This window comes from Rhizobium sp. TH135 (genome assembly GCF_002855515.1).
Taxonomy (GTDB): domain Bacteria; phylum Pseudomonadota; class Alphaproteobacteria; order Rhizobiales; family Rhizobiaceae; genus Allorhizobium.
In genome coordinates, this window is sequence record NZ_PKRP01000001.1 from 1018378 (window position 1) to 1076048 (window position 57671).

Sequence of the window (57671 nt, forward strand, 5' to 3'; positions counted from 1 at the left end):
CAGGAAGGCAAGCGCCCAGGACGTCTGGTCGTTATGCGCAATCCGACCGGAGGGCGAAAAGAACTCTGTGCGGAAGGCGGCGCGGATTGCATCTACACGCTCGTCCAGTCGGCGCGCCTCGTCGTCACGGCCGAGGATGCGACCGATACGCGCCGCGAGTTGTGTGGAGATGAAATGGTAGAGCGTGGCGGCACAATCGTCAGCGACGGTCGGTCGCGGCTTACGGTTATCGCCGACGGGCTGGAGCCAGTCGCCAAAAGTGAAGCCGTGATCGCCCCACTCGGCCGGCGGGCGGATGATCGGGCCGTTGGAAATGCCCCAGAGATAGTCGAGCCATTTGATCATGGCCGGGAAGCATTCCGCCAGGACCTCCCTATTGCCGTAATGCAGGTAGAGCTGCCACGGGATGATGACGATGGCATCGCCCCAACCGGTCGAGCCGGCCCAGTCGCCGCGCGCATCGATCGGATGCAGTCGAGTCGGGTCGGGAGAGAAGTGCGGAACCGCACCATTCTCGCGCTGGTCATGCATGACGTCGCGCAGATACTTGATCAGGAAACGTTCGCTGTCTGCAAGCCAGCAGGCGGTGCCTGCGAAGACCTGTGCGTCTCCCGTCCAGCCGAGGCGCTCATCGCGTTGCGGGCAGTCCGTCGGGATCTCGATGAAGTTCGAACGCTGTGACCAGATGGTGTTTTCGACGAGCCGATTGACCGCGGCAACACCTGTGGTGATGCCGCCAGTGGAGACCGGAACCGAGCTGATCGGCACCATCTCGATGGAAAGGAGGCTGACGTCTCCTTCGAGCGTCACCCGTGCATAGCGAAAGCCCATGAAGGTGAAGAGCGGGGCATAGGTTTCCTCGCCTTCGCCAGACAGGGTGTAGCGCAGCTCGGCGCGGGCGCTACGATAATTCCGGTTGTCGAAGGCCTTGTCCGGCCCAAGGATCTCGGAGTGCTCGACGCGGACTGACGCGCCCGGCTTTCCGCTGACACGGAGCCGAATGTATGCACCGGCGTTCTGGCCGAAATCATAGAGTGTCCGGTTTTCGGCATCCTGCCACTGCTCGATCGGCGCGAGCGGTGCGAGCTCCCTCACCGCGTCCGCCTCGTGCGGCACGAGCAGGCCCTTGTCGAAATCGAGCAGGTCCATGCCGGATTCGGCGCGAGGCGTAATCCGGGCATCGTAGTCTTCGCCGAAATAGATCCCGTTGCGCGTTACCGGGGATAGACCGCTCTTCCAGCTCGCATCGGTGACCAGCAGTGCTGCGCCGTCAGCCTCGATTTCGGCGATCGCCGCAACACGGTCACCCCAGCAATTGAAGATGGGATTGGAGGCCCAAAGCAACTGGCTGCGATACCAGCCATCACCAAGCCAGATCTCGATCCGGTTTTCTCCGACCTGAAGAAGCTCGGATACCTCATAGGCTTGATAGGCGATCCGGTCGTCATAGCAGGTCCAGCCGGGCGTCAGCAGATCCTCACCGACGCGCTTGCCATTGATGAAGGCGCGGTAGAGACCGAGCGCAGAAATCCTCAAGGTTGCCGTCGAGGGGAGGCTATCCACCTGCCAGGACCTCTGCACGAAGGTGCCGGCTGCGCCCTGCCCCTTGTCAATCTCGGGCGCAATCATCTCAGCCCGCGCAAAGGGCTGACTGCCGGATGCCAAAATCGAGCCTGCCAGAGAGGGCCTGTCCATGGTGTCTCTACTCCCGCCGGTGCATACCCATAAGGCCACGCCGGTCATTTTGTGTATCGTTCTATGTATATCATTCTACAAACTCGTTTGCCGCGCAAGCGCTTTTTGCATATAGTAGATGCAAGGATGATGCGTAGACGGGATTACCTATGGAAAAACAGAAGCTTGGCCCACCGACGGATCGCGTGACGATCCGCCATGTCGCCGAGCATGCGGGCGTTTCGGTGGCCGCCGTGTCCAAGGTTCTGCGCAATGCCTACGGTGTGTCAGAGGCACTGCGGACCAAGGTCGAAAACGCCATCGACCTTCTGAAGTATCGTCCGTCGACGGCGGCACGGGCCATGCGCGGCCGGACTTACACCGTTGGCATTTTGGTCGTGGAACTGACCAACCCGTTCGTCCCGGTTCTGCTCGAAGGGATCGACGCAGGTCTGGCAGAGGCGAATTATAAAGCGATGGTCGGCGTCGGCCGCGCGGCCTCCAAGCTCGAGACATCGATGATCGAGTCGATGATCGACACCAGGATGGATGGCCTGGTCCTGATCGGGCCGCAGATCTCGGGAAGCGTGGTTGCGCACTATGCGAAACAGATCCCCATCGTCGCGATTGCCCACCACGAACCTCAGGCGACCTTGTACGACACGGTCAATTCGGACGATTTCGCGGGGGCGCAGATGGCCGTCGAAGCGCTGGCATCACGGGGCTACAGCGATATCGCCATGCTGAGCTATGACCGGTCGGACAGCCCCAGTTCGGTCGTCGCGGTGCAGCGTGAGGCGGGATACAAGGCGGCCATGGCTGCGATCGGATTGAAAGACAAGGCACGGATAATCCGCCATCCCCATCCGAGCGAATCTAGGAAGAAGGAACTAGCGGCCTTGCTCTCTTCGGAAGACAGGCCGCGGGCGATCTTCGTCTGGTCCGATCTCGATGCCGTTCCGCTGCTGGCGGCCTGTCACGAATTGGGCATCGACGTCCCCGGCTCACTCGCCGTCATCGGCTACGACGACTGTTCGCTCGCCGGACAGCCGGCCGTCAGCCTCTCCAGCGTCAACCAGGATCCGCTGGAACTCGGCGCCCGGGCAAGCGAATTGCTGCTTAGTCGCATCGAAGGCCGTGAAGACGCGCAGCATGTTCTCTTTCCGCCAAAGGTCGTGCTTCGCCGCAGCATATGACTGTGGCGAATGGACAATGTGTCGACCCATTACCCGCGGGGCAACCTTGTTTCAAAAGCTCACTCGCAGCAGACGGCTATGGCTACACAAATGAAGCTGTCCGCGAAACGCTAGCCTCACCTTTGGCTTGACGCCCTTTAAGGGGTTCGAACCGCCATGCCGTCGGATGCATGCCGGCAGAAAAAAGAGCCAGATCATGGATAGCGTCCGTCAAGCTGGTGTAATTTCGGGTTTGGGACCAGACTTTCAGGTTTGGCGGCGCTTGAGTGAATTGCGGCGGCTCTGCGGTTATCTTTGACCTTCAACATATATAGCTTGCCGATCGAATTTGGTTGCTTGAACTGGTTCCTGCGCCCCGGCTCGACTACTTCTTCATGCCTGGCCCGGCCGAACCGGATGGCGCTTCCTGTTGTTGCAGCGTGAAGAGTGATCATGCCGAAATGAAGAGTGCGGCAATGAGGGGCCTGATTGCAGCAAGACTTGTGGTAGGCGCATTACGTATCCTAGCTGTCATCGTGCGGATCGGCTAAGATCCACAAACCACCGCCAAGATTTCCCTAGCTAGGGTCAAAGAGATTTGTGCCAGTGAATGCACCAATTGATCCGCAGGCGCCAACAGATCCGCAATCCAGGCGCCGGCATCTCGTCGATGTCATATCGCAGATGTCGGCCGAGGACATTTCCATACCAAATCCGGTGCCTGGCCTGTCGATCTACAGGCTCACAGAGAGTTCGACAGATTTCTGTGGCGTTTACGAGCCTAGTGTCTGTTTTATCCTCAACGGCAGCAAATTGGTGAGCACCGGTGGCGATGTTATTCAGTATGCAGAGAACTCCTACCTGATCACGGCGATCGGAATGCCGATGAGCGGCTGGGCGCGTTCCGCCAGTGCCACAGATCCTTACATCGCCATGTTGCTGCGTCTCGATCTGGAGCTGATACGTCGCCTGATCGTGGAATATGACATGGATCATGCAGTCGCACCGGCGTCTGGCCCGATGGTTGGCCATCTGTCGGAGCGTCTTGTGGGGCTTCTTCATGAATTGATTCTTCTGGATCCGGACAACCCAGAATTTCAGTTCATGCATCGACATATCCAAACAGAAATCTTCTATCGTCTGCTTGTTACCCCACAAGGCCGTCAGCTTCGCGATTTTGCCCTCGCGGATACCACAAGCCACCGCATCACAACTGCGGTGAACTTCATTAGAGACAACTATTCCTCGACCCTAAGTGTCAAGCAACTCGCCGACCTATCGCGCATGGGGGTCTCCACGTTCCACAATCATTTCAAGACGCTAACCGGGATGAGCCCAGGCCAGCTGCAACAACAGATCCGGCTGCACCACGCAAGAGCGAAACTGCTCTCCAGCGAACGCGATATTGCCAGTGTGGCCCTGTCGGTCGGTTACGAAAGCCAGTCACAGTTCAGTCGGGAATTTCGCCGGCTCTTTGGGCATTCACCTTCAGAAATCCTCAAGAGAACCAGAGCGAATCGATAGGTGAGTACACCGTGAAGTCCACCGCAGCGGAAACTCTCACAATCTTGGTACCAAGAGGATTAGGCAAGAATTCAAGAGAATGTTCCCTACGAAGGGAAGTCCCATTCGAATACTCTGACACAGGGTGCGTTCCGCTGGGCGCTGCTGAAACTCGAACCATGGGACATCACGATGGTGACGCTTACGATAAACGGTACGGCGCATGAAATCGACGCCGAGCCCGATATGCCACTTCTCTGGGCGATCCGAGACCTTGTTGGGTTAACGGGAACGAAGTTTGGCTGTGGCATGGCCCAATGCGGCGCATGCACGGTCCATCTGGACGGTTCACCAGTTAGATCTTGTCAGACCTTTGTCGGCGATGTCGGCGAGGCAAAGATCACGACAATCGAAGGATTGACGGGCAAGGTCGCTGAGACAGTGCAAGCGGTTTGGACAGAACTTGACGTCCCCCAGTGCGGCTATTGCCAGTCCGGCCAGATCATGTCCGCGACTGATCTTCTGACGAACAATCCTAAGCCGACTGACGACGACATCGATGGCGCCATGGCCGGGAACCTCTGTCGTTGCGCGACCTATCACCGGATCCGTGCCGGGATCCATGAAGCCGCAAAACGTCTGGAGGCTTGAGCCATGTTCACCAAACCTACAAACTATGCCCGTTTCCGCGCAGCACAGCCTTCGGTATCGAGAAGAGGGGTCCTCATCGGCGCTTTGGCAACTGGTGGTGGATTGGCCGTCGGATTTCGTCTCCTGCCCGTATCGGAGGCGCAGGCCGCCACGGCCGCCGACCAGACTGTAAGCCAGTTCACCCCCTATGTTCTGATCGAGCCGTCGGGCAAGGTCACGGTCTTGTCGTCCCAGTTTGAGATGGGACAAGGCTCCTATAACGGCATCGCGACACTGGTCGCGGAAGAGCTTGACGCCGACTGGTCGACAATTGAAGTGGTCGGAGCTGCAGGCGATGTGAAATCACTTGGCAACCTTGCTTTCGGGGGCGCGCTTCAGGCAACCGGTGGCTCCACCTCGATGTTCACCTCCTGGGACCGCTACCGCCAGGCCGGTGCTGCAACGCGTGCAATGCTGGTTTCTGCCGCAGCCGAACAATGGGGTATTCCAGCGTCTGAAATCAAAGTCGAAAACGGAATTTTGTCACACGCCTCCGGAAAACAGGGGGGTTTCGGCGAGTTTGCAGCAACCGCTGCAAAGATGCCGGTCCCGGCAAATGTCAGCTTGAAGAGCCCGGCTGACTGGAAGCTGATAGGCAAGGAAGATCTGAAGCGGTTCGATAGCGCCCGCAAGACGAATGGGACTGAAAGCTACACGCTCGACGTAAAGCTTCCGGGAATGCTGACGGCAGTGATGATTCATCCGCCTCTGTTCGGCGCGAAAGTGAAGTCGTTTGACGCCACCGCAGCGCGCGAAGTTCCAGGTGTCGTCGACGTCGTCGAGACGCCACGAGGCGTTGCGGTTGTCGGGCAGCACATGTGGGCAGCGATGAAGGGACGCGACGCGGTAACCGTCGAGTGGGATGACATTGCAGCGGAAAAGCGCGGGACAACCGAGCTTTTGGCGCTCTACAAGGATTTGGCCAGCAAACCAGCTCCTGCCCTTGCACGCAAGGACGGCGACGTTGACGCGTCGTTCAAGACGGCAGTGAAGGTGATCGAAGCCACTCTGAAATTCCCTTATCTCTCCCATGCAGCCATGGAGCCTTTGAACGCGGTTGCCCGGCGAAATGAGGATGGGACCGTCGAAATCTGGGGCGGGCATCAATTCCCGGATGTCTATCAAGGCCTGGCAGCACAGATTGCAGAGGTCACGCCCGATAAGATCAAGCTTCACGTGATGAAGACGGGCGGCAGTTTCGGGCGGCGTGCCGTGTTCGATGGCGACGTGGTCGTGGAAGCGGTCTATGTGGCGAAAGCCATTGGCTACCGCGCACCGGTCAAGGTCCAGTGGACCCGCGAAGATGACATGCGCGCCGGTCGTTACCGGCCGATGTATGTCCACCAGCTCAAGGCAGCTTTGGATGCTGACGGCAAGCTTGTTGCATTTGAAGATCATGTTGTCGGCCAGTCTATCATGGCCAAAACCATGTTCGAGGGAATGGTCAAGGATGGCGTCGACCCGACCTCCGTCGAGGGGATCAGCAACATTCCCTATGGCATACCGAACCAGAAAATCGGGCTGACAACGGTCGACGTCGGCGTGCCTGTCTTATGGTGGCGCTCCGTTGGGCATACCCACACAGCGTTCGCTGCAGAGACCATGATGGACGAGCTTGCAGAGGCTGCAGGACAAGACCCCGTCGAATTCCGTCTTTCGTTGCTGGAACCCGCTTCGCGCCATGCCGCGGTCCTCAAGCTGGCAGCAGAAAAGGCAGAGTGGGGCAAGCCAGTACCGGAAGGGATCTTCAGAGGCGTGGCGGTTGCCGAGAGCTTCGGAACCGTGGTCGCTGAAATCGCAGATGTCTCACTGAAGCCGGACGGCGGCTTCAAGGTGGAGCGTGTCGTCGCCGCCGTGGACTGCGGGCTCGCCATCAATCCGGGTCAGGTCCGCGCCCAGATTGAGGGCGGCATCGGCTTCGGCCTCGGTGCGATCTCGGCAGAAAAGATCACATTGACGGCTGGTGAGGTGGACCAGAGCAACTACGATTCCTACACACCGCTGAGGATAGACGCGATGCCGAAGGTCGAAGTCCATATTCTTCCTTCAGCCAATCCGCCGTCAGGCATCGGTGAACCTGGGGTTCCACCGATCGGTCCGGCAGTCGCAAACGCACTGTACAAGGCACGCGGCCAGCGTATCCGTACGCTACCCTTCAATCTGCCCTCGGCATAACGGTCTGCGCATACCCGGCTCAAGTGGCCGGGTATGCTTTCCCCTAACCATCGTCCAAATTCGTTCAATCCACAGCAAGTTGAATTGCTGACTGTGGTCACCTCTATGATTGGAATTTTCCAGATGCGCTTCACGTTAACGGCGGCAGCGGTCGCGACCTATGCTACGCTTGCGGTACAGGTATCCATTGCACAAGGGACCGAAGAGGGACAGAGGCTGTTCAAACAGCGCTGTCAGAGTTGCCACTCGGTGACACCAAGCAAGAACAGCCCAGCAGGCCCCAACCTTATCGGCGTCATCGGCCGAGCAAGCGGCTCCACCGATTTCAGATATTCGGCGGCAATGAAAAATGCCGGCCTGAGATGGGACGCAGGCACCCTCGATCAATATCTTTCTGCACCCGCCAAACTGATCCCGGGAACGCGTATGGCCGTCGCTGTTACAAACCCGCAGCAGCGCAAGGCCATCGTGGAATACCTGGCCTCATTGAACAACTGAGGCAATAACGTTGGACTGGTGAAGCAATTCTTTCACGCCCATGAGACCCGTCAGTGACATTTGTCATCGACTGCCATTCAGACTATGGTCGACCTCTGGCATCAGAGGATACGGTATTGAGCCTGAGAGAACGCAAGAAAGACAAGACAAGAACGCAGCTCCTCGAGGCAGCTCTGGAACTCATCGGTCGGCAGGGTTTTGCTGACACAACCATAAGTCAAATCGCTGCCGCAGTCGATGTTTCGCCACGAACCCTGCTGCGATACTTCCCGACCAAGGAGGATGTGATCGTCAGTTGGGTCGACGACACCATCACGATCTTCATTGATACTCTGACGGCAAGGCCACAGGACGAGGCCGCTCAACAGTCATTGATGGCGGCATCTCGAGCAATGCTGGAAGCTTACCAGCAGCGTTCGGAGTTCTACCTCGTGATCGAGAAGACGATCGCTTCATCTCCCTCTGTCAGCGCCAGAAAACAGGAGATGTCGGCAGCGCTTGCAGAGAGAGTTGAAAAGCATCTTCAAGCTAGAGCCGGTAGCGATTTCGACAGCCTGAGGACCGAAGTGCTGACGGCCATCGTATTTTCCATGATCCGAGTTTCAATACGGCGCTGGCTGGCAACGGACGGCAAGGCAGATCTTTTGTCGGTGTTTGATAAGGTGACAAGGATCGTGCCATTGACCGACGACGACATGGTCGACACGGAAGACGTTTGACGGCTCGCGGCCACCACGACCTGAGTTTCGCCTGCGAGAGTGTCTCACAATTCAAGTTGCGTTTCGGCAAAAGCCATATAGATTTCGCTCGAACTCTATATGGCTTCGCGTCTGACTGCGAGGCCACCAAACAGCTAGCCGCAGCCAGGGAGCACGACCTCATGGAACATACACAGCATACCGGTATGGAACTGGTGCAAGCACTTCATGAGGGCACCGTCCAGCGGCCGCCGATGGCCGACCTCCTGCCCTTCGAACTGCAGCCTCCGATACTCGGGCAGATAACGCTTACCGCAAGCCCGACAGACGACTTCCATAACTTGGTCGGAACCGTTCACGGTGGCTGGATCATGACCATGCTTGATACGGCAATGGCCTTGGCCGCCCAGACAACGCTGGCTGCAGGTGAGGCCTGCATGTCGCACGAGACCTCGGCCAAATTCGTCAAACCAGTCCGGAGCAACGCTGGACCGGTGACGATAACAGGAAGGGTTATCTCGCGTGGGCGTTCGCTGATTACCCTCGACGGGCAGGTTCAGGATCAAAACGGCAAGCTGCTGGCCCACGGCACTTCGACCTGCGTCGTCATGGCAGTCTGACCGGTCAGAGCTCGCCCCCTCCCGCCTCTTGCAACTAAGGACAGGTCATGTCTTACGATCCCGTCGTCATTGTATCCGCCGCACGCACACCTCTTGGTCGATTCATGGGCAACCTCTCATCCATGAAGGCGAACGAGCTCGGAGCCCACGCCATAAAGGCGACTTTGGAAAGAGCGCAATTATCGCCCGAACGGGTGGACGAAGTGCTGCTCGGATGCGTTTTGCCCGCAGGGCAAGGGCAGGCACCTGCCCGTCAGGCAGCAAGGCGTGCAGGCCTCCCCGATGCGGTAGGCGCGTCGACTATCAACAAGGTGTGCGGGTCCGGTATGAAAGCCACGATGCTCGCGCATGATATCATCCTTGCAGGATCGGCTGATATTGTTGTGGCAGGTGGCATGGAATCAATGTCGAACGCCCCGTACCTGCTTTCAGGGGCGCGAACGGGGTATCGCGTCGGACATGACAAGATATTCGACCACATGATGTTGGACGGCCTTGAAGATGCCTATGAGCGTGGCCGGGCCATGGGCGACTTCGGAGAAGCTGCCGCAGAAGCCTATGGGTTTACACGTGCAGACCAAGATGACTTTGCCACCGAAACGCTTTTGCGCGCCCGCACCGCAATCGAAAATAACGCTTTTGCAAAAGAAATCGCCGCAGTCACTGTGTCGAGCAAAGCGGGAGAGGTGCTGATCGATACGGACGAGCATCCCCTAAAGGTCTCCCCCGATAAAATCCGCACCTTGAAACCTGCTTTTCGCGCCAACGGCACAATCACCGCCGCAAGTGCGTCCGCCAACGCAGATGGTGCCGCGGCACTAATCCTAACTAGGCGGTCGATTGCAGAACAAGAAGGACTGCCAATTCTGGCCGAAATCAAGGGACATGCAGCCCATAGTCAGGATCCAGCCTGGTATACGACCGCGCCCATTCCGGCCATTCGCAAGCTCCTGGACAAGACCGGCTGGCGTGTTGAAGACGTTGATCTCTTCGAAATCAATGAAGCCTTCGCCATTGTCGCCATGGCCGCGGCCAAGGACTTGGGGATTGTGCGCGACAAGCTGAACGTGAATGGCGGGGCTTGTGCGCTGGGCCACCCGATCGGTGCGACGGGAGCGAGGCTGATCGTGACGCTTCTCCACGCACTTGAACGGCAGGGACTGAAGAAAGGTGTGGCATCCCTGTGTATCGGCGGCGGCGAAGCGACCGCGATTGCGATCGAGCGCCCTTAAGAAACCACGCCGACAGGGCCTTTCCGCGAGAGCTTAGATACCTGCTCGCTCTTGCGGATAAAGCCGTGTTTTAAAGTGCTGGCGGCATACCGTTTCAAGGTATGCCGCTCCCGATCTGCTCAGCCGCGTGGAGAAGCCGCATCAAGCTGAGCGAACTCTTCGTCGGTCAGGATCACGCTGGCGCCGGCGACGTTTTCCTCCAAATGCTTGACCTTGCTCGTGCCTGGGATTGGCAACATGACAGGGCTGCGCTTCAGCATCCATGCCAAGGCGATCTGGCTTGGCGTTGCACCCTTAGCCTTTGCGAGTGTGTCGACAATGCCGCCTGGCTTAGAGAGCTCGCCGGAGGCAAGCGGGAACCACGGAATGAAGCCGATATTGTGCTTCTCGCAATAGTCGAGGACGTCTTCATCGGCACGGTTGGCAAGATTGTACATGTTCTGGACAGTGACGACCGGGAAGATCTTGCGCGCTGCCTCGATCTGCTCGACGGTCACCTGGCTCAGACCAGCATAACGGATGAGCCCCTGATCGATCAGGTCCTTGACCACGCTGAACTGGTCTTCGAGCGTATAGTTCGGATCGATGCGATGCAGTTGCCAGAGATCAATCCGCTCGACCTTCAGGCGCCTGAGGCTCATGCGTACCGCCTGACCGAGGTAGTCCGGATGGTTGAGGATGGGCCACTGCCCTTCAGTGATCCCCGGGCGCAGCAGGCCACCTTTCGTGGCGATCAGCATATCCTTGGCATAGGGATGAAGGGCTTCGGCGATCAGCTCCTCAGCAACGTAGGGACCATAGCAATCGGCTGTATCAACGAAGTTGATGCCGAGTTCCGGCACACGCTTCAACACCCGGATCGCCTCATCGCGATCTTCGGGTTCTCCGTAAAAGCCCGGACCCGTCAGACGCATGGTCCCGTAGCCCAGTCGGTTGATGGCGATTTCGCCCCCGATCTTGAATTCCCCGGAGGCAACAGCATTGGCAGCGGACATTTAAGTCTCCTTTCAGACCTGGCGCCCCGGATCTACCAGGGCTACTGCCTTGGAACTTAGGGGCGCCCTTCAAAAATGTCAACAACTGCCATTTGTCTCTTTGTGACATTTATTCGTGATGTTTAACTTGCAATTCTGCCTCGCGGCAACCTGAATGATGCCGGAGGTCAGTCTTGAAGCTTCATCTGCTTTCGAAGGCTCTTGTCGAAGGCTCCAGCCGGCACAAAGCGGCGAAGCAAGAAAAGCTGGCGTGCTATCTTGCTTGCTGGGTTCTGCAGTTTAGGTTTCTTGTCGCTCACGGCAGCAACCACGGACGCCGCGACCAGCTGAGGCGGGTCGCCGGCCTCGATCGCTTGTTTCCAAACTTCGACCATCGCGCTGCGCTGCGCGTCGTAGATGGCAAGCTTCCGATCCGGGCCGGTCGCATTATGATCCAGTGACGTGCGCGTGAAGGCAGGCTCGATGACCAGAACCCGGATCCCGAGATTGCGGACCTCATGGTCGAGTGACTGCGAATAGCCCTCGACGGCATGTTTGGTGGCTGCATAGAGCGCTGAAAACGGACTCGGCACAAAACCGACGACCGATCCGATATTGATGATCCGACCGCGGCGCTGCAACCGCATGATGGGGAGAACCGCATTGGTCATGCGGATGACCCCGAAGACATTCAAATCGAAAAGCGCCTTGGCCTGATCAACCGATGATTCCTCGGCGGCGGCGATCAGCGCTCCACCGGCATTGTTGACAAGGACATCAACGCGCCCTGCCTTCTCCATGACCTGCGAGACCAGTGCCGTCACCGAGGCATCATCTGTCACGTCGCAGGCCAACAAGCTGATGCCATCAATGCTTGCGCCTTCGAGCGCTCGTCGACTTGTACCGAAAACCTTGTAACCGGCACGATGAAGCGCCTTTGCAGTCTCAAGTCCGATGCCACTGGACGCGCCCGTGACGAGCGCAACTGGAGTTTCATGTCTCATAGCGATAATCCAATAATCTGCCGACTTCACCATCGGCGCCCCTTGACCCATTAAGAGGCAGTCGGCTCACCCATCCGGGAGCCGACTGCGGATGCTCAAGCCTTGCGGGTGTTTTGAACGAAGGCCGCGATCTGGACGGCAGCCATTTCCGGATACTGGTGGTGCGGACCATGGCCAGCGCGCGGATAAGTGATCAACTGGAGCGTGGGAAGCTGGTTGTTCAGCGCGTACCAGTTCTCGATTGGCATCACGATGTCATGATCGCCGCCGATGTGGAGGATTGGTGTCTTGGTCACCCTCAGCAGATCAAGGATCTGCTCGGCGGGAAAAAGCGGATTGCGAGGCGTGTTGCCGATCTGCGATATCGCCCAGTCAGCCGGCACATCCGGGCTGCGGTCTTGCTTGCGAGCCATCATTCGCTCGAAGGAGCGCCTGGATGCTTCCCGACTTCCAGCGTCATCTGGCTCGAAGAAGACAGTGGTGAACTGATCGAGATCCGTACCCGGCTTGGCGGCGGTATCATAGAAAAGCTGTTCTCCGGATTTAACGAGTTGGCCAGGCGGGGTGGTCGCAAGAAGCACAACATGGCTTGCCTTGTCACCCGTCATCGCCAGAACGATCTGCGCGGTAATGCCGCCGATCGACCAGCCGCCAATTGCAAAATCCTCAAGCTTGAGCCCCTCGATGAGGTCAACGGCATCCTGAGCGAGCGACATTGGATTGTATGACTTCTCGCCTGTCGAGAGGCCGAGACCGGAATAGTCAAAGGTGATGACCTGGAAGCCTTGGGCGGCCACACCGTCGATGAAAGCTGGATCCCAAAGATCAAGAACACCGCGGAAGCGATTGCAGAGCACAAGCGGCTTGCCGGCACCAACGCTGCGGTAAGCTAAGCGCCGTCCCTTGGATTCAACATACTTTGTCTGCGTTGTCAGCGCGTCTCCGGCGGCTTTTGCTGAGGTCGGCAGGGAGAGAACGGCTGCACTTGCAGCAGCGCTCATGAGAACATCACGACGAGACTGAGCTATCATAGAATGATCCTTTCAGGTTTGAAGATCAGGACGCTTCAGGAGTGGTTGATGTAACGGGCCGCCGGTGAGCCACCGAGGCCAGACGGGAAGACCGCACGCGCCTGCTCGAGGGTGTCCCAGAGACCGACGTCGGCGAGCGGCGGAATTGTCACGGCTTCACGACGATCGAACCCAACGAGCGCTGCGTCCACCAGATCGTCCACCTCCATGACATTGGGGATCTGCGACAGGTCGGCGCCGGCCTTTTCCCAGATCTCGGTCCGGGTCGCCGCAGGCAGAACTGCCTGGACATAGACCCCCTTGCCCGCCACTTCGGCGGAAAGCCCCTGGGAGAAGGTCAGCATGTAGGACTTCGTCGCCGAATAAATGCCGGGGAAGTATTGCGGCATAAGGGAAACGACCGAACCAAGATTGACGATCGCACCACTGCCACGCTTGACCATGCTGGGAAGAACGGCCGATGCGAGAAGCGTGGGCGCTGTGACGTTAAGCGCAACAAGACGTTCCATCGAGGTGGCATCTGCCTCTTCAAACGTCCCGAGCAGGGCTGCTCCGGCATTGTTGACGAGAACGTCGATATCGCCCTCGGAGAGCCGCTGTGAAACGGTCTGCAGCTGATCTGAATTGGTCAGATCAGCGACAATGTACTCGACCGATACCGCATACGCGGCACCGAGTTCTGCGGCAAGATCTTCAAGCTTCTCCAAGGAACGTGCAACGAGCACGAGCTTGTAGCCGCGACTGGCGAAGCGACGGGCATAAACGGCACCAATCCCGGCGGAGGCACCTGTGATGAGAGCTGTAGGCATTTCCATTCTCCGTAACGCCTGGATTTCAGCCCAGACTTAAGATGACGATCATCATCTAATTGAAAAGATGATGTCTGTCATCTATAATTTTCAAAACAGGAGAAATTTCTTATGCCGAGAAGTCAGAAGCAGAAGGCACAGAGCCGCGAGGCCATCATTCGCTCTGCAGCGAAACTCTTTCGAGAACGCGGTATTGATGGGGTAACGGTTGCCGAAATCATGGAGGGTGCCGGCCTCACCCATGGGGGTTTTCCACGCCATTTCAGCAGCAAAGATGAGTTGGTGAAGGAAGCGCTGGCCGATGTATTCGAAGCCAACGCTCGCGCTCCCTTTTTACCGGCAAAAGATTTGCAAACCCTGGCGAAGGCTTATCTGAGCAGCAGCCATCGCAACGCCCCCGGCAGTGGATGTGTTTTCGCCGCACTTGGAACAGAAATGGCGCGTTCATCTGCGCCCACGCGGAACATGCTGACGCAGGCGATTGCCGATCAGATCGAGGACTTTACGCACAAGGCGGGCGCTGGCGATCCTGAAAGAAAGCGGATAGAGGCGATCGGCACATGGGCGACGATGATCGGCGCGATGATGCTAGCCCGTATCGTTGACAGTCCAGATCTGGCCGAAGACATTCTTTCGTCTGCCCGGGCACATATCGAGGACCGTCCAGGCTTAAGGCAAAATGCGTAAAGCCGTGAGCACATGGGCCTTGTCCGGAAATGCGGCAACACTCCGATTTCGCGCCATGATGAACGGCCGAGCCTAGCGCTCCGGAGCGTTTGAGCGATCGTCCGATGGGACCGGTTTCAGTGTGCCAGAGAACCGATTGGCAACAGTCAAGCTTGCCGGGCTGGCAGCAGCGCGAGGCACGCAACGGTTCCAAGTCCGCTGATGGCAACGACGATCACGAGCGAACGTGGCGTGCCGTCGGCAAGCCAACTGACCGCGGCCGACCCCAGAATTCCTGATCCGTAATGCAAGGCTCCCACCAGCGCGGAAGCGGCCCCTGCCCGTTCTGGAAAACTTTGCATGGCGCCGCCGATCGAGTTCGCGACAATCAAGCCGGACCACGAGACAAAGAAGAACAAGGGAATAGCAAGGCCGAGAAGACCGCCCCAGCCGGCAAGCCCGATCACCGCGACGGCTGCTCCGGAACAGGCTGCGCCAAACGCTCCAAACTGTAAAAGACGACGGCTGCCGTAGCGGGTGACGGCTCTGGCATTGATCATGTTGGCAGACATGATGCCAAGGATACCGAGCGCAAATAGAATGCCGTAGAGCTGGGGCGGTACTTGATAGTACTCGATGAAAGCGAAAGGCGTCCCAGCGATATAGGCGTATACGCCGATGTAGAAGAAGCCACCCACTGCTGCAAAGCCAACAAGCCGGCGGTCAAGCAGCAATTTGCCATATCCGCTGATAGCGGCGACTACACTATCCTGTCGACGTTTATCTCTGGCCAGCGTCTCCGGTATCGTAAACAGCGCGGCGAGCGTCAGAAGCCCGAGCAGGACGAGCAGCCAGAAGATCGCGCGCCATCCCGCAAGAGACAGAACCTGACCGCCCACGAGAGGTCCCAGCAGAGGTGCGACAGCCATCACGGTGATAAGCGTCGACAGCATCTGCGCTGCACGAGGTCCCTCGTAAAGGTCGCGGACCATGGCACGCGATAGCACAACACCTGAACAGGCGCCTACCGCCTGCACAACACGCCAGAAGATCAGATGAGTGGCGCTGTCCGCCAGGGCGCAGCCAGCCGAGCCCGACACAAACAGCATGATGCCGATAGCGACCGGAAGTCGCCGTCCATAGCGATCGCCAAGTGGACCCCACAGCAGTTGCCCAAGGCTGAAACCAATCAAGAACCCTGAAACTGTGAGCTCCATGGCTCCGGTATCGGCACGAAGATCATTAGCCATGGCTGGCATTGCCGGCAGATAGAGATCCGTCGAGATAGACGCAAAACCCATCAGGGCACTTAGGACGGCGAGGACGCGCAACTGTCCGCTCCCGTGGGCTGTTTGGAGACGCTGGCCGGCATCGAAGCCAGGATCTGTGAAATCTTGAGACATGTGGGTCCGTTTCAGATTCAGGATAGCAAACGCTCACTGACCCCAAGACAGCGTCGACAGGGAATGCGGCAGAGCGAAAGGCGCGTGAATTAGGCCTGAGAAGCTTTCAGCATGTTTGTCCACTGGAGATAGACCAGTTACGGCGGCCTTATTAGGCGGACCTGCGCGATTGAAGACATTAGCCTGGCTTCACAATCGAGCAGCAGTTATCAGCGGGGCTTGCGCTCGACGTATCGCAAAGCATCGACCACCAGGGCAAAGGCTGGAGACGGATGACGGCGGTTTGGGTAGTAGAGGTGGTATCCGTCGAATGGTTCGCACCAATCTTCGAGGACACGAACAAGTTCTCCTCTGACGATCGATTCAGCCACGAGATCTTCCGGGAGGTAAGTCAGCCCAAGGCCGCGCTTCACGGCATCTAGTCGCATGGTGCTGTTGTTGAATATTATCTGGCCATCGACCCGGACCTTAACTTCATGCCCTTCCTTCTCGAACTCCCAGGATTGCATGTTTCCATATGTCGGCATGCGCATCTGGATACAGTTGTGTCTCGTGAGATCTTCTGGCGTGGTGGGACGAGGGTGCCCCTGGAAGTAGGAAGGTGCCCCCACAACCGCCATGCGCATCTCGGGACCAATCTTGATCGCAATCATGTCCTTTGCGATCTGCTCTCCCAGACGCACACCTGCATCATAGCGATCAGCGACGATATCGGTGAGGCCATAATCGACCGTAACCTCGACCTTTACCTCAGGATAATCAGGAAGAATTTTCTCAAGCGCTGGCGCCAGAATGGTGATCGCAGCGTGTTCACCGGTTGTGATCCTCACAGTCCCTGCAGGCCTGTCGCGCATTTCACTCAGCGCGACAAGTTCGCTCTGGATTTCGTCGAACCGAGGCGCAGCTGACGCAAGGAGACGCTCTCCAGCAGCCGTCGGTGAGACGCGTCGGGTCGTACGCGTCAGCAACCGCAGCCCGAGACGCGCCTCAAGCGCCCGAACCGTCTGGCTCAGCGCAGACTGGGAGACACCAAGCTTGATCGCAGCACGGGTAAAACTTTCCTCTCGCGCAACCATGACGAAAGCGAGGATATCGTTAAAGTTTTCCGGACGCATTCATTAGATCTCCTTATAGCCGCATGCGGATCAATGCGCCTAAACAGCATTATCACCAAGAACTATCTACAGAGAACGCAAAGGATGTACCGCGTTGCGGACAGGTGTTGCCAACAAGAGGAGTGAAGACCGTGGAACAGCGCAGGATTGGAAACCTAGAGGTATCATCGCTCGGCCTGGGTTGTATGGGGCTCAGCTTCGGTTACGGCCCAGCAACAGAAACCACAGACGCCATTGCCCTTATACGAGCGGCCTTCGAGCGTGGCGTGACCTTCTTCGACACCGCGCAGCTCTATGGTCCCTTTATCAACGAGGAAGTCGTCGGCGAAGCGCTTCAGCCGATAAGGGATAAAGTCGTCGTCGCTACGAAGTTCGGCTTCGAGCTGCCAAGCCCGGATGGTAACCAGCACCTGAACAGCCGTCCGGACTATATCCGGCAATCCGTAGAGGCATCACTGAAGCGACTGCGAACCGACGTGATCGATCTTCTCTATCAACATCGCGTCGATCCCAACGTTCCAATCGAAGACGTGGCAGGAACGGTGAAAGATCTGATCACCGAGGGTAAGGTCAAGCACTTCGGTTTGTCTGAAGCCGGAGCGAAAACAATCCGCAGGGCCCATGCCGTTCAGCCATTAACCGCGCTCCAAAGCGAGTATTCGCTATTCTGGCGCGATCCGGAGAAAGAAATCATCCCGACGCTTGAGGAACTTGGCATCGGATTCGTGCCGTTCAGCCCACTCGGCAAAGGGTTCCTGACCGGAAAGATCGACGAGACAACAACCTTCGGTAAAGGCGACTTCCGCAACGTGGTTCCACGCTTCCAGGCCGAGAACATCAAGGCCAATCAGGGACTGGTTTCAGCCTTGACGAAGATTGCCGAAGCGAAGGGTCATACCCCAGCCCAGATCGCCTTGGCTTGGCTGCTGGCCCAAAGACCATGGATCACGCCTATCCCGGGGACGACCAAGCTTCACCGCCTGGAGGAAAATCTCGGCGCAGCGCGTATCGCACTGTCCGACGAGGATGCAGCGGAAATTACTGACGCTTTGGCGCACATCGACATCATCGGTGACCGCTACCCAGCCCACCTGCAGTCCCGTGTCGGTCGCTAACCACAGGAGAGATCCATGAAGGTGAGGAAACTCGCTGACCTTGAAGTCTCTGCTCTTGGCCTTGGTTGCATGAGCATGAGTGCGCTCTACGGCCCACCTGCTGACAAGGCAGAGATGATCAAGCTGATCCGCTTCGCACATGACAAGGGCGTGACCTTATTTGATACGGCAGAGGCTTACGGTCCATTCTTGAACGAGGGGCTCCTCGGTGAGGCGGTCGCCCCGATCCGTGATCGCGTCGTCATAGCAACCAAGTTCGGTTTCGACATTGACCCTGAAACGGGCGAGCGCCGAGGCGGAACCAACAGCCGACCGGACCACATCAAAACCGCCGTGGAGGGCATGCTCAAGCGCCTGAGGACAGACCGGATCGATATGCTTTACCAGCATCGTGTCGACACCGCAGTTCCGATCGAGGACGTTGCGGGGGCCGTCAAGGATCTGATTGCAGCGGGAAAGGTCAAGCATTTCGGCCTGTCCGAGGCGAGTGTCACGACAATCCGCAAAGCCCATGCCGTCCAACCCCTGACCGCCGTACAGAGCGAGTATTCGCTGTTCTGGCGCGGGCCGGAAGTCGAGCTCCTTCCCGCCCTCGAGGATCTCGGCATTGGCTTCGTCCCGTTCAGTCCGCTGGGTGCCGGCTTCCTCACCGGCAAGATCGACGAGAACACCAGGTTCGATGCGACGGACTTCCGCAACACTGTTCCACGCTTCACGCCAGAGGCGCGCAAAGCGAACTTTCTCCTGGTCGACGAATTGAAGAAGATCGCGGAGACAAAAAACGCGACGCCGGCGCAAGTTGCGCTTGCATGGCTATTGGCTTGCAAGCCCTGGATCGTGCCGATCCCTGGAACGACGAAGCAGCATCGCCTTGAGGAAAATGTCGGCAGCGTCGACGTGGAACTCTGTGAAACTGACATGAATGTCATCAACACCGTTTTGGGTTCCATCAGGATCGTTGGCGACAGACTGCCGGAAGCAGCTCTGAAAATGACGGGTCGCTGAAGCGCAGTGTCATGCCCGTGGGTCCGTTCCCATGCCGCTTTCGTCGAACGCTGTTTAGAAGATTTTTTTGTCAGAAGAAGGATATCATCATGACTAGTGTCACTGTCGTCATCGGTGCTGGCTCGATCGGCCAAGCAATCGCACGCCGGGTGAGCTCGGGCAAACATGTGCTGCTGGCCGACCTCAAACAGGAAAACGCGGACGCCGCAGCCAAGATCTTCAGCGAGGCTGGCTTCGAGGTCAGTACGACAGTGGTGGACATCTCTTCACGAGCGTCGGTGCGCGCCCTCGTCAGCAAGGCGACGGCAATCGGCGACGTCACTGGGGTTGTTCATGCCGCAGGTGTCTCGCCATCCCAGGCTCCACCTTCGGTGATCTTGCATGTTGATCTCTACGGTACGGCGGTCGTTCTGGAGGAATTCGGCAATGTCATCGCCGACGCTGGCTCCTGCGTGGTCATCGCATCCATGTCTGGCCACCGGCTCCCAGCCCTTACCGCCGACCAGGACAGGCTTTTGGCGACCACACCAGCCGAAGACCTTCTATCATTGCCGATGCTGCAGCCAGATGTCGTAACCGATCCGCTGAATGCCTATCAGATCTCCAAGCGCGGCAATGCTCTGCGGGTCAAAGCGGAAGCGGTTCGATGGGGCAAGCGTGGCGCACGGGTCAACACCATCAGCCCCGGCATCGTGATCACCCCTCTTGCGAAGGACGAACTGACGGGCCCCCGGGGCAAAGGCTATCGCCGGATGCTTGATCTTTCGCCAGCAGGTCGCGCGGGAACCCCCGACGAGATTGCAGCTCTCGCTGCTCTCTTGATGGGGCCAGAAGGTGCCTTCATCACCGGTAGCGATTTTCTGATTGATGGCGGCGTTACCGCGTCCTACTTCTACGGAGATTTGCAACCAGAGTAACGAATGGCCGGGGTCTCAGCTGGTGGACACGCAGCCATCCGCTTGACGGGAGGTTACGCTAACAGCGATCAGGCAAGAAGAGCCGCAATCGTGGGATCGGGGCCCCTCACCAGATAGAAGCGACGGCGCTTTCGGCAATCCAACGTCCCTGTTCGAGCACATAGTTCATTTCAAGCTGGAGCCGCCACACGTTGCGGCTCCCATAGACCTGAGCATCGGTCAAAGTGCGCGCAACAAGCGCTGCATGCCCGTCGCCAACCGTCACCGAAACAGACTTCACATCAATGCCGTAGTAGATGAACTGGCCGAGGCTCATTTCCTGGAGCCAGTCGCCGAGACTTTGCACGTAACCCGTGATGTGTCTTAGCGTGAAGTTCGGTGCAGTGAGGGACCGAAGCTGCTCAGCATCTCCCGTCAGCATCGCATCCTTAAAACGAGCAAATGCCTGCTCTACTTCGCGCGTCTGCACGCTATCCATATCAAATCCCACCGACGTGTTTGCGAAATCCTCATTTCACCGGTTGGTCCGGCATCACGGAAGAGATAGCCGATTTCGTTCAAGACGATTATCTGCTAAATGGTGATCAGATAGATATGAGCAGATAATAAATGAGACACGACGAGCTTGGCGATCTGATTGTGTTCTTGACCGTTGCGGAAGAGCGGAGCTTTACCCGCGCAGCCGCTCGGTTGAATACGTCGCAATCAGCCTTGAGCCAGACAGTCAGGCGCTTGGAGGAACGACTTGGCATTCGCCTTCTCAATAGAAGCACTCGTAATGTGAGCCCCAGCGAAGCGGGAGAGGAGCTGGTTGCGACCCTTCGTCCTGCAATCGCCGATATTGACGCACAATTGGCAGCCTTGTCTCGGTTTAGAGAAAAACCGGCTGGCTTGGTCAGGATCACGGCCGGTCAGCATGCCGCCGATACAATCTTATGGCCGGCTGTCGAGCGCATTCTGCCCCTTTATCCCGATATCAAGATCGAGCTGTCGATCGATAGCGCACTGACCAATATCGTTGAAGAGCGGTTTGATGCAGGAATACGGCTCGGTGAGCAATTGGCGAAGGATATGATCGCCGTGCGGGTTGGGCCAGACATGCGGATGGCGGTGGTTGCGACACCGGCATATCTTGAAGCGCACGGCCGTCCTGAGACACCCAATGACCTGACGCAGCATTCATGCATCAATATCAGGCTTCCAAGTGCCGGCGGGCTCTATGTTTGGGAGTTCGAGAAGGATGGCCATGAGGTCAATGTCAGGGTCGATGGGCAGTTTCTGGTGAACGACATGTATACCAATGTGCGAGCGGCCGAGGCCGGGATCGGGATGGCCATTACCATGGAAGATCTCGTTCGGCGCCAACTCGAAGAGGGGAGCCTTAAGCGGGTGCTTGACGACTGGTGCCCGCCTTTTTCCGGGTACCACATCTACTACCCAAGCCGCAGGCAGCAATCCCCCGCGTTCGAAGTCTTGCTGAAAACCCTGAGGCACAGACCAAACGTCTAGCGATTGGCCATGCATTCTAGCGGCCACCACTCAGTTCGAACCAGTCAAGTTCTTCTTCGATCTGACGGTAGGCTTCATCCCCAATTGTGCCGCTGTCACGCAAAGCGTCGATCGCCCCACGCGCAGCCTGAACCATGGCCTGGCGCATGGACTTCATGTCGCCATCCGTATCGTCGGGATCTGATCCATGCGAGACGTAGATCGCATCATACTTGTGCTTCAGGGCAGCAACTGCCGGGCCTTGAAAACGCTTGAGGCCATCCATTGCCGCGCGTTTTGCCACACTCCGGGCCAGATCAATTTCGTCTTGACCATCGCCATCCCGACGCATGTTCAACCACGTCAAGAGCGGCTTTAACGTCAGCCCCTGGACGACCAGCGTCCCGAGAACGACGACAAAGGCCGTGAGCAAGATGAAGTCCCGGTATGGGAAGCCTTCCGGCAGCGCAAGCGCTGCCGCGAGAGTTACAATACCCCGCATTCCTGACCAGCCCACCACAATAGCTGCTTTGAGGCTCTCCGCAGGCGTTGCGAAGCTCGAGGACACTTGGGGAAAGGCACGGTAGGTGAGGACCCAAACGAGCCGCACCACTATGACTACGGCAAGAATGGCAAGGGCGGGGCCGATCATAGAGGTCAATCCGCCCGGCTCGATCGAGTTTAGAACGGACCGCAACTGCAATCCGACCAGCAGGAATGCGAGGACGTTCAAAACAAATGTCACGGTTTCCCAGGTCGCGAATGAGCTCACCCGAACGATCGCCGGTATCGCTGCGCTCGACGCCCTCGCGGTCGTCAATCCAAATGTAACGACAGTGATGACACCTGAAAGGTGCAGCCGTTCAGCCAGCAACCAGACCCCGAAGGTAGAGACGAATTGCAGGATAGTGGCACTGGCGACATCCTCGACACTGCGAAGAACACTTCCGATAAGTTTTGCAAGGAACCAGCCGGCAAGAGCGCTGCCAAAAGCCACAAGGACGAAAGCAGGGACTGCGTCTGTGACGTCAAAGCCACCCGCAGCAACTGAGGCGACAGCCAGCCGGTAAATCAGCAGGGACGAGGCATCGTTGAGGAGACTTTCGCCCTCAATGACGGTTCGAATACGCCGCGGAGGTTGCACCTGCCGCATGACCGCCAAGGCGGCAACTGCATCCGGTGGCGCAAGCAAGGCGCCAAGGGCAACGGCGGCAGCCCAGGGCATGTCCGGGATGAACCACTTGGCGGTTGCCGCAACGGTTATGGTGGTCAAGCCGACGGCCACCACGACAAGTGAAAACACCGGCCGCCAGTTACGACGCAGATCCCGCAACGACATGTCATGGGCTGCATCGAGTAGGATCGGTGCCACGAAAAGAGCAAGGATCAGATCCGGCGGTAAGCTGATCGACGGCAAATCCGGCATCAAGGCAAGCCCTGCCCCTGCTGCTGCAAGAAGCGTCGGATACGGTAGCCCAGCCCGCTGTGCCAGCATGGAGAGCAGTACTGCCCCAAGCATCATCGCCAGAAGTGTTTCAAAGATCAGCATGCAACGCCCCATCTGCGGTCAAAGGACCTGCCCGCCAACCGAGTCAACGTTCGAGCTTCATCGTCCCGAGCCCTGCCAGGTTGTAGCCATTCTCGTTACGAACCCAACATAGCGCGGCTGACGCCGTCCTTTGAATGCACAGGTTGCCGGGCAAGATCGGCTGCCCAGCGTCGATCAGGACCTTTTTTCGATTGTCGACTCAGGCCGGCGTGAACGGGTGCATATCGCGCCACGTAAAGCGTGCAACGCGCTTTGCGATCAGCCATTTGCCGTCTTGGCGAACATAGCTGTCGTTGTAGATGACCCCGTTCGAGTTGCGCACCTTGCTTCCACCTTGGCTGGAAATCAGCTCGACCGTGCAATAGTGAACGGCCGTCGCTTCGTCGCCCTTGATGTCCGCCACGAACTGGCCGTTCATATGGTAGATTGCCTCGAAGCCGGCGAGAAAAGGCGTCCAGCTCTCTTCGATTTGCTTGCGACCCTTCAAAGGTGGAAGGGGCGTTTCTCCGAACCAGGTTTCCACAATCCCATCTTCGGTGAACAGAAACGTCTGTTCACGAACCTTCCGGTCGTCGGCAAGATTCGAAAATGTATCAACCAGTCTCTTGAGTTCGGCGATATCTTCCAGATACCGGATGCGATCTTCCAGACTTGCGGCTGCCATTGCTGTCTCCGATTAAAGTGGCCTTGGATACAAGCATGTTAAGGGGCGGGCTCACAGCCGATAACCCGCCGCGAGCTTCATGAGGTGATATCTGCTGCTAATAGATGCGACGGTCCCGCAGCGCGGATCAGCTCGCATCACGCAGCGTGCACACCGAGGCTCTCCCGACTGGCAAGACCTGCGTTCGTTGCGAGCAGCACAACAAGATCAGCTACGCTCTTGCGGGAAACCGTCTGATCCTTGTTAACGAAAGGCTGACCTTTAGCCGTGGTCCCATAGGCGATCTCGTCGCGATTGTTGAGCCATGCAGGACGAATGATCGTGTAATCGAGATCCGAAGCCTCGATTACATTTACGGAGTTCCGGTAGGGATCGAGGACTGAACCATGCCGTTCGCCAGGCACTTCATCGTAGATGCCCATCGAACTTATGAAGATCAGGCGCTTGATGCCGCTGACCTTCATTGCGCTCACGATGACACGCGCCTGTGTTTCCATGTCTCCCGAAAGATTCGCGTACACGACGTCTTGACCGGCCATAATAGCCTCCAGCCTCTCCCGGTCCGTCACGTCGCCATCGACGACAGCGACACGGTCTGAAGTCACTTGAAGACGTTTGGCGTTGCGAAGATAGAGCGTGAGATGAGCGTCTGTCCGCTCAAGCAGCAGCTTCGTTGCGACACGGGCAATTTGGCCATTGGCACCGAGGATGAGAATTCTCGTCATGGGAACTGGATCCTATGTGGGCCGGCGAGTGGCCGGCCCGATGGTTTCATCTGTTGGAAAAAATTGCAGCTGTCAGGGAAAGCAGGAGAATGTCATGGCCTCTGCTTCAGCGACCGTCTTTTGGCTGGGTGATGCTCCGTAAATCGAGGCGAAGCTCATGATACCGAAACCAATCTCGGACATCTGCAGCCCGCCGAGTGTGCATGGCTTCATGATCAAATCCTATGATCGCCAAATTGTGCTCAAACGCGGATATGCAAGCATCAGCCTGGGGTGGGCAGCTTGCCAGCACGCATTGCGGCGATGACGCCACCGTCGATCAACAGGTCGCTACCGGTAATGAAACCGGCTTCCGGTCCGAGGAGATAAGCTGCAGCCAGCGCGATCTCATCCGGCGGCGCCATGCGTTTGGAGGGGGAAGCCTCCACCATGCCCCGATAGATGTCACCGATCGGCGAATCCAGCTCGTGCCGAGCGAGAGGCGTAACGATGATGCCAGGACTGATCGAATTCACGCGCGCGCCTTTTGCGCCCCAGCTCATGGCAGATGCCTGAACCCTAAGGTGGTTGGCACGTTTGGCCATCATGTAGGCAACGAGCGTGTTGGGAATTGCCTCGCCCTTCAGGAACGGTAGCTCAAGAAGTTCCTCGGTTGGCGTGAAAGCAAGCGCCTTATCCTGCTCCGGAGGCAAGGACGGCATCATGTGTCCGGCCATGGAAGAAATCACCAGTCCTGAACCGCCGGATGCAATCACGTGCTCGAACTCGTCAAAGACCACAGCCACGCCATAGAGGTCCACCTCCAGGATTTTGGCGACTGGCGCCATGTTGGGCGAAAGGCCTGCCGTGTTGACGACCTGCATGACGTTACCAAGAGACGCAGCGTAAGCCGCAAGTTCCCTGACGCTATCACGCGAGGCCACATCGACGGTCTTTGCTTCGACGGCGTAACTTGCTGAACGGAGCTCTTCGGCCGCAGTCTTGAGAACAGCCTCATTGAAATCTGCAAGAAGCACGGTCTTACCAATACCAAGACGACGGGCAATAGCCATCCCGATCCCGCCCGATCCAATGATGACGATAACATCTCTTTTCATCGTTCTTCCCTTCTGAATAATTCCGAGCAGAAAAGTAAGCGATGACATTCAATCCGATAAGGCACTGAAGCGCGATAGGATTAATACTTCAGGCTTATAAATTGCGTCGTCTGTACTAGGTCACCGTCTTGTCTTTCTCTTTCGGCGAGAAATGTGACGAGGCAACCGACTCCGGGCACGCGCTCCAGGACTGGTGATGCTTCAACGGTGCCGACATGTTGAATTGTTCCAGAATGGTGTCCGTTAAGAGCGAGCACGAATGAACGCAGCCGACAATTGTCGCGGCAGGTCTCAAATACGACAAAACGCTGCGTCGGAGCCGATAACGGAAAGGCGGGTCATCATGAACAGGCAGGGAAGCGACTTCTCAATCACCGCCACGCGCTTAAGCTTATGTCTCTGGCTCATACCTTGGGGGTCCGATTCTCAGGCACGTCACGAACGCCTAGAGTTCACAAAACCCAAACCAAACGATCTGCGGCAAGACCGGTATCGTTTAGGTTTTGGCATGCCACCCAGCTAAATGAGCTGTTGTGCCGCGTCAGGAACATCTTCCTTTCTGCGCGCGTGGTCTTCCGTGACTCTACGGATCAGATGACTGATCTGATGCGCCTCCAGACCTGGCCGGCGCTTTGTTTGCGCATAGGCAAGCGCATCCCAAATCATCTCAGAGGAACCAAACAGGGGATCACCAGATGGCTTAGAGTTTTTCATCATCCATTACTCCAATGCAAGGCCAAGCCAATAGGGAGCAGCAAGCCGCCTTCTCCCCGCTACGCTGGATGCCGATCAATCAGAAGCCATGCTGCACAATGCGCATGAAAATCACCCTTCATCGCCTTTGCAGCCGCCGTATCGATGAGGGTATTCAGTCTTCTTCGCAAAGATCGAGGAGGTAGATATGCGAGAACCTTTGCGACCATAAGCCGTCGAATGGTGATAGAATTCATATCCGTTGCTAATAGACGGAAGCCGTTGCCATGAGCTGCGCTTACCGTGACGAGACGGCTGCACAGCATTTGCGTATAAGCCCTACGCCTCATTTGCGGCCACTTGCACTAAGGTAGGCTAAAACGGGCTCTATCTGAGTGAGGGGACCAGGGATAAGGCTTGGAAACTTTAAGGCAGCCTCGGTCACCAAAGTTGGATGGATGAACACGATCACAGACGTTAGAACGCGCTGCGCAGCCACGGCTGGATCGGAGACTGCGAAGTGGCCGGTTTTCATCCCATCACTGATAATGGCCTCTATCAAAGCTAACACCTGCGAGATGTAGATGTGCGCGGCCTCCCAGTCTTTAGCGAATGCTGTTGCAAAGAGCTGTTGAATGTGAGGCTCGCACTCAATCATTGACGCCGTCTGCTCCACCAGTGAAATGATCGCGGCCAGGAGCGGCGCGCTGCCGTCAGTCTCGCATCTGGCCGCATCGCGTGCCCGTTCAAGAATGAAATGCGCATGCCGGGCGAAAACCCTCTGATCTAAGGCCTCCTTCGTCGGGAAGAATCGATAGATGTCTGCGCGACTCGTGCCGATCACACGTGAGATGTCTTCGATGGAGGTTTTTGCATGACCATAACGGCGAATGAGCTTCTCCGCTGCGTCAAGAATACCTTGCTGTTTGTGCGCACGGGCAGCGGAAATCCTGCCAGCAACAGAGCTCGTCTCTGCATCCAGGGGACTGGGTCGCTTTCTCTGCTTGAACGCCAGTGCATCCCAGATCATGGCAGACGAACCGAATAGCGGATCATTGGAGATTTTTGAGTTTGTCAATGTCCACTACTCCGCAGCAAGAGAAAGCTGGTGGGAGGTGGTCGTTTCGATTTCATCCGCCTCGCGTGTCGGCGGCTTGATCCGAAACCATGCGGCATAGAGTGCTGGCAGAAACAGCAGGATCATCACAGTACCGACAGCCGTTCCACCGATGAGAGTGTAGGCCATGGATCCCCAAAAGACCGAGTGCGTCAGCGGAATGAAGGCAAGAACCGCAGCGAGCGCCGTCAGGATGACCGGCCTTGTTCGCTGGACGGTCGCCTCGATCACCGCGTGATAGTCATCCAGCCCTGCAGCTTGGTTTTCCTTGATCTGCTCGGTCAAGATCAGTGTGTTGCGCATAAGGATGCCCGCAAGACCGATCAGTCCGAGAATAGCATTAAAGCCGAAGGGTTGGTTAAAGAGCAGAAGCACCGGAACAACGCCGGCGAGCCCCAAAGGCGCCGTCAGCATTACCATGGTCATCGTTGAAAGGCTTCTGACTTGCAGAATGATCACGATTAGCATGGCAGCGATCATCAGAGGGAAGACTGCGGCGAGCGCCGTATTCGCCTTAAGCGATTCCTCGATATTGCCGCCCATCTCGATACGGTAGCCGACGGGCAAAGATGCGATCAGCGGCTGAAGCGCCTCGCGAACCTGCATGGAGACTTCAGGTGGCTGGCTCGCTTCGTTGATATCGGAGCGGACAGTTATAACGGGCGTGCGGTCTCGACGTTTCATGACGGGTTCTTCGAAACGAACCTCGGCTTGCCCAATCTGGTCGAGGGGAACCGCCCTCCCCTCTCTCCCGATGAGGGAGAAGTTCGATATCTTGGAGGGATCAAGACGCGTATCTCCGCCGCTACGCGCTACAACGGCGACATTGCGAATGTCTTCACGAATCTGCGTGATCTGAATACCTGACAGTAGGAGCTGGAGCTGCTGCCCGGCCTCAGCCGGAGACAATCCAATCAGATTCAGGCGTTCCTGATCCGGCACGAATCGTAGGATGGGGGTGCGATTTCCCCAATCACGGTTTGCATCTCGCACGTCCGGCACCTTTCGCATGATTGCAAGTGCCTCTTCAGATATCTGATAAAGCTTTTCCGGATCGGGTCCAATGATGCGGAACTCGACTGGAAACGGGGTGTAAGGTCCGAAGACGAGCTGTGTTACGCGAACAAAGGCCTCCGGCGCGAGCCCTTGAGCGACGGCTTCGCGCAGCCGCGCCTTCAATACTTCGCGTGCCTCGGCATTTTCAGTCAAAACCACGATCTTCGCAAACGCCGGGTCGGGCAGTTCCGGAGACATTGCGAAGAAGAAGCGCGGCGCGCCCTGTCCCACATAACTGGTGACGATCTTTGTTTCCGGCTGAATACGCAGCCATTCCTCAAGTTTGGCGACGGTCTGCGTCGTCGTCTTGATGCTTGTCCCCTCGGGAAGACGCACCTCGACAAGCACCTCGGGACGATCGGATGTCGGAAAGAACTGCTGCTTGACCGAACCCATTCCAACCACGGAGGCGAGCATCAACACGACCACAACACCACAGGTCAGGAACTTGTGTCGCACCACATACTCAATCGTGCTGCGAAGCCGCCGATAATTCGGCGTATCGTAGATGGCGTGATGACCACCCTCCACTGGCTTGATATTGGGCAGCATCTTCACGCCCAGGTAGGGGGTAAAGATTACAGCGACCAGCCAGGACACGATCAACGAGAAACCGACGATCCAAAAAATGTTGCCCGCATATTCGCCCGCCGAAGACTGGGCAAAACCAACCGGCATGAGGCCGATAATGGTCACTACCGTCCCAGACAGCATCGGTGCAGCGGTGTGGCTCCAAGCGTAAGCCGCTGCTGCCACACGGTCCATTCCCTCTTCCATCTTCACGACCATGACCTCGATCGCAATGATGGCGTCATCGACAAGAAGACCCAGCGACAAGATGAGCGCACCAAGCGTGATACGGTCGAAGAACCTGCCCGTGTCGAGCATGATGATGAACACCACGCCGAGGGTAAGCGGGACGGCGAGCGCCACGACAATCCCAACACGCCAGCCAAGGCTGACGAGGCTAACGAAGAGGACGACGCCAAGCGCCATGGCGAATTTCAACATGAACTCGCCGACGGCTTCCTGGATATTGACAGCCTGATCACTCACCTTCTCAATGGTCATTCCGAGGGGAAGCGACTGCGCTATCTGGGACGATCGCTCTTCGAGTGCCTTGCCCAATTCTAGACCATTCCAACCCTTCTGCATGACGGCACCCAGCATGATCGCCTGTTCGCCATTGTGCCTGATGATGAAGGTTTCAGGATCCTGGTAGCCGCGTTGGACTTCGGCAAAGTCAGAGAGTCTGATGGTCCGGCCATTTGCCACGATCGGCGTATCTGCAACGGCCTGGACGCTGTCATAGGCGCCATCAAAGCGCATGAAAACCTGGGGACCGCGGGTATCGATGGTCCCGGCGGGCGTTACCGTATTGCGACGCTGGAGCGCCGCGGCCACGTCCTGCGGTGAAATGCCGAGCGTTGCGAGTTTGGGATATGAGAATTCAACGAAGATCTGCTCCGGCTGTTCGCCGAGAATATTGATCTTCTTGACGCCGGGCACATGCAGCAAATCCTGGCGGATCGTCTCGGCCTGACGAACGAGTTCGCGCTTGGGCATGCCCTGTGCTTTCAAAGCATAGAGCGCAAAACTCACATCGGAGTATTCGTCATTCACGAACGGCCCGAAAACGCCCTGCGGCAGATTGCGCGCCTCGTCGCTGAGCTTCTTTCGCGCCTGATAGAACTCATCCTCAACGAGGGCAGGCGGCGTGTTATCCTGCAGTGTCACCGTCATGTAGGCATAGCCTGGACGGGTCGTTGTCTCCACGCGATCGTACCAGGTGAGCTCCTGAATACGCTTCTCGAGCGGTTCAGCGACGAGATCCTGCATCTCTCTGGCGGTAGCGCCAGGCCACACGGTGGTGACGGTCAGCGTCTTGATCGTGAAGGATGGATCTTCCGCCCGCCCCAGCTTTAGGAACGCATAGACGCCGGCCGCCGCCAACAGGACAATGAAGAACAGCGTGACTGCCCGCTCTCTGACAGCGAGCGCAGAAAGGTTGAAAGTCATCAGTTTGCCACCTCTGCCGTCTCGACTTCTGTACGCACGGTGGCACCATCCCGAAGCAGATGTGCTCCAAGGGCAACGATCGTTTCGCCGGGTTTCAAGTTGCCGACGATTGCGGTTTCCTGGCCCAGGTTCTGAACCTCGACGTCGCGAAATCTCACCCTGGAGCTCAGCACATCCAGGACCCAAACGCCGGTTCGGCTCCCATCATCAAGAATTGCCCCAAGCGGAACTGCGGAGAGACCGCTGCTGGCGCGGTCCTGCACCGTCACGGTCACGGTCGCGCCCAACGGAGCCAGCGCAGCCGATCCTTGCAGTACCCATCGTGTCTCATAGGTTCGCGTTTGCTGATCTGCAGCATCAGAGATCTGCCGAAGAACAGCATCCTCTTCTCCCCTTTGACCGTAGACGATAGCGCTCGCTACAGAACCCAGTGCCGGGCGCATGGTCTCCGGCATCGAGATCAGCGCCTCTCGCGGACCGGCTTTTGCCAGCCGGATCACTGGCTGACCAGCCGAGACTACCTGTCCAGGCTCAGCCAGTGTCGAGACAACCGTCCCATCAACATCAGCGACGAGAAAGGCATAATTTACCTCGTTTTCAGCCACTGTAGCATCAGCTTTTGCAGCCGCCAGCTGAGCCCTTGCCGTATCAAGCGCCGCCTTCGATCGTTCATACTGCTGGGTCGAGGCTGCGTTCGATTTGACAAGCTGTGCAAAGCGCTTCTCATCAGCCTCTGCCTGAAAGAAGACGGCCTCAGCAGCCACGACCGCGTTGCGCCGTGCCGTTAAGGACAGATTAAGGTCAGTATTGTCGATACGCAGCAACGGCTGACCGGCCTTCACCTGTTCGCCAACGCCCACGAGACGCTCCGTGATCTTGCCCGGCACCCTGAAACCGAGATCGCTCTGCACCCTTGCCGCAATGGTGCCTGTAAAGCTTCGATTGAGAGGATCGGCTGGCTGCACGATCGCCAATCGAACAAGAGGCGGCAAACTGCGCGGGTCACCAGCCCCTACCTCGCTCTTGAAGGACGGGATGAGAAAAACACCACCACCACCAGCGGCGATGAGGATTGCGGCGGCGGCTGACAGGACTAACGTGCGCTTCATGAAGCGAGCCTTCTTGACGATGAGTGCGGATTACTTAGATTGCACTCTAACTCTAAAATCAATATAGATGTCAATCACAATCTAATTGGAGGCACTCATGCGTGTCAGTCGAGCCCAGGCAGAAGCCAACCGAGAAACCGTCATCAACGTCGCTAGTCGCCTGTTTCGCCAGCGCGGTTTCGACGGGATCGGCCTTAAAGAGCTGATGCAGGGCGCAGGCCTGACGCAGGGTGGCTTTTACAAGCAATTCGAATCCAAGGAGGATTTGGAGGTGCAGGCATCAAGGCGGGCGATGGAAGGCGCGATTACAAGATGGTCCGCAGCTGCATCTTCCAGTACCAACCCGCTTCAAGCCATTGTTGATCTCTATCTTTCGGCCGCACACCGAGGGGAGACAGGGGATGGTTGCCCGCTTGTCGCCCTGGGGGCGGATGCGGCTCGGCAAAGCGAAGAGGTTAGGAAACCCTTCCAAGACGGCATCAACGCACACCTTGAGGTACTTGAAGGGCTTCTTGCACAAGGAGAGGAACAGGCTGCCACCGCGCAGAAGGCGATGGCGATGCTGTCCATGATGGTTGGCGCCGTGACCTTGGCGCGCATCGTAACCGACGAGGCTCTAGCCAACTGTATTCTGGAAGCGGCCTCCGCGGAGGTAATGCTGCTTTCTGCCAACACCAGACAAGTCTGACGGGATAATTCAAGTCGATACTCCCCCATGACAGCAATTCCTGGGTTGTTGCGAAGCCGCTTCTTGTCCGCAAGGCAATAAAGCAGAAAGCACCCTGAAAATTGTCCGTACGAAGAGTTTGACCTTAAAATGACTGCGCCTCAGCCGGCACGGAACAAAGGCGCAGCCGTTTTGACGAGCGCGGAAACATAGTAAGGGCGATCGCGTCCTAGCATTCGCGCTTTGCGTTGAGCCTGGCGGTTGCGGGCAAAGCGAAATCCAATTAATTTATTTATTAAATTAATTGTTGACGCCGGATGAGAGCTATGGCTTTTTGCCAACGTCGGCCCTGGGAAAACCCGACGGAGGAGCAAAATCATGAAGTTTCTGAACAAAAGTTTCGAAATGTCGCGTCGTCACTTTCTAGCGACCACGGGCTCGGCCATTGCTGCCTCAGCCCTGTCGACGCCGGCCATTGGCCAAACCCGCGAACTGACCATCATTTCCAACCGTGGAAATGCTGACCAGCGCAAAGCGGTAGAAACCATTGCAGCTGCATTCGGCAAGGAAGCTGGCGTGACCGTTTCGGTCAACAACATGGACCACGAGGCGCACAAGACTGCCATTCGCAACTATCTCGTCACCAGCCCGCCGGATATCTGCTTCTGGTTCTCGGGCAGCCGGATGCGCTCATTTGTCACTCGCGGACTTTTTGAAGATATCTCCGATCTCGTTGCGCGCGAGAACTATGCCGATGTCATCGGCAATACGCTGGGCTCGGTCACCGTTGACGGTAAGCAATATGGCCTGCCGACCGGAGGCATCCTCTGGGGCCTGTTCTACCGCCAGGACACGTTCGACGAATTTGGCCTCACCGTGCCGAAGACATTCGACGACTTTTTCACGCTTGCCGAGAAGTCGAAGTCCTCCGGCCTGGTTCCAATGAGCATCGGCACCAAGGATCAATGGCCCTGCGGCGGCTGGTTCGACCACATGAACCTCCGCATCAATGGTCTTGAGCATCACATGGACCTGATGGCCGGCAAGATCAAATACACCGACGCTTCGCTCAAGGAGATCTTTGATCGCTGGGAAGCGCTGATCAAGGCTGATCTCTTTACGCCTAATCACACCTCGTTCGCTTGGGATCCGGCAGCGGCGGCACTTGTACAAAAGAAGGCCGCGATGATGGATCTCGGCAACTTCATCAAATATGCCTTCCCGGCTGAAGACCTGTCGCAGGTGCGGTTTGCGCCCTTCCCCGAAATCAAGGCAGGGATGGAACAGTTAGAAGACTTCTCGGTGGACTCTATCCACATGCCATCAGGCGCAAAGAACAAGGACGTGGCACGTGAGTTTCTCGCCTACTTCTACCGTCCTGAAAACCTGTCGGCCTATTTGCTGCCGGAAGGCAATGTGCCGGCCCGAAGCGACTGCGCGATTGGTGACGACCCGATCCTGAAGATGTCGGTTGACGCTTTGAAGAGCGTTAAGGGAACAGCGCAGTTCTATGACCGTGACAGCGATCCGGATCTTGCCCAGGCAGGACTGAAGGGGCTGCAGGAATTCATGGTAGCGCCGGAACGGCGTGACACCATCCTGGCCCAGATCGAACGCACCCGCGCACGCATCCACGGTTGACCCTCGTCAGTGCGGGCGGACACGGTTCGCCCGCCTCAACACCGGTAATAAACTCATGACAATTTGGTGGCGACGACACCGAAGCTGGCTCACGCCCGCTCTCCTTCTTGCACCGGGGCTCCTGCTGTTCCTGGTCATCATCGTGGCATCCTCGATCGAAACCTTCTGGGTTTCGTTCTTTGAATGGGACGGCATCGGTCAGAAGACGTGGATCGGGCTTGGCAACTATGTCGAGCTGCTAGACGACCCGCAGTTCTACACGTCGCTGAAAAACAACGTGATCTGGTTGCTGATGTTCCTGCTCGCCCCTCCAGCGGGGCTGGCGATCGCGCTTCTCGTCAATCAGAAGATTGCCGGAATGCGGCTGGCCAAGTCTTTGTTCTTTATGCCGCTTGTTCTTGCGGCCGTTACGGTTGGCGTCATTTTCAACTGGTTCTACGACCCGACCTTTGGTCTGCTTGCCATCATTTACAGCGCATTCGGCGCAACTGCACCTGCCCTTCTTTCCGACGAGCATCTCGTGACCTTCGCTGTCATCATCGCTGCTCTGTGGCCGCAGATTGCCTTTTGCCTGGTTCTCTTCCTCGCAGGCCTCAACAACCTGGATGAAGAACTGATCGGGGCCGGACGCGTCGACGGCGCGCGCGGCTGGAACATGCTGCGACACGTGGTGCTGCCACAGTTGACACAAGTGGCTTTCATTGCAGTTGCGATCACCTTGGTAGGCGCCTTGCGCTCCTTCGATCTCATCTCGGTCATGACGGCAGGCGGCCCGTTCGGTTCGTCCACGGTCCTCGCCTATCAGATGTACGAACAGTCGATCTTCTCCTACCGCTTCGGATATGGCGCAGCGATCGCGACCGTCCTGTTCCTGATCATGTCGGTGTTCATCGCCTGGTACCTCCGCGGCCTGATCAAGGCTGAGAAAGGGACATAAAGCCATGTATCCCCGCCCAATTCCCGAGACGCAAACCGCATCGCGCGTGCTCTACATGACGATGGTCTGCGTCATTCTAGTGCTTTGGCTGCTTCCTCTCTTTGCCATTATCCTCACATCCTTTCGTTCGTTCGAAGACGTGATGGCCGGCAATTACTGGGGATGGCCGACCGAGTTCAATCTTGTCGAAAATTATGCTGCCGTCTTCCAGCAGACGAAGATGCTGCAATACTTCATCAACAGCCTGATCATCACTGTGCCATCGGTCATCATGGTCCTGGTGTTATCCACGATGACGGGCTTCGTGCTGTCGCGATATCCGTTTCCCGGAGCGATGCTTGTGTTCGTGATCTTTGTCGGCGGAAATTTCCTGCCGCAACAGATCATGATGATCCCAATCCGCGACTTGATGGTCTCGCTTGGCCTCTATGACACATTCTTTGCGCTGATGGCGTTTCACGTTGCCTTCCAGACCGGGTTCGCCACACTCTTCATGCGCAACTTTATCGCTGCACTGCCGGCAGAACTCTTCCAGGCAGCACGGGCGGAGGGCGCCTCGCCCTGGCAGATTCTGATCCATATCGTTTTGCCTCTGGTACGGCCCGCGCTGGCAGCACTCGCGATCCTGATCTTCACCTTCATCTGGAATGACTACTTCTGGGCGATCGTGCTGACACAAAGCGACGCGGTGAAGCCTGTGACCGCAGGTCTCGCCAATCTGAAGGGTGAGTGGGTGTCGCAATGGAACATTGTGTCCGCTGCCACGATCTTTGTCGCCATTCCACCGGTCCTGATGTTCTTCCTGATGCAGAAGCACTTCGTCTCGGGCCTGACCATGGGCGCGGTCAAGGGATGACCGACCTTCCCCCGCTTTTCACTGACCAACTTGCAAGGGGCTGACCGATGAGCAGCGTCAAACTTGAAAACCTTCAGAAGCACTACGCAACATTTCAGGCGCTGAAGGATATCAATCTTTCGATCGACAAGGGTGAGTTCATCGTCATGGTCGGTCCCTCCGGCTGTGGGAAGTCGACACTTCTGAAGACGATTGCTGGCCTTGAGACGGTCACTTCTGGCACGCTTTCGATCGGCGGGCGCGACGTGACCCACGAAGAGCCAGGCGACCGCGGCATCGCAATGGTGTTCCAGTCATATGCGCTCTACCCGCACATGACGGTGGCCGAAAACATGGGCTTTGGCCTCAGAATGGCCAAACGGCCGCAGGCGGAAATCGACGCGGCAGTCAAGCGCGCTGCGGAGATCCTCAGGATTACAGAGCAACTCGACAAGCGTCCAAAGCAGCTCTCAGGTGGCCAGAGACAGCGTGTCGCCATTGGTCGTGCGATCACACGCTCTCCAGAAGTTTTTCTCTTTGACGAGCCGCTCTCGAACCTTGACGCAGCACTTCGCACGCAAATGCGCGTGGAATTGTCGACGCTCCATGCTCGCCTCGGCTCAACCATGATCTATGTGACCCACGATCAGGTCGAGGCGATGACCATGGCGACCCGCATCGTCGTTCTGAACAAGGGCGAAATCGAGCAGGTCGGCTCCCCGCTCGAACTCTACAACAACCCGAAAAATCTGTTTGTCGCCGGCTTTCTCGGCGCCCCACGAATGAACTTCTTCGAAGGTCGCGTCGCGAGCATCACTGATGCTGGCGTTACCTGCGCCATTGATGGGCTCCCGCCTGTCACCGTGGAAGTTTGGGATCCCTCTACGATTTCCGTCAATGACGCGATCACACTGGGTATTAGGCCTGAGAAGCTGGTCGTGGGCGGCACATCGTCCGTGAGTTTTCCAGCACGGATTGGGCTCATCGAGCATTTGGGACGTGAAACTGTACTCCATGCCGACGCATCGCCACTGAAGACCTCAGGCTCCGATACAGGCACGCAAAACATCACGGTGCAGGTACCACAAATCGTGCCGTTCAGCAGCAATGCGACGGTCTCTCTCGGCTTCGACATAGCCGATGCATATCTCTTCGGCCCTGATGGCCGGACCATGACCGCGCGCAAGCCGCTGCAAACCGTCTGAGTACCAGGAGCATTCAAAATGAAACGGACCCAACCCAAGCCACTCTCTGCCTGGCGACCGATCAACCTCAATGACTTCCTGCTCGGCGTCCCGCATTATCCGGAACATGTCGACGAAAGCTACTGGCAGCGTGACGCAGAACGGATGAAGGAAGCCGGCTTCAACGCGGTCCGCATGGGGGAATTCGCGTGGCACATATGGGAACCCTTCGAGGGCAAGTTCGACTTCGACCTGTTCGACCGGGCGATAGAGGTGCTCGGAAAGGTTGGCATCAAGACGATCCTGTGTACGCCGACAGCAACCCCGCCGCGCTGGCTGACAATGAACTACCCCGAGGTTCTGCGCGTCGATCACAATGGTCGCCGCGCAAGCCACGGTTCACGCCAGCACTGTGACACGACAAGTCCTGTTCTGCGCCAGCACAGCCGCCGCATCACCACGGCGATGGCGCAACACTATAAGGATAATCCGCATGTCATCGGCTGGCAGACGGACAATGAGCTGAACACAACGGTCTCGGAATCCTTTTCAGACTCCGCTGCGCTGGCGTTCCGCAATTATCTGCGGCACCGCTACCAGACGATCGAAGACCTGAACTTTGCCTGGGGAGGCCATTTTTGGGCGACCTCCTACGACAATTTTGATCAGGTCGTTCTGCCATTTCCGATGGCGCCATCCTACCTCAGCCCAGGCCATGTGCAGGATTATCATCGTTTCCTTGCTTGGGCGACAGCAGCATTCCAGCGCGACCAGGTCGAGATCCTGCGCGCGACCAATCCAGACTGGTTCGTCTTCCACAATCTCGGCAACCTGCAGGACATCGATTTCCGCGCAGAATTCGGCCAGGACCTCGATTTCATCGGTTTCGACATCTATCCGATGCTCTACGACGAGTTCAGACGAACCAATGGCCATGCCGCAACACAAGCCCTGCAGCTAGACCTATGCCGCAGTTACAGCGGCAACTTCCTTGTACCGGAACAGGCCTCGGGACTGGGCAGCCAGCCCTTGTTTACGACGATGAACCCCGAACCCGGCGAGATGCGGCGTATGGCGCTATCGTCGGTGGCGCGCGGCGCCGATGGCCTCATGTTCTTCCGCTGGCGCCCTGCCCATTTCGGCGCGGAGATCTACTGGATGGGCATCATCGATCACGATGACATTCCACGCCGTCGCTACGAGGAAGCCAAACAGTTCGCGTCCGACATCCACAAAATCAAGGACCACCTGCTTGGCACTTCCGTGCATATCGATGTGGGCATTGCAGGGGCTGATTTCGACAACCAGGAAGCGCACAAGACCTATCCGATTGGCCTCCCCTCCCCACAGGATGACGGCACGCTCCTGCATGTTCATTGCTATCGGCGCGGCATTGCCTGTGGTTTTGTCCATCCTGAAGACGACTTGTCGCGCCTCAAGGTCTTCTACGTCCCCCATTGGGTAATGTGGAAACCGGAATGGACTCCAAGACTGGAAGCCTTCGTGGAAGCGGGCGGCACGCTGATCGTCGGGGCGATGACGGGAACGCGTGACATCAACAACCATATCATTCGGGAACAGGCTCCCGGGGGAGCACTGGCAAAACTTTGCGGCGTGAGGATTGTCGAATTCGGGCGCTTGACCGCCAAAAAAGGAGACGGCCTCTTCCAGAGGGTCGCACCTCAGGCGGGCTTTTACGACAATCCGAACCGCTCAGCGCCATCTTCGGCTCAACGCATATACACCCTCGACTTCGCAGGGCGAAAACTTGATGCAGAACACCTTTACGAGCAGATCGAGACGGAGCCAGATGTCGAAATTCTCGCCCGCTGGTCAAATCGCTTCCTGAGCGGCGAGGCGGCCATCACACGCCGGAAGGTCGGCAAGGGGGAAGTGATCTATCTGGCGACCTATCTGACGCCAGAACTGGTCCAGACCCTGGATGAGGAAGTTCTGACACCGCGCAGCATTGACCCGCTTGTTGAGCAGCTTCCGACGGGCGTTGAGGTCAGTCTGCGCAGTTCCGAAGATCACAAGCTGCTATTCGTTCTCAACACGCTGGAGACGCCAACCACTGTTCGTGGCCTGCCAGCGGGGAGCGACCTTCTATCTGGACGGGCCGTGTCCGGAGAAGAGGCACTGGAAGGCTACGGCTGCCTGGTGATCAATCTCGACTGAAATCAGCAAATAACCTCCCAAACAAACTGGCGGCTGAACTTCGGTTCCGCCGCCTTTTTTCTCATTCGTGCCCAATTGCCCCACTGCCACTGGCTTGGAAGTTGAACAAAGCCTGTGTTGCGAGAGCAGCAGCCCCCGAACTCCAGAAGTCATCTCTCTCATCCGGCACGATCGCAGGCGGTTCATCATGGCATCGCGACGCCAGACTCTCACGCATCGGCCCAAAGAGCAGATCTCCGAAGCTCACTGCCTCTGCGCCCACGATCACGACCTCCGGATCGATGATATTGACTGCGTCGGCCAGATGAAAACCAATCGCCGTGCCTGCCTCCCGCAAGATACGCCGGGCGACGGGATCTCCCTGAATGGCAGCCTCCTTCATGGCATATCGATCGACACCTGCAGCAAGCTTACGCTCTGACCGCCAGGCTTCCACCATGGCAGGCTCGGAGTAGAAGGCTTGCAGACAACCTCGGCGGCCGCATTCACACAGTGGGCCGTCTGGATCATGCGTCACGTGTCCCAGTTTTCCTGCCCGACCGTGGGCGCCACGGTGAATAAGGCCGTCATTGACCGTTGCACAGGCAATACCCACCCCAAGAGCAAGCGCCGTGAAGACCCTGTGATGCCTGCCGAGACCGAAGAGATGCTGGGCCAAGGTAAACGCAAGCGTATCGTCTTCCATCCAAACAGGTGCATTGACACGCTGTTGCAACATCCTGCCAAAAGGGACGTTGTCCCACTGGAAACGTCGGCTCTGGACGCATATTGCCTGTTCAATGTCGACAGTCGCCGGCATTGAAAAACCGATGCCAATCAGTTTGCCTTGAAGATCTGGAGCAGTGCGGCGCAAGCGAATAACGGCTTGTTCTGCGGCATCGAGCACATCCTGTGGACTGGAGGACTTATACTCCACTGTCAGGCTCGACAGGACTGAGGTCGACAAATCTGTCAAAACGCAACCGAGCGTCCCGACATTCATCTTGATGCCGATTGCGTAGTGCCCCCCATAATTGATTTCGAGGGGAATTGGCCGCCTGCCACTTGCGCCAGGTTGTGTTTCACCTTCACGCAAATAGCCCTCGGCAATCAGGTCTGCGACGACAAAGGTAACGGCCGCCGGGCTCAATCCGGTTACGGTCGCGATATCAGCTCTGCTGGCCGGACCTTCGCGCCGAAGAAGGTTCAAGATGAGCCGCCGGTTCATGGCTCGGGTCATACGCTGATCGATCTTCAAGAAGAAAAAACCCCAAGTCCTGCTGCCCAGTAGTTAGACATGTTTGACTAGCAGATCGAACTGGCGTTGTCGTCCGAATGCGCCAGTTGGTCATGGGGAGGAGGAGAAGATGCTGAGCATCTGAAGATGTATGTCGCTTAAGACTGCACTTAAAGATTTTGTCACGAACGGGCTACTCAGGAGGACGACTTCTGCAGCACGCCCTGAGTGCTTGCTAGTCGGCTTGCTGCGCACTGACAAGGACTGCAGCAGCACGGTTGGCAGCGTTGATCGCGTCGGCGATTTTGTTCCCCTTTGCAAGCTCGGCGGCAAGTACACCTGTAAACTCGTCGCCTGCACCATGCGTACTGACAAGCTCAACCTTAAGCGCGGGCACGGCCAACTCCAGCCCCTCGCATGTTGCGCAAGCGACACCTTCGCCCCCTGCCGTCACCACCGCAATAGGGTAAACCTGCGCCAGACGACGGGCCGCATCGAGTGCGCCATCAAGCGTATCGACGACGGGACCCTGAGTGAGTTGCTCGGCTTCAATCTGGTTGACCACAATCACATCCACGAGCCCAGTGAGCTCGGTCGAAAGTTCGCGCGCAGGCGCCGCATTGAGAACAATACGGCCTCCGGCCAACCGGGTCGCCTGAGCAGCAGCCACATTGGCCGCATCCGGCACCTCGTTTTGCAGGACAAGTACGCCGCCCCGTGCCAAGAGCTCTTCGGCGGCATCAACATCCACCTGCCCCAATTCAAGATTGCTGCCTGACACGATCACCGCGCCGTAGTCGCCTTCAGCATCGAAGATGGCGACGCTCATCCCGGTTCTGATACCCTGGACCCGTCGAACGAACCGGTGGTCGACATGCCCCTTCGCGAGGTTGGCGACAAGAACATGTCCAAAGTCATCATCCGCGACAGCTCCGATCATGGCTGTAGTAACGCCGGTCTTTGCCGCCGCGATGGCCTGGTTGCCGCCCTTGCCACCGCATTTCGGCAACCAGCGCTCGCCTGTCACGGTTTCGCCCTTGCGCGGACGCCCTGGCCCGTAGACCATGATGTCGTAATGAAGGCTTCCGAAAACGATGACCTGGGACATGGCTTCTTACACGATCTTGTCTTTGCGTTTCGACATGACCGCAGCCATGGTCTTTTGCAGGTTCTTTTCCGCAACACCGTAGTTCCGTTGCGCGACGGCAACGAAAAGGGCGTCGAGAATATTGAGCTGAGCTATGCGAGCGGCGGCATTCTCGCCCATCAGGGGTGACCCCTGAGCGGTGGAGCAAAGAACGATGTCGGCCACCTGCGCCAGCGCAGATGAATTGTAGTTCGTGATCGCGATTGTGCGGGCGCCGTTTTTGCGCGCCAGTTGGATCGCGTCGATGACCGCCGTCGTGTTGCCGGAATGGGAAAAGCCAATAGCGATGTCTTGGGGACCGAGCAGCGCGGCTGACATCAGCATCATATGCGAATCGTCCTGTACGTTGGCACGAATGCCAATGCGCAAGAACTTGTGGGCGACATCGCGGGCAATCTGGGCCGATCCGCCAACACCGTAGAAATCACGCTGCCCAGACTGATTGACCAGATCCGCCGCACGATCGAAGGCGTCCATGTCTATGATCGCGAGCGTCTCTTCGAGCGCGTTGATCGAGGTCCGGAACACCTTTTGGATGATCTCGCGAGAGGTATCCTCGATCGACAGTTCCTGGTGCATCTCAGCGGTCGGCAGCTGATTGTACTGTGTGACGGCAGACCTGAAGTCTCGGTAGCCGGAAAAACCGAGCTTCTTGGTGATCTTGACCACCATCGCTTCGGATACCCCCGCTTCTGCCGCGATGTCCTTCAGCGCCGTTTCGTCTGTGAAATTGCGCAGCGCAAACACAGTTTCAACGACCCGCGCCTCCAGGGGCGTGAGATGAGGCATCATCATTCGGATGCGCGGGCCTACCGCCTTCAAGTCATTCAAGGAATTCATCCACGGCCTCTCGTTACGCGATCGATCATCATCGCCACGAGAATTATAAGGCCGGTCGCCAGCAGTTGATAGAAGGCCTGAACGTTCATCAACGTGAGACCATTGCGCATGCTGCCGAGAATGATCGCACCAAGAAGCGTACCGACGACACTGCCCTTGCCACCCATCAAGGAGGCGCCGCCGATGGCTGCAGCGGCGATCGCGTCCAGTTCCCAAAGGTTGCCAAGGATAGGTTCGGCAGCACCCAGGCGTCCGATCAGGATCATCGAAGCAAGGGCTGCCAACGCACCGGAGATCACATAGGCCGTGATCTTGGTGATCGCGATCGGCACGCCGGCCACATAAGCGGCCTCTTCATTACCGCCGACGGCCAGCAGATACTCGCCAAGTGGTGTCTTCTTGAGAAGGACCCAGGCAAGGATGGCCACAACTGCAACCATGAGGACCGAGTTGGGAATGCCGGCGACCGATCCATTAAACAGGGAGCGGAACTCCGGTGGCAGTCCAAAGACCGGATTGCCACCGGTATAGATCAGGGCAATAGCGCGATAGGTGCTGAGCGTTCCAAGCGTCACGATGAAGGGCTGAAGTCCGATATAGGCAACGAGAACACCGTTGACCAAGCCACAGATGACGCCAATGCCAAGGCCGGCAAGAATAGCGAGCGGGATCGGCGTACCAGAGACCAAAAGGGCTGCCGTAATGACGGCGGCGATGGCAGCCGTAGGGCCGACCGAAAGATCAATGCCTCCGGAGATGATGACCAGCGTCATACCGAGCGCCAGGCAGGCATTGATGCTCGATTGCTGCAGGATGTTGACGAGGTTCCTTTGCGAGAGGAAATCGGGAACGAGCAGGCCGAATATAGCGATGATGATAATCAGTCCGATCAAAGTGCCGGCATCGCGAAGAGACAATGATCCAAGCATTTTCGACTGTGTTGCGGCCGTATCGAGCGTTGTATCGGACATGACATTTATCCCTGTTGGCTTTGCCGGGCGGGGGCACGAAGTCCCTTGCCGACCGCATGAGAAACAATCGCTTCCTCTGTGAGTTCTTCGCGCTGCAGTCCGGCCACCACAGTCCCCTCGCGCATGACGAGGACCCTGTCGGACACACGCATGACTTCGGGGAGTTCAGATGAAACGACCACCACGGAATGACCTTCGCAGGCGAGTTCCTCGATGAGATTGTAGATTTCGGACTTGGCGCCGACATCGATGCCTCGTGTCGGCTCGTCGAACAGCAAAACCTTGGATCCCGCGGCCAGCCATCGGGCAATGATTGCCTTCTGCTGATTGCCACCACTGAACAGGCGAATTGGTCGATCGAGCAGAAACGGGCGAAGGTTGACGCGGGTCAACAATTCGGCCGCTGTACGCCTCAAGGCCCCATGCCGGATGATGCCAGCGGGCGCGAAACGTTTCATCGATGGCAGCGCGACATTGTTGGTAACCGAACGGCCGGGAATTATGCCTTCACGCTTGCGTTCCTCAGGCAGAAGGCCAATACCCGCCGCAATGGCAGCACGCGGATTGGAAAGTGTCAGGGTCGACCCGTCGATCCGGATGGTTCCGCCAGTCGCCCTATCGGCACCCGCGATGAGACGAAGCAGTTCCGTGCGGCCAGAACCAACCAAACCGGCAATGCCGAGCACTTCCCCCTTGTGTAGGTCAAAGGAAACATCCCGGACCTTGGCAGAGGAGAGATTGCGCGCTTCGATACGGACATCCCGGGTCGCGTAGGACACATGCTCTTCTGCCTGCAGTTCCCTGCCGACCATCATCGAGATGACGTCGGCCGGCTCAGTCTGCTTGAGGTCAACGACACCAACCAGCCGGCCGTCCCGCATCACGCTTGCGCGCTCGCAGATTCCGAACACCTCGTCCATCTTGTGGGAAACATAGATGATTGTTACGCCGCTCGCGGCTAACCGCTTGATGACCTCCGCAAGGCTCTCAAATTCGCTCGGCGTGAGGCTTGAAGTTGGCTCGTCCATGGCAATAATCTTGGCCTTGTCGAGCAAAGCGCGGGCGATTTCGACCACCTGCCGCTGCGCCACTTTCAGTGACGATATCGGCGCTGCGGGATCAATCGAAGCATCGATCATCGCCAGCGCTTCGGCAGCCCGCCTTTCCTGCTCGCGCCGGTTTACCAGGAGCCCACCTGCCCAGGTAATCGGGTGCCCGAGGAACATGTTCTGGGCGACGGTCAGGTGCGGCACTTGCTGCAGTTCCTGGTGAATCATCGCAACACCGGCAAGGCGAGCGCTTTCAGGTGCCCTGAAGGCCTGAGCGACGCCATCGATCAAAAGCTGCCCGCTCGTCGGCTTGAAGACCCCGGACAAGATACGCAGCAGGGTCGACTTACCTGCCCCGTTTTCACCAAGCAGCGCATGGATTTCGCCGGGTGCAATCTGAAAGGAGACATCGGACAGGGCACGCACGCTGGGAAACACCTTCGTCATGCCTTCGAAAGCTAGTCTTGCAGTGGTCATGATCTCTGTGCCGTTCGTGAGGATCGGCGGCCGGTCCAGAGCGGACCGACCGCCTGCCTTGGGAGGTCTTACTTGCCGGCAGCCTTCATCAGCACGGCACGAAGATCGACGCCTTCGCCCTGGAACTCGGCGACATTGTCCTTGGTGATCAGCGCCTGGGGTGTCGCGACGACACGCGGCAGATCCTGGCCGGCGACGAGACGCAAAGCGACTTCCATACCAACTTCACCGGTCAGAACCGGGAAGCTATCGACGGTGCCTGTCAGCTCACCTGCTTTGATCGAGGCATAGGCATCGGAAATACCGTCTGTGCCGAAGACGGCAACCTTTTCAAGCAGTCCGGCGGCCTTTACCGCTTCGACGATACCGAGCGCCATGCCGTCATTGTTGGCGTAGAAGCCAACGAGATCCGGATGCTGCTGCAGGATTGTGGTCGCCGCATCATAGGACATCTGGCGATCCCAGTTGCCGGGCACGCTCGCTACGACCTGGAACTTGCCAGATTCCTCGATCGTCTTCCTGAACCCGTCGGTGCGCTGGACCGCAGCGTAGACACCGGCCTGTCCCTCGACGATCGCAACCTTGCCTCCATCCGGACGATTGTCGATGAACCACTTGGCAACGCGCACACCGTTGTCGCGCTGAACATTGCCGACGTAGTGCTCGGCTTGCGGAATAACCGCGTCGTTGACGTTGACAACCGGCACACCAGCCGCCTTGGCCTGCTCCATGATCGGCTGCAGGTTGGCGTCGGTCTGCGGCGAAAGAAGCAGAACATTGAAGCCCTGCGTGACCATGCCTTCGGCAATCGTCAGCTGGCCGAGCTGGTCTCCCTCGCTTTGCGCGGCCTGATAGACACTCTCGACGCCGACCCTATCGGCAAAGGCCTTGTAGCCCTCGCCGAGCGAACGCCAGTATTCGTTCGTCAGGGTCTTGGAAACGCCACCGGCTTTGGTACCGGCGGGGATTGCCGGAAATGCGCCGAACTTCGCTTCCAGTTCAGACCAGTCCATCCGATCTGGCTCAGAGTCAGAATTGAGCGGGGCAAGATCTTGGGCAAAGGCTGCGCCGGCCCAGAGGCTCGCCGCTACGGCAAGCGTCAAAAGTCTATTCATCGGTTCCTCCCGAGTTTCATGATAATGGCGTTACGTGTTGGCCCCGAGCATCAGCTCCTGCAAAATGGCCTGGGCCGCCACGGCATCCTGGCGGTCAATCGCACCAGTGAGGCGATTGTCCTGCTCGAGGCGATCAACGACATTCAGCATCCGCTTGACTGTCGCGATGTTCACCTCGCATTCGTGAACCGGGTCAAGTCCGGTCATGTCTGGGAATGTGTCGAAATAGATCGCACCGCCGTAGCCATCACGACGGATCTGCCGCAGCAGTTCAATTGTCTGGACCGTGTGTACGGCGCCAACCATGAGACCATCGTCCCGCTTGGCATAACCATCGTTCAGATGGACGCCGAGAAGCTTGCTGTGTCTGGCAATCAGGGATGCAGCAAAGGCCGGTTGCTCGTCGGCATAAAGAACATGGGCAAAGTCGAGCGTGACACCAAGATTGTTGGCCCCGACATCGCGGATCGCCAAAAGCGTCGTTGCCGCATCGGGCATCAGGCTGTAGGAGCGCGGCTCGTTCGGCTTATACTCGATGCTGATCATGCAATCGGGATCATGCTCACAAACTTCACGAATTCCGTCAATTTCGTGTTGCCACATACGAGCATAGTCTGCTTGGAACGCATAGTCGAAGCCGTCCTGGCCGAGCCACAGCGTCATCAGACTGGAACCCACCTCGCGGGCAGCGTCGATGCCCTTCTTGGTCAGATCGATGGCCTCCCGCCGGACAGCAACATCCGGATGGGTGAACGCGCCGAGCTTGAAAGCCGGGTTGGTGTAATAGCGCATGGCAAACCCGTTGATTGCCAGCCCAAGATCGCCGAGTTTGCCCGCAATCTCGCGAGGATCTTCGCCGAGGTGGTCAGGATAGTTGAGATCAAGATCGGTGAGGCCCTTAACGCGCGATGCGCGCTCCGCCATTTGCAAGACAGTGGGCTTGCCTTTGATACCCGGCCACGCGATGTGCGCGGCAGAAGCGAATGAGTTTAAACGGGTGGCGAAACGAGGCTCGGTCAACATCACATCCCAAAAAGCTATTTCTTCTCACTTCACAGTTTCTAGTTTATTTGTAAAGTAAGAAAGTATTTTGCGACGCAGCAAATCGATTCCGCGGGAGCGAGGTTCGCGCGGGCAATGGCTTCAACAATGCTCGTTGATGACCTTCCAGGTGGTCGATAACTTATCTAGGCCGCAGGCGCGTTATTCTGCCACTCCAGACTTCGGAGAGCAGCGCAATGTCTGTGGCAACATAGCGCCTGAGGCCGAACTCAACTCGCTGTGCATCCGCAGAGCCGCACTTCGATCCCGCGCCATCGCAGGGCTTTTATAGGCGGCGCTTTTGCGCCCCATCAGGCGACCGACTCTATCCGGTTATATTTGCGAATTTCTTGTAGGCGATATTATTTCTCAATTCAGCCGACGTATCCTCCTATAAAGCGGCGGACGACTATCGAATTAACTCCTTCGCCAGCCCCTTAAAATTCAGATAAAATCAAACATACTTGAAGATATATTTATGCATATCAAATAAAAGAGCATGGTTATTTAATAAGAATCCGTGGCGCAGCGTTTTGATTTCTCCATTTAAACACTATTGGATGAAATATTGGATATCCTCAGCCTGGAGTGGCCGAGCCAGCCAATAGCCTTGAATCTTCTCGCAGCCCATAGTCTCCAACAGCCGCGCCGTTTCCTCGTTCTCAACCCCTTTGGTCAACACACGGCTCAGTGCGACAAGCCCCTCATAAGAGCCTTCCATGCTCGGCCAGATAATCTAGCACTGTGCGTATACGAGCAGGGAGGTGTCCGCCCTGACCGATGTAGACGGCATAGAAGGGTGCGATTTGTCGGGTACGCGGGTCATCGAGAACGGTGACGAGCCGGCCCGCTTTGAGATCTTCTGCCACCGTAAACTGGGCCAGCTTTACAAGCCCGGCACCGCCGATCGCAAATTGCCTGGCGGCCTCGCCATCGCTGGCCCTGAGCCTCCCTGCAACCGGGACATCAATGATCGCGTCCCCCTCGGCAACCTGCCACTCTCGGATGACGCGGACATCACCGTAGTCCAAAAGGCTGTGGCGCTCCAGATCGGCGGCCGTCTTCGGCGTGCCGTGGCGTTCCAAATAAGCGGGCGAGGCGACGATGACGAGCGGCGTCTCGCCGAGCTTGCGCGCCCGCAAGCTCGAACTGCGCATGGCTCCCGCCCGAACCGCGATATCGGCCTTCTCCACAAGCAGATCGACCACAACGTCCGTCTGGGTCACCTCGATCGATAAACCGGGATAGGTTTCAAGCAGCCGGCCAAGGATCGGAGCTAGAACATGGGTGCCGTAGGCAGCGCTCGTGTTGATACGGATCAGCCCGCGTGGATCATCCTGAGAAGAGGCAATGCGTTCGGCCTCGTCCATGTCGGCGAGAATGCGCGCCGAACGCTCATAGAACACCTGCCCCTCCGGCGTCAGGAGCAGTTGCCGTGTGGTTCGGTTCACAAGCCGCGTGCCAAGCCGGGCTTCCAAGCGTGAGACAAGCTTGCTGATGGCTGAGGGTGTCATACGCAAGTGTCGTGCGGCGACGGAAAACCCGCCGCGTTCGACCACCTGTACGAAGACCTCCATCTCGCCCGATCTGTTGATATCTGCTCTGGCCATTGTGAACTCAATTCATAAATGCTGTGCTGATGCGCATACTATTTCACCAAGCACGCGCCGTCTATGTGAGACGCAAACCTCAACAGGGACGCATCTCCATGCCTCTAGCTCTCTATGCTCTTACCGTCGGTGCATTCGGCATCGGCGTCACCGAGTTCGTTATCATGGGACTGCTCATCGAAGTCGGCGCAGATTTGGGTGTCTCGATCGCAGCCGCCGGCCTCTTGATTTCCGGCTATGCGCTGGGTGTCGTATTCGGCGCTCCGATCCTGACGGCCATTTCCAGCCGATGGCGACGCAAGAGCGTGCTGATCGCGCTGATGGTCATCTTCACTATCGGTAATGCGGCCTGCGCGCTGGCGCCCAACTATGAGACCCTGATGCTCGCACGCCTCGTTGCGGCGCTCGCCCACGGCACCTTCTTCGGCGTCGGCTCGGTCGTCGCGACAAGTCTCGTCGCGCCTGAACGACGTGCATCGGCAATTGCAGTCATGTTTACCGGTCTGACCGTCGCCAACATCGCAGGCGTTCCCTTCGGCACCTGGCTCGGCCAGGAATACGGCTGGCGAATGACTTTCTGGGCTGTGTCCATAGTCGGTCTCGTTGCTCTTGCTGTGCTCACGATCTGCCTGCCCAAGGATAAACAGGATGCCGAGCCGCTGGACTGGCGATCCGACTTTGCCACCATGACACGCCCGCAGGTGCTTTTCGGTCTCGCTGTCACCGTTCTTGGATGTGCGGGCGTCTTCACGGTCTTCACCTATATCGCGCCGGTGCTGACCGAGGTGACCGGCTTTTCCGACGCTGCGGTCTCGCCCATCCTGCTGGTCTTCGGTGGCGGCTTGATCCTTGGCAATCTCGTGGGCGGGAGACTGGCCGACCACAATCTCGATCGTTCGATCCTGATCACCCTTTTGGCACTCGGCCCGTCGTTGCTCCTGATGTTCCTGCTGCTGAACGACAAGACACTCACCGTGGCACTCGTCGGCCTCGTCGGGGCAGCCGGTTTTTCAACGGTCGCACCACTGCAGATGCGTATCATGGCGAAAGCAGAGGGCGCTGGGCAGGCACTGGCATCCAGCTTCAACATTGCGGCGTTCAACCTCGGCAATGCCCTGGGCGCGTGGATCGGCGGCATCACGATCGATCGCGGCCCGGGTCTTGCCGCCCTGCCGCTGGTGGCCGCGATCTTCCCGCTGGCCGCCCTCGGCCTCAGCATCCTGGCCCAGCGCCGTGATCAAAGGACTGCGTCCCACGCTCCGCGCTAGGCAACCGGACCGGGCTCGTCTAGCTCAGAAAGCGCTTCGGTCGCGTCGCTGCGAACTGCTCCCCGAGCCTGGCAATCGACATGCCTCGGCTCGGGGAGTCATGATCCCATTGCGAGACTGTAAGGAACGAGTCTTAATCCGCAGACCAGGGATTTGGTTTGGCGTTGCCACCGAGACGCAGGCCGCCTATCCGGTCCCCGAGATGACATATACACCCAGTTTAGGTTTGGCTGTGATGACAGAGGCGTCGTCGCTGAACTTCGCGTCATTTTCTCAAGGCAGAACCGGCTACTCACGTATCGTGATCAAACGGAGCAAAGAGTACTCTTCATCCCGGTTGCTTGCTTTCGATTGTGAGCTAACCTGCGACGGGTGAGTAGATACAACTCTTAGCAGAAATGACCAGCTAGTGAGGATATCGATAAACCGGTGATTGCTGGCGACTCAGTCGCGGAAACAGAGGGAACCGCAACACCTGCAACTTTAAGAGTCTCTTTAAGCTGCCCTTCAACTATCTCCGCTAGTTCAACGCGATGCTTCAAGAGATTGCTGCGTCAAAAGCCGTTAGAGCGAAGGGGCACATCACCCAGTTCGCTCCCTATCTTGCCTTGCAAACACTGCCCTGGCTTCTTCTCGCGACTGTCCTGCGGTTGTACATGAAGACCGCGCCAAATGCTGTTGTGCTTTTGCTGTTCGTTTTGGTCCAACTCAGCGTGTTCATAGCCTTTCTGGTCGCATGCGAGAAAATGATCAAGCTCTCAGGCGGCTGGACATCGTTGGATAGGCTGACGATGGGACAACGTGCTCGCTTTGCCTGGCAGGTGATCTGGAGGCTGCTTATTGCCTTCCTGGTTGCGGTTGTGTTGGCTATCACGACAGGGGTGGACAAACATGCGGCTGCAACACTGTGGGTTGGCTTCGATGGGCTGGCGTTTCCTTGGCGTCAGGGGGCGCTGCAGATATGGATCGCATTCATTGCGACAGTCACCTTCATCTTTGTCCTTGAGAAAGGTACAGGAAATGCGCCGAGGTTCATTGGCGTTGCCAGACAGCTAAGAACCCACAAGCGTAGCCTGTGTGTCTCCTGGGTATATCTGGGACTCTTCCTGATGATCATCACGTTTGCACAGTCCAAACTTGCATTCATGCTGGGTAGTGTTCTGGATGATGGGAAGCTTGGAACGGTAGGAACATATGTGCTCGTCGGCTTCATCGTCCTCTTCTCCTATCTGCGGATCTGGGTCGTTGTCGCTATTTTGACTTATACGATCAGAGCTTCGTACCGTCGTATGGGGGCGCAAGAGGTGAAGCCGTAAACGAGCAGATCGGCTCGGGTTCTCAGCGCACCAAACCTGGTGAGACAACCGCCAAAGTGGGTCAGCACTCAGATAATACCCCAGGCGCGCACCCCCTGCCCGTCATCTCCCTCAACCCCAGCGCCCGAACGATCCACCTTGCCCCTTGACGCGTGACCTCAGGCGTCTTCGCCACCATGCCAGCAGAGATTAACGGCCGCGCCATGACGAGCTTCACGAGTCCTGGCAGGCTGAATGACGTCCGCCGCTTCTCCAGTTTGCGCATCATCATCTGTCGCCGCACCAGCACTAGCCGGTCATGCTCCTTGAGCCCGGCCTCTGAGGCGATCGTCAGCGGACTTGATATCGCCAGCAACCGCGTCTTGCGATCACGATGCCGGCGCCGATCGACGGGGATGGCTTTCAGCACGAAATTGATCGCGGCAAGATGCGTGACAGCGGCTGAGCCGATCATGCGCGACCTCATTCAGACTGTCGGCATCGGCAACACACCCGGCCACGAGTCCGCAAGCCTGGAGGTTCATGGCGACATCGCCAGCATCATGGCTTCGATGGAGGTGATCGATGTCATGCAGCGGTTCATCGCGGCCGCCCAGAACGACATGATGACGAGAGATCTACACAGAGGCTAAAAAGCAAAAGCTCCTCGGGATTTACGCTTAAGACAAACGCAAAAACCGCCCCCACATCGTGGAGGCGGTTGAGGATTGGTGTCGGATGTCATTGGTTGCGGGGGCCTGATTGCACCGAGACTTGTACGACATGGCACCTCTTGAGCACTTAGTCAGCGCGCATTGCGCAAGACGCAACCTCGAGGAAGCACGACATCCCCGCACACATCACAGCGTCAACGACGTAGTGTCGCTGGAAATCAACGCCTTCAAAATCCCCTTCTGCGTGTGGTCGCTGTGCTCGACCATCGCCGCTCGCGCAATATCAGGATCGCGAAGACGTAGCACATCGACGATACGTCGATGGTCGGCACTGGTCTCTGGATTGACGTCGCGGCTGACGGCGCCGAGATAGAAGAGACGCGTACACTCGTCGAGATGTGCTGCAACCAAGGCCAGGAGCCGGGGATTGTTCGCTCCCTCGGCGATCGCCAGATGAAAATCGCGGTTGGCCTTGACGAAGGACTGCACGCTCTCGCCCTGTTGCGGATCGTAGCGGGCTTCCGCCAGGGCTTCGAGACGATCGAGGTCTGCAGCTGATAGATTGAGCGCGGCCATGGCGGCGGCCGTACCCTCGGTCATCGCACGGATCGCAAAGAGATCGTTGATGTCCTTCACCGTCACGGGTGTTACCCTGTAGCCCCGCCTTGGAAAGGCTTCGATCAATCCTTCCGCCACCAATCGACCGAGCGCTTCCCGCACCGGCGTCTTGCTCATGGCAAGCTGGTCTGCCAACTCGAGCTCCGAAAACTCGGCTCCGGGCCTCAAAGAGCCAGAGAGCACCCGCGCACGCAGCGAAAGATAGGCTGTCTCCGTCAGAGATATCTTCTTCTGCCGGGCCGGCGAGGTATCACTTTCAACGCTGAGGCTCTGCAAGACGGCTTCTCTCCAAGCTCGTGGGATCTGTTGGACCCGCTCGTGGATCATAAGGCTTCTCGCCCTTCCCTGTCTTCCTCCACTTTTTCTGACTTCGCAAGACGGCCGGCCTTTGACATGAGATATTTCGTAGTATATCACGATACATATCACAGTTTGACGGCCTGGGAGAGCCGTCTTTGGAGGAACCGTGGCGCAGATCCTGGTGATCAATCCGAACAGCTCGAAGGCCGTCACACGTTCGATGGAAGCATGCCTGAAACCGTTCGAAGGCAACGGCCACGAGATCCGCTGCACTGAGCTTGAGGGCGCCCCTGTTGGCATAGAGACGGATGCACATGTCGCCGAAGTCGTGCCGATGCTGGTTGAGGCTGCGAAGGCGGCAAAGGCAGACGCCATTGTCATCGCTTGCTTTTCGGATCCGGGCATTTCCACCGTGCGAGCCGCCACGAATGTCCCGGTCGTCGGGATTGCCGAAGCGGCCTATCTGACAGCGCTCGGCCTCGGACAGCGCTTCGGGATAGTGTCGATGGGTCCGTCCTCGATTGAGCGCCACCGGCGCTACCTTGAGGCCTTGCGAATTGACGGCAGGCTCGCAGGCGATCGGTCGATCAATATGACCGTTGCTGAACTCATCGCCCAGAGCGCGGTCATTCCCGTTACGCGCATCGCCTCCGTACTTCGAGATGAGGACGGTGCCGAGGCAGTCATCCTCGGCTGCGCCGGCCTCGGGACTTACCGGGAGGCTTTGCAAGCGGAACTGGGCTTACCCGTCATCGACCCGGTTCAGGCCGGCGTCGCCCTTGCCTGCATGCAGGCTGAACTCGGCTATCGCAGGAGGGCGTTTTGAGCATTGATCTCGTCATTCGTGGGCGGATCGTCACGCCTGAGATGACCATCCCCAAAGGCTGGGTCGCGGTCTCAGGCTCGATCATTCACGCAATCGGAGAAGGCCAAGCACCTACGGCAGACACCGTTCACGATGCTGGAGACGCTTTTGTCTTGCCGGGCATCGTTGACGGACAAACGCATGCGGGCAGCTATCTTGGCCTTCCTGGGATCGAGCCGACGACTAGATCCGCCATCGCCGGTGGGGTGACGACCATCGTCGATATGCCCTACGACAACCCGACCCCGCTGAGCGCGAGGGAGCACCTGGACGCCAAGGTCGAAGCTGTCGAACGCTTCGCCCATTGCGATGTCGCGCTCTACGGCACCGTCATGCCCGGGCAATCCATCGACGAGGTGCGATCGCTCGCCGATGGTGGCGTCGTCGCCTTCAAGATCTCCGCTTTCGAAAGTAGCCCCACCCGTTTTCCGAGGATCGATGCGGCACTCGCCCTCGACCTGCTGGAAGCCCTTTCGGCAACCGACCTACCGCTTGGATTGCACAACGAAGACCAGGAAATCGTCCGCACTCGGGTTTCGCGCGCAAGAGCTGAGGGTCGAAACGGCATCACAGCACATTCGCCGAGCCGGCCTGAAGTCGCGGAACTGGCATCGACCGTGCACTTCCTCGAACTCGCTGCCAGTGCCGGCGGGCATGCGCATATCGTCCATATCAGCACGCCGCGCGGCTTCAGGCTGGTCGACAATTATGCGCAAGAGGGCTTCAGGGCGACCGGCGAGCTCTGCGTCCACTATCTCTGGTTCGATCCCGAACGCGACGGTGAAGAACTCGGCGCGCGGATGAAGGTCAATCCACCCATTCGCCCCGGTCAGATCGATCGGCTCTGGCAGGAACTCGTGGAGGGCAGGATTGCCTTTGTCAGCTCCGATCATTCCAGCTGGCCGATCGACAACAAGTTCACCGACAGCATCTTCGATGCCGGTGCGGGCGTACCCGGAATGGAGACGCTGCTGCCTGCCTTCTATACCGTCGCAAAAGAGCGCGGCGTCGATGCAGCGCATTATTGCGCCGAGTATCTCGCTGAACGCCCCGCCCGCTTCTTCGGCCTTTATCCACGCAAGGGGGCTCTCGTCCCCGGTGCCGATGCCGACATCACGATCCTCGCCGAGAGGGACGATGTCTGGGACGCCAGCCGTGCTCAGGATGGCCTCAACTGGAGCCCTTATGACGGACGACGTTTCGCCGCTCGGGTGGACGCGACCTACCACGCAGGCAAGCTTGCCTATGACGGCCGCTCGGTCATCAACACGCCCGGCAGCGGACGCTATCTGCGCCGCGGCGAAAGCACATGGTTCCCAAAGGATCTCACAACATGACTGAGGCACCCGCCCGGCCCGATAACGGCATCGTCGAGAAGGCCATCACCTTCTTCTACTACGTCGATTTGCCGAGAGCGTTCGACTTCTACACAGGCGTAATGGGCTTCCCGCTCGAGATCGATCAGGGGTGGTCGAAGATCCTCAAGATTGCCGAGCATGCCTATGTCGGTCTTGTCGACGAGACCCGTGGAATGCATCGCGCCAATCCAATCAAGCCCGTGCAGCTTTGCATCCGCGTGCCGGATGTCGATGCCTGGCATCGCTATCTCTCAAGCCAGAACGCGATCGGGCTGACGGAACCAAAGGACAGCGTCTCTCTCGGAATTCGAGCCTTCGTGCTGGAAGACCCGGAAGGCTACCAGATCGAGGTGCAATCCGTACTTCGGTGAACACTCGCATGCATACGTGTCGGCATACCAAAAAAGGGGAACGAAAATGCTGAATCTGCGCATGAAATCCGGACGTATCGCGGCCCTTGCCGCATTCGTCCTCTTGAGCTCGACGGCCCTGGGCGGCCTGGTCCATGCCAAGGAACTGACCGTCGGCCTGACGTCGGACGCCGTCAATCTCGACCCCCAGGCGGGCGAGGAGCTGTCCAGCAACATCCTGTTCTACCACATCTACGACCCCCTGGTCCGGCGCAATGCCGATCTGTCCTTCGGACCCGGCCTTGCAGAGAGCTGGGAGCTCAAGGATGACACGACCTGGGTGTTCAAGCTGCGCCAGGGCGTCAAGTTCCACAATGGCGAAGACTTCAAGGCGTCCGACGTCGTCTTCACCCTGGACAGGCTGAAGAAGTCGCTGATGGCCAATCTCGGCGCCAACATCGCGTCCTTTACGGCGGTCGATGACTACACGGTCGAGATCAAGACGCCCAAGCCCTATGCGGTTCTGCCGAACGATCTGGCAGCCGTCCTGATCCTCAGCGAAAAGTATGCGAAGGAAGTGGGTGACGAGCAGCTGGACCTGAAGCCTGTCGGTACCGGTCCCTACAAGCTGGTCGAATGGATCAAGGAAGATCACATTACGCTTGCCGCCAATGCTGACTACTTCGCTGGCGCGCCGAAGATCGAAGAGGTCACGTTCCGTCCGATCACCAATGGCGCCACCCGCACGGCAGCCCTGCTCACCGGCGAAGTCGATGTCATCCAGGATCTCAACGTCCGAGACGTCGACCGCGTCAAGGCGGATGACCGCTACAAAGTCATGACCAAGCCGAGCCTACTCAATGTCGTGGTCTCCATCGACCATCGTGAGAAGAGCCCCACCATCGCGCTCGACAAGAACCCGATGATGGATCGCCGCGTCCGTGAAGCCATGGTCCGCGCGATCGACGTCAATGCGATCAACAAGATCACTATGAACGGACTGTCGACGCCGTCAGAGCAATATGTCCCCGCTTCCCATACCGGTTATGTCGATGGCGCAAGCTTCCGCGACATGTACCCCTTCGATCTAGAGAAGGCGGCCGCCCTCATGGCGGAGGCAGGCTATGCCGATGGCTTCACGGTGACCCTCGACACCACCAACAACCGCTATGTCAACGACCAGCAGATCGCCCAGGCGCTTGCGTCGATGCTCGGCAAGATCAAGGTCGATCTCAAGCTCAACCTGATGCCGAAGTCCAACTTCTTCGGCTACATCCGGGTCCCGAGCGAGCAGTCGAGCATGATCATGAGCGGTTGGGACGTTCCGTCCGGTGACGGCGGCTCGATGTATAGCGTGATGTTCTACTCGCGCGACAAGAAGGAAGGCTATGGCCAGGTCAACCGCGGATCCTATTCCAATCCGAAGGTGGACGAGCTGATCGACAAGGCCGATGCAACCTCCAAGCTCGAAGAACGCGACGGATACCTGCAGGAAGTCACCAAGATCCTGATGGAAGACATCCCGATGATCCCGATCCACTACGAGCAGGATCTCTATGCCGCAAAGACCAATGTCGAAATGACACCGCGTGCGGACAAGTTCCTCTGGGCCTACGAGATCGACGTCAAGGAATAGGCCGACCCGAAACGAGCGCGGGACTGTCGAGATCAAAAGCGACAGTCCCGAATTTCTCACTTCTTCATGACGGGACACTGCCTTGCTGGGTTACACGATCAAGCGGCTCCTGCAGATGGTGCTGGTACTCTTTTGCGTATCGGTCATCGTCTTCCTGATGATGAGCTTTACCGGCGATCCCGTCTTCATGGTGATCCCGATCGATTCCACGACCGCCGAGATCGAACAGGCCCGCCGTCTGCTGGGTCTCGATCGATCCCTGCTGAGCCAGTACTTCATCTTCCTCGGCAACATGCTGCAGGGCGATTTCGGGCGTTCCTATGTGTTCCGCCAGCCCGCCATGGACCTCATCCTGGAGCGTCTGCCGGCAACGATCGAGATGGTGCTCGTGGCAATCATGCTGGCGACAGTGATCGCCGTACCGCTCGGCGTCTATGCCGGGGCCAATCCGAACAAGCCGGTGTCTCGCGGCATCATGGCCGGTTCGCTGCTCGGCATTTCGCTTCCCGGGTTCTGGGTGGGCATGATGCTGATCTTCTTCTTCTCCGTCCGCTATCAGCTTTTGCCCTCCTCCGGAC

At 57.8% G+C, this 57671-nt stretch carries 53 protein-coding genes and 1 pseudogene (2 of these 54 only partly in view); 27 read left to right on the forward strand and 27 right to left on the reverse strand.

Annotated features, from left to right (window positions below):
• Positions 1 to 1629 carry the 5' portion of an alpha-L-rhamnosidase gene (locus tag C0V73_RS04760; protein WP_102018945.1) on the reverse strand. The gene continues 630 nt to the left of window position 1, outside the view, so 1629 of the gene's 2259 nt are visible here — the first part of the coding sequence; it begins with the start codon at positions 1627 to 1629; the stop codon falls past the left edge of the window.
• Positions 1630 to 1844: 215 nt separating this feature from the next.
• Between C0V73_RS04760 and C0V73_RS04765 the strand changes: the two genes are divergently transcribed.
• From C0V73_RS04765 to C0V73_RS04800, 8 genes are all read left to right on the forward strand, one after another.
• Positions 1845 to 2870: a LacI family DNA-binding transcriptional regulator gene (locus tag C0V73_RS04765; protein ID WP_102018806.1), complete on the forward strand. Its 1026-nt coding sequence runs from the start codon at positions 1845 to 1847 to the stop codon at positions 2868 to 2870.
• A gap of 585 nt (positions 2871 to 3455) precedes the next feature.
• Positions 3456 to 4373: an AraC family transcriptional regulator gene (locus tag C0V73_RS04770; protein WP_143708303.1), complete on the forward strand. Its 918-nt coding sequence runs from the start codon at positions 3456 to 3458 to the stop codon at positions 4371 to 4373.
• Between the two features lie 171 nt (positions 4374 to 4544).
• On the forward strand, positions 4545 to 5003 hold the full coding sequence (locus tag C0V73_RS04775; protein WP_102018808.1) for a (2Fe-2S)-binding protein: 459 nt from the start codon (positions 4545 to 4547) through the stop codon (positions 5001 to 5003).
• Between the two features lie 3 nt (positions 5004 to 5006).
• Positions 5007 to 7217, forward strand: a complete 2211-nt coding sequence (locus tag C0V73_RS04780; RefSeq protein ID WP_102018809.1) for a xanthine dehydrogenase family protein molybdopterin-binding subunit — start codon at positions 5007 to 5009, stop codon at positions 7215 to 7217.
• A 33-nt stretch (positions 7218 to 7250) separates the two neighbouring features.
• On the forward strand, positions 7251 to 7715 hold the full coding sequence (locus C0V73_RS04785; RefSeq protein WP_210200147.1) for a c-type cytochrome: 465 nt from the start codon (positions 7251 to 7253) through the stop codon (positions 7713 to 7715).
• 116 nt (positions 7716 to 7831) lie between these two features.
• Positions 7832 to 8434, forward strand: a complete 603-nt coding sequence (locus tag C0V73_RS04790) for a TetR/AcrR family transcriptional regulator (RefSeq protein WP_102018810.1) — start codon at positions 7832 to 7834, stop codon at positions 8432 to 8434.
• A 161-nt stretch (positions 8435 to 8595) separates the two neighbouring features.
• Positions 8596 to 9033: a PaaI family thioesterase gene (locus tag C0V73_RS04795; RefSeq protein ID WP_245407869.1), complete on the forward strand. Its 438-nt coding sequence runs from the start codon at positions 8596 to 8598 to the stop codon at positions 9031 to 9033.
• A gap of 47 nt (positions 9034 to 9080) precedes the next feature.
• Positions 9081 to 10265 (forward strand): acetyl-CoA C-acyltransferase, encoded by a 1185-nt coding sequence (locus tag C0V73_RS04800; RefSeq protein WP_102018811.1) that lies wholly within the window; start codon positions 9081 to 9083, stop codon positions 10263 to 10265.
• 119 nt (positions 10266 to 10384) lie between these two features.
• Here the strand turns inward: C0V73_RS04800 and C0V73_RS04805 are convergent, their stop codons facing one another.
• From C0V73_RS04805 to C0V73_RS04820, 4 genes are all read right to left on the reverse strand, one after another.
• Positions 10385 to 11260, reverse strand: a complete 876-nt coding sequence (locus tag C0V73_RS04805; RefSeq protein ID WP_102018812.1) for an aldo/keto reductase — start codon at positions 11258 to 11260, stop codon at positions 10385 to 10387.
• Between the two features lie 167 nt (positions 11261 to 11427).
• Positions 11428 to 12276, reverse strand: coding sequence for an oxidoreductase (locus C0V73_RS04810; protein WP_245407870.1), 849 nt, complete (start codon positions 12274 to 12276; stop codon positions 11428 to 11430).
• Positions 12277 to 12338: 62 nt separating this feature from the next.
• The gene (locus C0V73_RS04815; RefSeq protein ID WP_102018813.1) at positions 12339 to 13244 is read right to left on the reverse strand and encodes an alpha/beta hydrolase; all 906 of its coding nucleotides are present in this window, start codon (positions 13242 to 13244) and stop codon (positions 12339 to 12341) included.
• Between the two features lie 65 nt (positions 13245 to 13309).
• Complete coding sequence (locus C0V73_RS04820; protein WP_102018949.1) at positions 13310 to 14083, reverse strand: SDR family oxidoreductase; 774 nt, start codon at positions 14081 to 14083, stop codon at positions 13310 to 13312.
• A gap of 111 nt (positions 14084 to 14194) precedes the next feature.
• Between C0V73_RS04820 and C0V73_RS04825 the strand changes: the two genes are divergently transcribed.
• Positions 14195 to 14770, forward strand: coding sequence for a TetR/AcrR family transcriptional regulator (locus C0V73_RS04825; RefSeq protein ID WP_102018814.1), 576 nt, complete (start codon positions 14195 to 14197; stop codon positions 14768 to 14770).
• A gap of 146 nt (positions 14771 to 14916) precedes the next feature.
• Here the strand turns inward: C0V73_RS04825 and C0V73_RS04830 are convergent, their stop codons facing one another.
• Together C0V73_RS04830 and C0V73_RS04835 are read right to left on the reverse strand one after the other, a co-directional pair.
• A complete protein-coding gene (locus C0V73_RS04830; protein ID WP_245407871.1) occupies positions 14917 to 16080 on the reverse strand; it encodes a multidrug effflux MFS transporter in 1164 nt (387 codons plus the stop codon).
• Between the two features lie 281 nt (positions 16081 to 16361).
• Positions 16362 to 17267, reverse strand: coding sequence for a LysR family transcriptional regulator (locus tag C0V73_RS04835; protein WP_102018816.1), 906 nt, complete (start codon positions 17265 to 17267; stop codon positions 16362 to 16364).
• Between the two features lie 131 nt (positions 17268 to 17398).
• Between C0V73_RS04835 and C0V73_RS04840 the strand changes: the two genes are divergently transcribed.
• The 3 genes from C0V73_RS04840 (at position 17399) to C0V73_RS04850 (ending at position 20304) form a co-directional block, all read left to right on the forward strand.
• A complete protein-coding gene (locus C0V73_RS04840; protein WP_102018817.1) occupies positions 17399 to 18382 on the forward strand; it encodes an aldo/keto reductase in 984 nt (327 codons plus the stop codon).
• A 15-nt stretch (positions 18383 to 18397) separates the two neighbouring features.
• Positions 18398 to 19387, forward strand: a complete 990-nt coding sequence (locus C0V73_RS04845) for an aldo/keto reductase (RefSeq protein WP_102018818.1) — start codon at positions 18398 to 18400, stop codon at positions 19385 to 19387.
• Positions 19388 to 19476: 89 nt separating this feature from the next.
• Positions 19477 to 20304 (forward strand): SDR family oxidoreductase, encoded by an 828-nt coding sequence (locus C0V73_RS04850; protein ID WP_102018819.1) that lies wholly within the window; start codon positions 19477 to 19479, stop codon positions 20302 to 20304.
• Between the two features lie 106 nt (positions 20305 to 20410).
• Here C0V73_RS04850 and C0V73_RS04855 read toward each other — a convergent pair whose 3' ends face one another.
• A complete protein-coding gene (locus C0V73_RS04855) occupies positions 20411 to 20782 on the reverse strand; it encodes a nuclear transport factor 2 family protein (protein WP_102018820.1) in 372 nt (123 codons plus the stop codon).
• Positions 20783 to 20913: 131 nt separating this feature from the next.
• Between C0V73_RS04855 and C0V73_RS04860 the strand changes: the two genes are divergently transcribed.
• Positions 20914 to 21813, forward strand: a complete 900-nt coding sequence (locus tag C0V73_RS04860) for a LysR family transcriptional regulator (RefSeq protein ID WP_102018821.1) — start codon at positions 20914 to 20916, stop codon at positions 21811 to 21813.
• Between the two features lie 16 nt (positions 21814 to 21829).
• Here the strand turns inward: C0V73_RS04860 and C0V73_RS04865 are convergent, their stop codons facing one another.
• The 9 genes from C0V73_RS04865 to C0V73_RS04900 form a co-directional block, all read right to left on the reverse strand.
• Positions 21830 to 23341, reverse strand: a complete 1512-nt coding sequence (locus C0V73_RS04865) for a Na+/H+ antiporter (protein WP_102018822.1) — start codon at positions 23339 to 23341, stop codon at positions 21830 to 21832.
• 199 nt (positions 23342 to 23540) lie between these two features.
• The gene (locus C0V73_RS04870) at positions 23541 to 24005 is read right to left on the reverse strand and encodes a nuclear transport factor 2 family protein (protein WP_102018823.1); all 465 of its coding nucleotides are present in this window, start codon (positions 24003 to 24005) and stop codon (positions 23541 to 23543) included.
• A gap of 137 nt (positions 24006 to 24142) precedes the next feature.
• A complete protein-coding gene (locus C0V73_RS04875) occupies positions 24143 to 24730 on the reverse strand; it encodes an NAD(P)H-binding protein (protein WP_102018824.1) in 588 nt (195 codons plus the stop codon).
• 72 nt (positions 24731 to 24802) lie between these two features.
• A complete protein-coding gene (locus tag C0V73_RS23030; protein WP_172450020.1) occupies positions 24803 to 24943 on the reverse strand; it encodes a hypothetical protein in 141 nt (46 codons plus the stop codon).
• 50 nt (positions 24944 to 24993) lie between these two features.
• Complete coding sequence (locus C0V73_RS04880) at positions 24994 to 25875, reverse strand: SDR family oxidoreductase (RefSeq protein WP_210200148.1); 882 nt, start codon at positions 25873 to 25875, stop codon at positions 24994 to 24996.
• A gap of 471 nt (positions 25876 to 26346) precedes the next feature.
• Positions 26347 to 26544 (reverse strand): hypothetical protein, encoded by a 198-nt coding sequence (locus tag C0V73_RS04885; RefSeq protein WP_102018826.1) that lies wholly within the window; start codon positions 26542 to 26544, stop codon positions 26347 to 26349.
• Positions 26545 to 26866: 322 nt separating this feature from the next.
• The gene (locus C0V73_RS04890; RefSeq protein WP_143708304.1) at positions 26867 to 27598 is read right to left on the reverse strand and encodes a TetR/AcrR family transcriptional regulator; all 732 of its coding nucleotides are present in this window, start codon (positions 27596 to 27598) and stop codon (positions 26867 to 26869) included.
• A 6-nt stretch (positions 27599 to 27604) separates the two neighbouring features.
• The gene (locus C0V73_RS04895) at positions 27605 to 30712 is read right to left on the reverse strand and encodes an efflux RND transporter permease subunit (protein ID WP_102018828.1); all 3108 of its coding nucleotides are present in this window, start codon (positions 30710 to 30712) and stop codon (positions 27605 to 27607) included.
• Complete coding sequence (locus C0V73_RS04900; protein WP_102018829.1) at positions 30712 to 31821, reverse strand: efflux RND transporter periplasmic adaptor subunit; 1110 nt, start codon at positions 31819 to 31821, stop codon at positions 30712 to 30714. Before C0V73_RS04900 ends, C0V73_RS04895 begins: the two co-directional genes overlap by 1 nt.
• A 97-nt stretch (positions 31822 to 31918) precedes the next feature.
• Between C0V73_RS04900 and C0V73_RS04905 the strand changes: the two genes are divergently transcribed.
• The 6 genes from C0V73_RS04905 (at position 31919) to C0V73_RS04930 (ending at position 39263) form a co-directional block, all read left to right on the forward strand.
• Positions 31919 to 32509: a TetR/AcrR family transcriptional regulator gene (locus C0V73_RS04905; RefSeq protein ID WP_102018830.1), complete on the forward strand. Its 591-nt coding sequence runs from the start codon at positions 31919 to 31921 to the stop codon at positions 32507 to 32509.
• Between the two features lie 357 nt (positions 32510 to 32866).
• A complete protein-coding gene (locus C0V73_RS04910) occupies positions 32867 to 34129 on the forward strand; it encodes an extracellular solute-binding protein (protein WP_102018831.1) in 1263 nt (420 codons plus the stop codon).
• A 55-nt stretch (positions 34130 to 34184) separates the two neighbouring features.
• Positions 34185 to 35066: a sugar ABC transporter permease gene (locus tag C0V73_RS04915; RefSeq protein WP_102018832.1), complete on the forward strand. Its 882-nt coding sequence runs from the start codon at positions 34185 to 34187 to the stop codon at positions 35064 to 35066.
• A 4-nt stretch (positions 35067 to 35070) separates the two neighbouring features.
• Positions 35071 to 35922, forward strand: coding sequence for a carbohydrate ABC transporter permease (locus tag C0V73_RS04920; protein ID WP_102018833.1), 852 nt, complete (start codon positions 35071 to 35073; stop codon positions 35920 to 35922).
• A 47-nt stretch (positions 35923 to 35969) separates the two neighbouring features.
• Positions 35970 to 37106 (forward strand): ABC transporter ATP-binding protein, encoded by a 1137-nt coding sequence (locus tag C0V73_RS04925; RefSeq protein ID WP_102018834.1) that lies wholly within the window; start codon positions 35970 to 35972, stop codon positions 37104 to 37106.
• Between the two features lie 18 nt (positions 37107 to 37124).
• Positions 37125 to 39263 carry a beta-galactosidase gene (locus tag C0V73_RS04930; RefSeq protein ID WP_102018835.1) on the forward strand — a complete coding sequence of 713 codons (2139 nt, stop codon included), beginning with the start codon at positions 37125 to 37127 and terminating at the stop codon, positions 39261 to 39263.
• A 61-nt stretch (positions 39264 to 39324) separates the two neighbouring features.
• Here the strand turns inward: C0V73_RS04930 and C0V73_RS04935 are convergent, their stop codons facing one another.
• The 8 genes from C0V73_RS04935 to C0V73_RS04970 all read right to left on the reverse strand — a co-directional run bounded on the left by C0V73_RS04935 (position 39325) and on the right by C0V73_RS04970 (position 48729).
• Positions 39325 to 40470, reverse strand: coding sequence for an ROK family protein (locus tag C0V73_RS04935; protein WP_102018950.1), 1146 nt, complete (start codon positions 40468 to 40470; stop codon positions 39325 to 39327).
• A 244-nt stretch (positions 40471 to 40714) separates the two neighbouring features.
• On the reverse strand, positions 40715 to 41587 hold the full coding sequence (locus C0V73_RS04940; protein WP_102018836.1) for a ribokinase: 873 nt from the start codon (positions 41585 to 41587) through the stop codon (positions 40715 to 40717).
• Between the two features lie 6 nt (positions 41588 to 41593).
• Positions 41594 to 42466, reverse strand: a complete 873-nt coding sequence (locus C0V73_RS04945) for a MurR/RpiR family transcriptional regulator (protein ID WP_102018837.1) — start codon at positions 42464 to 42466, stop codon at positions 41594 to 41596.
• On the reverse strand, positions 42463 to 43437 hold the full coding sequence (locus C0V73_RS04950; RefSeq protein ID WP_102018838.1) for an ABC transporter permease: 975 nt from the start codon (positions 43435 to 43437) through the stop codon (positions 42463 to 42465). Before C0V73_RS04950 ends, C0V73_RS04945 begins: the two co-directional genes overlap by 4 nt.
• Before the next feature lie 5 nt (positions 43438 to 43442).
• The gene (locus tag C0V73_RS04955) at positions 43443 to 44963 is read right to left on the reverse strand and encodes a sugar ABC transporter ATP-binding protein (RefSeq protein ID WP_102018839.1); all 1521 of its coding nucleotides are present in this window, start codon (positions 44961 to 44963) and stop codon (positions 43443 to 43445) included.
• A gap of 68 nt (positions 44964 to 45031) precedes the next feature.
• The gene (locus C0V73_RS04960) at positions 45032 to 46078 is read right to left on the reverse strand and encodes a substrate-binding domain-containing protein (RefSeq protein ID WP_102018840.1); all 1047 of its coding nucleotides are present in this window, start codon (positions 46076 to 46078) and stop codon (positions 45032 to 45034) included.
• A gap of 30 nt (positions 46079 to 46108) precedes the next feature.
• Complete coding sequence (locus C0V73_RS04965; RefSeq protein WP_172450064.1) at positions 46109 to 47101, reverse strand: TIM barrel protein; 993 nt, start codon at positions 47099 to 47101, stop codon at positions 46109 to 46111.
• Positions 47102 to 47823: 722 nt separating this feature from the next.
• Positions 47824 to 48729 (reverse strand): LysR family transcriptional regulator, encoded by a 906-nt coding sequence (locus C0V73_RS04970; protein ID WP_102018841.1) that lies wholly within the window; start codon positions 48727 to 48729, stop codon positions 47824 to 47826.
• A gap of 23 nt (positions 48730 to 48752) precedes the next feature.
• Here C0V73_RS04970 and C0V73_RS04975 point away from each other — a divergent pair, with 23 nt between their 5' ends.
• Entirely contained in the window at positions 48753 to 49997 is a 1245-nt protein-coding gene (locus tag C0V73_RS04975) for an MFS transporter (protein ID WP_280950975.1), read from the forward strand.
• A gap of 533 nt (positions 49998 to 50530) precedes the next feature.
• Entirely contained in the window at positions 50531 to 51313 is a 783-nt protein-coding gene (locus C0V73_RS04980; protein ID WP_102018843.1) for a hypothetical protein, read from the forward strand.
• Positions 51314 to 51381: 68 nt separating this feature from the next.
• Here C0V73_RS04980 and C0V73_RS04985 read toward each other — a convergent pair.
• Positions 51382 to 51743: pseudogene (locus C0V73_RS04985) on the reverse strand (helix-turn-helix domain-containing protein); the annotation flags it as partial.
• A gap of 22 nt (positions 51744 to 51765) precedes the next feature.
• Here C0V73_RS04985 and C0V73_RS04990 point away from each other — a divergent pair.
• Positions 51766 to 51945 (forward strand): hypothetical protein, encoded by a 180-nt coding sequence (locus C0V73_RS04990; RefSeq protein ID WP_102018844.1) that lies wholly within the window; start codon positions 51766 to 51768, stop codon positions 51943 to 51945.
• A gap of 207 nt (positions 51946 to 52152) precedes the next feature.
• Here the strand turns inward: C0V73_RS04990 and C0V73_RS04995 are convergent, their stop codons facing one another.
• A complete protein-coding gene (locus C0V73_RS04995) occupies positions 52153 to 52860 on the reverse strand; it encodes a GntR family transcriptional regulator (RefSeq protein WP_102018845.1) in 708 nt (235 codons plus the stop codon).
• 190 nt (positions 52861 to 53050) lie between these two features.
• Between C0V73_RS04995 and C0V73_RS05000 the strand changes: the two genes are divergently transcribed.
• The 5 genes from C0V73_RS05000 to C0V73_RS05020 form a co-directional block, all read left to right on the forward strand.
• Entirely contained in the window at positions 53051 to 53710 is a 660-nt protein-coding gene (locus C0V73_RS05000) for an aspartate/glutamate racemase family protein (RefSeq protein ID WP_102018846.1), read from the forward strand.
• Positions 53707 to 55086, forward strand: a complete 1380-nt coding sequence (locus C0V73_RS05005; RefSeq protein ID WP_102018847.1) for an amidohydrolase family protein — start codon at positions 53707 to 53709, stop codon at positions 55084 to 55086. The genes C0V73_RS05000 and C0V73_RS05005 overlap by 4 nt, the downstream gene beginning before the upstream one ends.
• Entirely contained in the window at positions 55083 to 55478 is a 396-nt protein-coding gene (locus C0V73_RS05010; protein WP_102018848.1) for a VOC family protein, read from the forward strand. Before C0V73_RS05005 ends, C0V73_RS05010 begins: the two co-directional genes overlap by 4 nt.
• Positions 55479 to 55524: 46 nt before the next feature.
• Positions 55525 to 57093, forward strand: a complete 1569-nt coding sequence (locus tag C0V73_RS05015) for an ABC transporter substrate-binding protein (RefSeq protein ID WP_102018849.1) — start codon at positions 55525 to 55527, stop codon at positions 57091 to 57093.
• 82 nt (positions 57094 to 57175) lie between these two features.
• Positions 57176 to 57671: the 5' portion of an ABC transporter permease gene (locus C0V73_RS05020; protein ID WP_102018850.1), read on the forward strand. 470 nt of this gene lie beyond the right edge of the window; 496 of the gene's 966 nt are visible here — the first part of the coding sequence; it begins with the start codon at positions 57176 to 57178; its stop codon lies off the right edge, out of view.

Excerpts from the sequence above, each read along its gene's own strand:
- C0V73_RS04945 (WP_102018837.1), bottom strand. The coding sequence starts at position 42,466 with ATGAATTCCTTGAATGACTTGAAGGCGGTAGGCCCGCGCATCCGAATG.
- C0V73_RS04775 (WP_102018808.1), top strand. The coding sequence starts at position 4,545 with ATGGTGACGCTTACGATAAACGGTACGGCGCATGAAATCGACGCCGAG.
- C0V73_RS04850 (WP_102018819.1), top strand. The coding sequence starts at position 19,477 with ATGACTAGTGTCACTGTCGTCATCGGTGCTGGCTCGATCGGCCAAGCA.
- C0V73_RS04820 (WP_102018949.1), bottom strand. The coding sequence starts at position 14,083 with ATGCCTACAGCTCTCATCACAGGTGCCTCCGCCGGGATTGGTGCCGTT.
- C0V73_RS04930 (WP_102018835.1), top strand. The coding sequence starts at position 37,125 with ATGAAACGGACCCAACCCAAGCCACTCTCTGCCTGGCGACCGATCAAC.
- C0V73_RS04970 (WP_102018841.1), bottom strand. The coding sequence starts at position 48,729 with ATGGCCAGAGCAGATATCAACAGATCGGGCGAGATGGAGGTCTTCGTA.
- C0V73_RS04860 (WP_102018821.1), top strand. The coding sequence starts at position 20,914 with ATGAGACACGACGAGCTTGGCGATCTGATTGTGTTCTTGACCGTTGCG.
- C0V73_RS04905 (WP_102018830.1), top strand. The coding sequence starts at position 31,919 with ATGCGTGTCAGTCGAGCCCAGGCAGAAGCCAACCGAGAAACCGTCATC.
- C0V73_RS04950 (WP_102018838.1), bottom strand. The coding sequence starts at position 43,437 with ATGTCCGATACAACGCTCGATACGGCCGCAACACAGTCGAAAATGCTT.
- C0V73_RS04845 (WP_102018818.1), top strand. The coding sequence starts at position 18,398 with ATGAAGGTGAGGAAACTCGCTGACCTTGAAGTCTCTGCTCTTGGCCTT.
- C0V73_RS04915 (WP_102018832.1), top strand. The coding sequence starts at position 34,185 with ATGACAATTTGGTGGCGACGACACCGAAGCTGGCTCACGCCCGCTCTC.
- C0V73_RS04925 (WP_102018834.1), top strand. The coding sequence starts at position 35,970 with ATGAGCAGCGTCAAACTTGAAAACCTTCAGAAGCACTACGCAACATTT.
- C0V73_RS04815 (WP_102018813.1), bottom strand. The coding sequence starts at position 13,244 with ATGAGCGCTGCTGCAAGTGCAGCCGTTCTCTCCCTGCCGACCTCAGCA.
- C0V73_RS04875 (WP_102018824.1), bottom strand. The coding sequence starts at position 24,730 with ATGACGAGAATTCTCATCCTCGGTGCCAATGGCCAAATTGCCCGTGTC.
- C0V73_RS04935 (WP_102018950.1), bottom strand. The coding sequence starts at position 40,470 with ATGAACCGGCGGCTCATCTTGAACCTTCTTCGGCGCGAAGGTCCGGCC.
- C0V73_RS04965 (WP_172450064.1), bottom strand. The coding sequence starts at position 47,101 with ATGTTGACCGAGCCTCGTTTCGCCACCCGTTTAAACTCATTCGCTTCT.
- C0V73_RS04825 (WP_102018814.1), top strand. The coding sequence starts at position 14,195 with ATGCCGAGAAGTCAGAAGCAGAAGGCACAGAGCCGCGAGGCCATCATT.
- C0V73_RS04835 (WP_102018816.1), bottom strand. The coding sequence starts at position 17,267 with ATGCGTCCGGAAAACTTTAACGATATCCTCGCTTTCGTCATGGTTGCG.
- C0V73_RS04870 (WP_102018823.1), bottom strand. The coding sequence starts at position 24,005 with ATGGCAGCCGCAAGTCTGGAAGATCGCATCCGGTATCTGGAAGATATC.
- C0V73_RS04960 (WP_102018840.1), bottom strand. The coding sequence starts at position 46,078 with ATGAATAGACTTTTGACGCTTGCCGTAGCGGCGAGCCTCTGGGCCGGC.
- C0V73_RS04900 (WP_102018829.1), bottom strand. The coding sequence starts at position 31,821 with ATGAAGCGCACGTTAGTCCTGTCAGCCGCCGCCGCAATCCTCATCGCC.
- C0V73_RS04805 (WP_102018812.1), bottom strand. The coding sequence starts at position 11,260 with ATGTCCGCTGCCAATGCTGTTGCCTCCGGGGAATTCAAGATCGGGGGC.
- C0V73_RS04855 (WP_102018820.1), bottom strand. The coding sequence starts at position 20,782 with ATGGATAGCGTGCAGACGCGCGAAGTAGAGCAGGCATTTGCTCGTTTT.
- C0V73_RS04795 (WP_245407869.1), top strand. The coding sequence starts at position 8,596 with ATGGAACATACACAGCATACCGGTATGGAACTGGTGCAAGCACTTCAT.
- C0V73_RS04780 (WP_102018809.1), top strand. The coding sequence starts at position 5,007 with ATGTTCACCAAACCTACAAACTATGCCCGTTTCCGCGCAGCACAGCCT.
- C0V73_RS04990 (WP_102018844.1), top strand. The coding sequence starts at position 51,766 with ATGCGCGACCTCATTCAGACTGTCGGCATCGGCAACACACCCGGCCAC.
- C0V73_RS05010 (WP_102018848.1), top strand. The coding sequence starts at position 55,083 with ATGACTGAGGCACCCGCCCGGCCCGATAACGGCATCGTCGAGAAGGCC.
- C0V73_RS04920 (WP_102018833.1), top strand. The coding sequence starts at position 35,071 with ATGTATCCCCGCCCAATTCCCGAGACGCAAACCGCATCGCGCGTGCTC.
- C0V73_RS04785 (WP_210200147.1), top strand. The coding sequence starts at position 7,251 with ATGCTTTCCCCTAACCATCGTCCAAATTCGTTCAATCCACAGCAAGTT.
- C0V73_RS04810 (WP_245407870.1), bottom strand. The coding sequence starts at position 12,276 with ATGGTGAAGTCGGCAGATTATTGGATTATCGCTATGAGACATGAAACT.
- C0V73_RS04980 (WP_102018843.1), top strand. The coding sequence starts at position 50,531 with ATGCTTCAAGAGATTGCTGCGTCAAAAGCCGTTAGAGCGAAGGGGCAC.
- C0V73_RS04865 (WP_102018822.1), bottom strand. The coding sequence starts at position 23,341 with ATGCTGATCTTTGAAACACTTCTGGCGATGATGCTTGGGGCAGTACTG.
- C0V73_RS04880 (WP_210200148.1), bottom strand. The coding sequence starts at position 25,875 with ATGTCATCGCTTACTTTTCTGCTCGGAATTATTCAGAAGGGAAGAACG.
- C0V73_RS04940 (WP_102018836.1), bottom strand. The coding sequence starts at position 41,587 with ATGTCCCAGGTCATCGTTTTCGGAAGCCTTCATTACGACATCATGGTC.
- C0V73_RS04955 (WP_102018839.1), bottom strand. The coding sequence starts at position 44,963 with ATGACCACTGCAAGACTAGCTTTCGAAGGCATGACGAAGGTGTTTCCC.
- C0V73_RS23030 (WP_172450020.1), bottom strand. The coding sequence starts at position 24,943 with ATGAAGCCATGCACACTCGGCGGGCTGCAGATGTCCGAGATTGGTTTC.
- C0V73_RS05015 (WP_102018849.1), top strand. The coding sequence starts at position 55,525 with ATGCTGAATCTGCGCATGAAATCCGGACGTATCGCGGCCCTTGCCGCA.
- C0V73_RS04885 (WP_102018826.1), bottom strand. The coding sequence starts at position 26,544 with ATGATGAAAAACTCTAAGCCATCTGGTGATCCCCTGTTTGGTTCCTCT.
- C0V73_RS04800 (WP_102018811.1), top strand. The coding sequence starts at position 9,081 with ATGTCTTACGATCCCGTCGTCATTGTATCCGCCGCACGCACACCTCTT.
- C0V73_RS04765 (WP_102018806.1), top strand. The coding sequence starts at position 1,845 with ATGGAAAAACAGAAGCTTGGCCCACCGACGGATCGCGTGACGATCCGC.
- C0V73_RS04910 (WP_102018831.1), top strand. The coding sequence starts at position 32,867 with ATGAAGTTTCTGAACAAAAGTTTCGAAATGTCGCGTCGTCACTTTCTA.
- C0V73_RS04895 (WP_102018828.1), bottom strand. The coding sequence starts at position 30,712 with ATGACTTTCAACCTTTCTGCGCTCGCTGTCAGAGAGCGGGCAGTCACG.